Annotated in this window: 54 protein-coding genes, 7 tRNA genes and 3 pseudogenes (1 of these 64 running past the window's edge); 20 read left to right on the plus strand and 44 right to left on the minus strand. The window is 48.6% G+C overall.

All coding sequences use genetic code 11. The features are described 5' to 3' along the window. Window positions 1–256: 256 nt before the first annotated feature. The gene (locus tag A8L45_RS14235) at window positions 257–799 is read left to right on the plus strand and encodes a gamma carbonic anhydrase family protein (protein ID WP_068903422.1); all 543 of its coding nucleotides are present in this window, start codon (window positions 257–259) and stop codon (window positions 797–799) included. Here the strand turns inward: A8L45_RS14235 and A8L45_RS14240 are convergent. From A8L45_RS14240 to tsaC, 4 genes are read right to left on the minus strand one after another with little or no spacing between them, the layout of a single operon-like run. After that, complete coding sequence (locus tag A8L45_RS14240; protein ID WP_068903424.1) at window positions 792–1055, minus strand: DUF1488 family protein; 264 nt, start codon at window positions 1053–1055, stop codon at window positions 792–794. The two genes, A8L45_RS14235 and A8L45_RS14240, sit on opposite strands and share 8 nt — an antisense overlap. A 25-nt stretch (window positions 1056–1080) precedes the next feature. After that, window positions 1081–1920, minus strand: coding sequence for a shikimate dehydrogenase (gene aroE, locus A8L45_RS14245; protein ID WP_068903426.1), 840 nt, complete (start codon window positions 1918–1920; stop codon window positions 1081–1083). Window positions 1921–1926: 6 nt separating this feature from the next. After that, window positions 1927–2850 (minus strand): oxygen-dependent coproporphyrinogen oxidase, encoded by a 924-nt coding sequence (gene hemF / locus A8L45_RS14250; RefSeq protein WP_068903428.1) that lies wholly within the window; start codon window positions 2848–2850, stop codon window positions 1927–1929. A gap of 15 nt (window positions 2851–2865) precedes the next feature. Continuing rightward, window positions 2866–3423, minus strand: coding sequence for an L-threonylcarbamoyladenylate synthase type 1 TsaC (gene tsaC, locus A8L45_RS14255; protein ID WP_068903547.1), 558 nt, complete (start codon window positions 3421–3423; stop codon window positions 2866–2868). 235 nt (window positions 3424–3658) lie between these two features. Here tsaC and purE point away from each other — a divergent pair, with 235 nt between their 5' ends. After that, complete coding sequence (gene purE, locus A8L45_RS14260; protein WP_068903430.1) at window positions 3659–4144, plus strand: 5-(carboxyamino)imidazole ribonucleotide mutase; 486 nt, start codon at window positions 3659–3661, stop codon at window positions 4142–4144. Between the two features lie 3 nt (window positions 4145–4147). Next, on the plus strand, window positions 4148–5281 hold the full coding sequence (locus A8L45_RS14265; RefSeq protein ID WP_068903548.1) for a 5-(carboxyamino)imidazole ribonucleotide synthase: 1134 nt from the start codon (window positions 4148–4150) through the stop codon (window positions 5279–5281). A gap of 65 nt (window positions 5282–5346) precedes the next feature. On the opposite strand, the gene A8L45_RS14270 is transcribed toward A8L45_RS14265, so the two are convergent. Genes A8L45_RS14270 through A8L45_RS14285 form a run of 4 tightly spaced genes read right to left on the minus strand, consistent with a single transcriptional unit; the run spans window position 5347 to window position 8541 of the window. Beyond that, a complete protein-coding gene (locus tag A8L45_RS14270; protein WP_068903433.1) occupies window positions 5347–5928 on the minus strand; it encodes a topoisomerase DNA-binding C4 zinc finger domain-containing protein in 582 nt (193 codons plus the stop codon). A 38-nt stretch (window positions 5929–5966) separates the two neighbouring features. Then, window positions 5967–6440 (minus strand): DUF494 family protein, encoded by a 474-nt coding sequence (locus tag A8L45_RS14275; RefSeq protein ID WP_068903435.1) that lies wholly within the window; start codon window positions 6438–6440, stop codon window positions 5967–5969. 2 nt (window positions 6441–6442) lie between these two features. Then, window positions 6443–7537, minus strand: coding sequence for a DNA-processing protein DprA (gene dprA / locus A8L45_RS14280; RefSeq protein ID WP_068903437.1), 1095 nt, complete (start codon window positions 7535–7537; stop codon window positions 6443–6445). After that, on the minus strand, window positions 7534–8541 hold the full coding sequence (locus A8L45_RS14285; RefSeq protein ID WP_068903439.1) for a LysM peptidoglycan-binding domain-containing protein: 1008 nt from the start codon (window positions 8539–8541) through the stop codon (window positions 7534–7536). Before A8L45_RS14285 ends, dprA begins: the two co-directional genes overlap by 4 nt. A gap of 119 nt (window positions 8542–8660) precedes the next feature. On the opposite strand from A8L45_RS14285, the gene def reads away from it, so the two are divergent. The 5 genes and pseudogenes from def to A8L45_RS14310 all read left to right on the plus strand — a co-directional run bounded on the left by def (window position 8661) and on the right by A8L45_RS14310 (window position 14416). Then, window positions 8661–9173 (plus strand): peptide deformylase, encoded by a 513-nt coding sequence (gene def / locus A8L45_RS14290; protein ID WP_068903441.1) that lies wholly within the window; start codon window positions 8661–8663, stop codon window positions 9171–9173. Window positions 9174–9182: 9 nt separating this feature from the next. Beyond that, a pseudogene (fmt, locus tag A8L45_RS14295) lies at window positions 9183–10126 on the plus strand (methionyl-tRNA formyltransferase). A gap of 79 nt (window positions 10127–10205) precedes the next feature. Beyond that, window positions 10206–11486 (plus strand): 16S rRNA (cytosine(967)-C(5))-methyltransferase RsmB, encoded by a 1281-nt coding sequence (gene rsmB, locus A8L45_RS14300; RefSeq protein ID WP_068903443.1) that lies wholly within the window; start codon window positions 10206–10208, stop codon window positions 11484–11486. A gap of 88 nt (window positions 11487–11574) precedes the next feature. Beyond that, window positions 11575–12951, plus strand: a complete 1377-nt coding sequence (gene trkA / locus A8L45_RS14305) for a Trk system potassium transporter TrkA (RefSeq protein WP_068903445.1) — start codon at window positions 11575–11577, stop codon at window positions 12949–12951. A gap of 19 nt (window positions 12952–12970) precedes the next feature. Beyond that, window positions 12971–14416 carry a TrkH family potassium uptake protein gene (locus tag A8L45_RS14310; protein WP_068903448.1) on the plus strand — a complete coding sequence of 482 codons (1446 nt, stop codon included), beginning with the start codon at window positions 12971–12973 and terminating at the stop codon, window positions 14414–14416. 19 nt (window positions 14417–14435) lie between these two features. Here the strand turns inward: A8L45_RS14310 and trhA are convergent, their stop codons facing one another. After that, the gene (gene trhA / locus A8L45_RS14315) at window positions 14436–15095 is read right to left on the minus strand and encodes a PAQR family membrane homeostasis protein TrhA (protein ID WP_068903550.1); all 660 of its coding nucleotides are present in this window, start codon (window positions 15093–15095) and stop codon (window positions 14436–14438) included. Between the two features lie 209 nt (window positions 15096–15304). Beyond that, window positions 15305–15604 (minus strand): hypothetical protein, encoded by a 300-nt coding sequence (locus A8L45_RS14320; protein WP_068903452.1) that lies wholly within the window; start codon window positions 15602–15604, stop codon window positions 15305–15307. 168 nt (window positions 15605–15772) lie between these two features. On the opposite strand from A8L45_RS14320, the gene ccoG reads away from it, so the two are divergent. From ccoG to A8L45_RS14335, 3 genes are all read left to right on the plus strand, one after another. Then, entirely contained in the window at window positions 15773–17200 is a 1428-nt protein-coding gene (gene ccoG, locus A8L45_RS14325; RefSeq protein ID WP_068903454.1) for a cytochrome c oxidase accessory protein CcoG, read from the plus strand. 163 nt (window positions 17201–17363) lie between these two features. Next, the gene (locus A8L45_RS14330; RefSeq protein WP_068903456.1) at window positions 17364–18347 is read left to right on the plus strand and encodes a serine/threonine protein kinase; all 984 of its coding nucleotides are present in this window, start codon (window positions 17364–17366) and stop codon (window positions 18345–18347) included. Window positions 18348–18382: 35 nt separating this feature from the next. Further along, window positions 18383–18994: a thiol:disulfide interchange protein DsbA/DsbL gene (locus A8L45_RS14335; protein WP_175401993.1), complete on the plus strand. Its 612-nt coding sequence runs from the start codon at window positions 18383–18385 to the stop codon at window positions 18992–18994. 65 nt (window positions 18995–19059) lie between these two features. On the opposite strand, the gene yihG is transcribed toward A8L45_RS14335, so the two are convergent. Then, on the minus strand, window positions 19060–19971 hold the full coding sequence (yihG, locus tag A8L45_RS14340) for a 1-acylglycerol-3-phosphate O-acyltransferase, YihG family (protein ID WP_083228351.1): 912 nt from the start codon (window positions 19969–19971) through the stop codon (window positions 19060–19062). Window positions 19972–20112: 141 nt separating this feature from the next. After that, the gene (locus A8L45_RS14345) at window positions 20113–21645 is read right to left on the minus strand and encodes a YifB family Mg chelatase-like AAA ATPase (protein WP_068903463.1); all 1533 of its coding nucleotides are present in this window, start codon (window positions 21643–21645) and stop codon (window positions 20113–20115) included. Window positions 21646–22056: 411 nt separating this feature from the next. On the opposite strand from A8L45_RS14345, the pseudogene ilvG reads away from it, so the two are divergent. The 5 genes and pseudogenes from ilvG (at window position 22057) to ilvA (ending at window position 28333) form a co-directional block, all read left to right on the plus strand. Continuing rightward, window positions 22057–23701, plus strand: a pseudogene (gene ilvG / locus A8L45_RS14350) (acetolactate synthase 2 catalytic subunit). Beyond that, on the plus strand, window positions 23698–23958 hold the full coding sequence (gene ilvM / locus A8L45_RS14355) for an acetolactate synthase 2 small subunit (RefSeq protein WP_068903465.1): 261 nt from the start codon (window positions 23698–23700) through the stop codon (window positions 23956–23958). Before ilvG ends, ilvM begins: the two are co-directional and overlap by 4 nt. Window positions 23959–23979: 21 nt before the next feature. After that, on the plus strand, window positions 23980–24918 hold the full coding sequence (locus A8L45_RS14360; protein ID WP_068903467.1) for a branched-chain amino acid transaminase: 939 nt from the start codon (window positions 23980–23982) through the stop codon (window positions 24916–24918). Between the two features lie 16 nt (window positions 24919–24934). Continuing rightward, window positions 24935–26776 (plus strand): dihydroxy-acid dehydratase, encoded by a 1842-nt coding sequence (gene ilvD / locus A8L45_RS14365; RefSeq protein WP_068903469.1) that lies wholly within the window; start codon window positions 24935–24937, stop codon window positions 26774–26776. A 3-nt stretch (window positions 26777–26779) separates the two neighbouring features. Then, complete coding sequence (gene ilvA, locus A8L45_RS14370; protein ID WP_068903470.1) at window positions 26780–28333, plus strand: threonine ammonia-lyase, biosynthetic; 1554 nt, start codon at window positions 26780–26782, stop codon at window positions 28331–28333. Window positions 28334–28478: 145 nt separating this feature from the next. Here ilvA and A8L45_RS14375 read toward each other — a convergent pair whose 3' ends face one another. The 32 genes and pseudogenes from A8L45_RS14375 to rpmH all read right to left on the minus strand — a co-directional run bounded on the left by A8L45_RS14375 (window position 28479) and on the right by rpmH (window position 52637). Beyond that, the gene (locus A8L45_RS14375; protein WP_245680735.1) at window positions 28479–28742 is read right to left on the minus strand and encodes a helix-turn-helix domain-containing protein; all 264 of its coding nucleotides are present in this window, start codon (window positions 28740–28742) and stop codon (window positions 28479–28481) included. A 226-nt stretch (window positions 28743–28968) separates the two neighbouring features. After that, the gene (locus A8L45_RS14380; protein WP_068903472.1) at window positions 28969–29340 is read right to left on the minus strand and encodes a helix-turn-helix transcriptional regulator; all 372 of its coding nucleotides are present in this window, start codon (window positions 29338–29340) and stop codon (window positions 28969–28971) included. Between the two features lie 349 nt (window positions 29341–29689). Further along, window positions 29690–31528 (minus strand): glutamine--fructose-6-phosphate transaminase (isomerizing), encoded by a 1839-nt coding sequence (gene glmS, locus A8L45_RS14385; protein WP_068903474.1) that lies wholly within the window; start codon window positions 31526–31528, stop codon window positions 29690–29692. Between the two features lie 23 nt (window positions 31529–31551). Next, complete coding sequence (locus A8L45_RS14390; RefSeq protein ID WP_068903476.1) at window positions 31552–32316, minus strand: DeoR/GlpR family DNA-binding transcription regulator; 765 nt, start codon at window positions 32314–32316, stop codon at window positions 31552–31554. A gap of 249 nt (window positions 32317–32565) precedes the next feature. Further along, window positions 32566–32650, minus strand: a tRNA-Leu gene (locus A8L45_RS14395). Window positions 32651–32693: 43 nt separating this feature from the next. After that, window positions 32694–32780, minus strand: a tRNA-Leu gene (locus tag A8L45_RS14400). Window positions 32781–32879: 99 nt separating this feature from the next. Continuing rightward, a tRNA-Met gene (locus A8L45_RS14405) sits at window positions 32880–32956 on the minus strand. 11 nt (window positions 32957–32967) lie between these two features. After that, a tRNA-Gln gene (locus tag A8L45_RS14410) sits at window positions 32968–33042 on the minus strand. Between the two features lie 36 nt (window positions 33043–33078). Then, a tRNA-Leu gene (locus tag A8L45_RS14415) sits at window positions 33079–33163 on the minus strand. Window positions 33164–33200: 37 nt separating this feature from the next. Continuing rightward, window positions 33201–33277: transfer RNA gene (locus A8L45_RS14420), tRNA-Arg, on the minus strand. A gap of 2 nt (window positions 33278–33279) precedes the next feature. Then, a tRNA-Gln gene (locus tag A8L45_RS14425) sits at window positions 33280–33354 on the minus strand. 141 nt (window positions 33355–33495) lie between these two features. Next, window positions 33496–34857: a bifunctional UDP-N-acetylglucosamine diphosphorylase/glucosamine-1-phosphate N-acetyltransferase GlmU gene (gene glmU / locus A8L45_RS14430; protein WP_068903478.1), complete on the minus strand. Its 1362-nt coding sequence runs from the start codon at window positions 34855–34857 to the stop codon at window positions 33496–33498. 193 nt (window positions 34858–35050) lie between these two features. Next, entirely contained in the window at window positions 35051–35476 is a 426-nt protein-coding gene (locus tag A8L45_RS14435; protein ID WP_068903480.1) for a F0F1 ATP synthase subunit epsilon, read from the minus strand. An 18-nt stretch (window positions 35477–35494) separates the two neighbouring features. Continuing rightward, window positions 35495–36898, minus strand: coding sequence for a F0F1 ATP synthase subunit beta (gene atpD / locus A8L45_RS14440; RefSeq protein ID WP_068903482.1), 1404 nt, complete (start codon window positions 36896–36898; stop codon window positions 35495–35497). A 35-nt stretch (window positions 36899–36933) separates the two neighbouring features. Then, window positions 36934–37800 carry a F0F1 ATP synthase subunit gamma gene (gene atpG, locus A8L45_RS14445; protein WP_068903484.1) on the minus strand — a complete coding sequence of 289 codons (867 nt, stop codon included), beginning with the start codon at window positions 37798–37800 and terminating at the stop codon, window positions 36934–36936. Window positions 37801–37846: 46 nt separating this feature from the next. Next, a complete protein-coding gene (atpA, locus tag A8L45_RS14450) occupies window positions 37847–39388 on the minus strand; it encodes a F0F1 ATP synthase subunit alpha (RefSeq protein ID WP_068903486.1) in 1542 nt (513 codons plus the stop codon). 16 nt (window positions 39389–39404) lie between these two features. Continuing rightward, a complete protein-coding gene (atpH, locus tag A8L45_RS14455; protein ID WP_068903488.1) occupies window positions 39405–39938 on the minus strand; it encodes a F0F1 ATP synthase subunit delta in 534 nt (177 codons plus the stop codon). Window positions 39939–39953: 15 nt separating this feature from the next. Beyond that, window positions 39954–40424: a F0F1 ATP synthase subunit B gene (gene atpF / locus A8L45_RS14460; RefSeq protein ID WP_068903491.1), complete on the minus strand. Its 471-nt coding sequence runs from the start codon at window positions 40422–40424 to the stop codon at window positions 39954–39956. 46 nt (window positions 40425–40470) lie between these two features. Continuing rightward, complete coding sequence (gene atpE, locus A8L45_RS14465) at window positions 40471–40725, minus strand: F0F1 ATP synthase subunit C (RefSeq protein ID WP_068903493.1); 255 nt, start codon at window positions 40723–40725, stop codon at window positions 40471–40473. Window positions 40726–40788: 63 nt separating this feature from the next. After that, on the minus strand, window positions 40789–41595 hold the full coding sequence (atpB, locus tag A8L45_RS14470; RefSeq protein WP_068903495.1) for a F0F1 ATP synthase subunit A: 807 nt from the start codon (window positions 41593–41595) through the stop codon (window positions 40789–40791). Between the two features lie 8 nt (window positions 41596–41603). Continuing rightward, a complete protein-coding gene (locus A8L45_RS14475; protein WP_068903497.1) occupies window positions 41604–41993 on the minus strand; it encodes a F0F1 ATP synthase subunit I in 390 nt (129 codons plus the stop codon). Between the two features lie 184 nt (window positions 41994–42177). Beyond that, complete coding sequence (locus tag A8L45_RS14480) at window positions 42178–43071, minus strand: ParB/RepB/Spo0J family partition protein (protein WP_068903499.1); 894 nt, start codon at window positions 43069–43071, stop codon at window positions 42178–42180. A gap of 9 nt (window positions 43072–43080) precedes the next feature. Next, window positions 43081–43881 (minus strand): ParA family protein, encoded by an 801-nt coding sequence (locus A8L45_RS14485; protein ID WP_068903501.1) that lies wholly within the window; start codon window positions 43879–43881, stop codon window positions 43081–43083. A 21-nt stretch (window positions 43882–43902) separates the two neighbouring features. Then, window positions 43903–44517, minus strand: a complete 615-nt coding sequence (gene rsmG / locus A8L45_RS14490; protein WP_068903504.1) for a 16S rRNA (guanine(527)-N(7))-methyltransferase RsmG — start codon at window positions 44515–44517, stop codon at window positions 43903–43905. A 6-nt stretch (window positions 44518–44523) separates the two neighbouring features. Further along, on the minus strand, window positions 44524–46413 hold the full coding sequence (mnmG, locus tag A8L45_RS14495; protein WP_068903506.1) for a tRNA uridine-5-carboxymethylaminomethyl(34) synthesis enzyme MnmG: 1890 nt from the start codon (window positions 46411–46413) through the stop codon (window positions 44524–44526). A 420-nt stretch (window positions 46414–46833) separates the two neighbouring features. Beyond that, entirely contained in the window at window positions 46834–47280 is a 447-nt protein-coding gene (gene mioC / locus A8L45_RS14500; protein ID WP_068903508.1) for an FMN-binding protein MioC, read from the minus strand. A gap of 68 nt (window positions 47281–47348) precedes the next feature. After that, window positions 47349–48440 (minus strand): GGDEF domain-containing protein, encoded by a 1092-nt coding sequence (locus A8L45_RS14505; RefSeq protein WP_068903510.1) that lies wholly within the window; start codon window positions 48438–48440, stop codon window positions 47349–47351. Window positions 48441–48785: 345 nt separating this feature from the next. Further along, window positions 48786–50153: a tRNA uridine-5-carboxymethylaminomethyl(34) synthesis GTPase MnmE gene (gene mnmE, locus A8L45_RS14510; protein ID WP_068903512.1), complete on the minus strand. Its 1368-nt coding sequence runs from the start codon at window positions 50151–50153 to the stop codon at window positions 48786–48788. A 129-nt stretch (window positions 50154–50282) separates the two neighbouring features. Continuing rightward, window positions 50283–51904 (minus strand): annotated as a pseudogene (gene yidC / locus A8L45_RS14515) (membrane protein insertase YidC). 2 nt (window positions 51905–51906) lie between these two features. After that, window positions 51907–52167 carry a membrane protein insertion efficiency factor YidD gene (yidD, locus tag A8L45_RS23865; RefSeq protein WP_083228352.1) on the minus strand — a complete coding sequence of 87 codons (261 nt, stop codon included), beginning with the start codon at window positions 52165–52167 and terminating at the stop codon, window positions 51907–51909. Beyond that, a complete protein-coding gene (rnpA, locus tag A8L45_RS14520) occupies window positions 52131–52499 on the minus strand; it encodes a ribonuclease P protein component (protein ID WP_390336015.1) in 369 nt (122 codons plus the stop codon). Before rnpA ends, yidD begins: the two co-directional genes overlap by 37 nt. A 3-nt stretch (window positions 52500–52502) precedes the next feature. Next, window positions 52503–52637, minus strand: a complete 135-nt coding sequence (rpmH, locus tag A8L45_RS14525) for a 50S ribosomal protein L34 (RefSeq protein ID WP_068903516.1) — start codon at window positions 52635–52637, stop codon at window positions 52503–52505. 546 nt (window positions 52638–53183) lie between these two features. Between rpmH and dnaA the strand changes: the two genes are divergently transcribed. The 4 genes in view from dnaA to gyrB are tightly spaced (at most 19 nt apart) and all read left to right on the plus strand, a layout consistent with a single transcriptional unit that may run on beyond the window. Next, complete coding sequence (gene dnaA, locus A8L45_RS14530) at window positions 53184–54575, plus strand: chromosomal replication initiator protein DnaA (protein WP_068903518.1); 1392 nt, start codon at window positions 53184–53186, stop codon at window positions 54573–54575. Window position 54576: 1 nt separating this feature from the next. Beyond that, the gene (gene dnaN, locus A8L45_RS14535) at window positions 54577–55677 is read left to right on the plus strand and encodes a DNA polymerase III subunit beta (RefSeq protein ID WP_068903521.1); all 1101 of its coding nucleotides are present in this window, start codon (window positions 54577–54579) and stop codon (window positions 55675–55677) included. Between the two features lies 1 nt (window position 55678). Then, complete coding sequence (gene recF / locus A8L45_RS14540) at window positions 55679–56755, plus strand: DNA replication/repair protein RecF (RefSeq protein WP_068903523.1); 1077 nt, start codon at window positions 55679–55681, stop codon at window positions 56753–56755. A 19-nt stretch (window positions 56756–56774) separates the two neighbouring features. Further along, window positions 56775–57671 carry the start of a DNA topoisomerase (ATP-hydrolyzing) subunit B gene (gene gyrB / locus A8L45_RS14545; protein ID WP_068903525.1) on the plus strand. It continues 1521 nt past the right edge of the window, so 897 of the gene's 2418 nt are visible here — the first part of the coding sequence; its start codon is at window positions 56775–56777; its stop codon lies beyond the right edge, outside the window.

Raw genomic sequence — 57671 nt, forward strand, 5'->3', positions numbered from 1 at the left:
CATTTTTTGACGCCGTTTCCGTCGTACCGATTTGGCTTGGTTTCCGCTTTGGAAGCCGCTCTCCGTGTCGGTGAGGCGGCATTATAGGGAGCTGTGAAAACTTGGCAACCCCTTTTTTGTGTTTTTTACTACAAAACATGTCAACAGCTTAAACTTCACTCAAAAACACAACTTTTGCTGTTTTTTTACACGCATATTGCGCGAGAACACTGGTCGCTATAGTCTTGAATAACAATATCTACAATAGGAAAAGGTCATGGAAGCCGATTTACGATCGTACAAAGGTATTACTCCCACTATCGGTCAACGTGTCTATATAGATAGAACTGCGGTTTTAGTTGGTGATATCACAATTGGTGACGATGCCAGTGTATGGCCTCTGGTTGCAGCCCGTGGGGATGTGAACAGTATTTATATAGGTGCGCGCACCAATATTCAGGATGGAACGGTACTGCATGTAACCCACAAGAATGCTGCGAACCCAGAGGGATATCCATTAGTGATTGGTGATGACGTGACAGTCGGTCACAAAGTTATGTTACACGGCTGTACAATAGGAAACCGTGTATTAGTAGGAATGGGAGCCATTGTTCTAGACGGTGCCGTCATTGAGGACGATGTGATGATTGGCGCTGGCAGCCTTGTCCCTCCTGGGAAAACACTTAGCTCGGGTTTTTTATATGTCGGTAGCCCGGTAAAGCAAGCCCGGGCGTTGAAGCCAGAAGAAGTTGCCTTCCTGAAAACATCATCCAATAACTATGTTCAGAACAAAGAAGATTACTTGAACGAGGTCAGCTGAGCCAAACTTCTCCCTGCTCGTTGAACATCTCATCCTCTATTGCTTGCTCTGCAGCGTCTTCAAGGTCAAAACGAAGTCCTTGAAACGCTGCCAATATTTCATCACTCTCAGTTAGATCACGACCGCTTTTTGCTTCCAGCCATGTCACAGCCACAAAACACGGTATCAGCGCGCCAGATAGCTGAGCCGGAAAACTGACGGCATGCTTGTCCTGAACATAAGATTGTAGGTCTGGAAAAAGAATACTCTGATTCATGGTTTTCTCTTTTATTAAACTGGCATTATGCCAAGGACTGGCGCAACGCAATCAGTACTGTTTTTACTTCTGGACGAATACCTCGCCACAAGTAAAAACTTTCTGCGGCCTGCCCCACCAGCATACCCAAACCATCTATTGTTTTTGACGCTCCCTGGCTGTTCGCCCACTGGTTACTGGATGTCTCACCCTGCCCATATGCCATGTCGTACACGACAGTGCCATTATCTATCGCTTCAGTGGGGATCGCTGGATATTCACCGCTCAGACTGGCGGCTGTGGAGTTGATGATAAGATCATAGCTCTGTGTCGCCTGTGCCATCTCAATTGCCGCGACGTCGCTTTGGTATCGTTCTGCGTAAACAGAGAACTGCTCAACGAGCGCAGACGCCTTTTCTGCCGTTCTGTTGGTGACAGTGATTGATTCAGGCTGATGAGCAAGAAGTGGCAATATCACTCCTTTCGCTGCTCCACCCGCACCAATAAGCAGGATACGGGAGCCTTTGAGGGTGACATTATTGGCAAGCAAATCTGCTACCAAGCCCTGCCCATCCGTATTATCACCAAGAATTCTGCCATCCTCGAGGCGCTTGAGAGTATTTACCGCGCCCGCCAACTCGGCCCGCTCAGTCAGTTCAGATGCAAAATGAAATGCCTCTTCCTTGAATGGCACTGTCACATTGCATCCTTTGCCTCCTTCCGAAAAAAAGGCCGTCATAAAATCGGTAAAATTACCGATGGCCACTTCCTGCTTATCGTAAACAAGCTGTTCGCCCGTACTCTTTGCAAACTCAGTATGAATAAAGGGGGACTTACTGTGTTGGATCGGATTCCCAACTACCAAATATCGGTCACGTGCGGGCATTATTGTTTACCACTCCCTCGGTTTTAAATAGTCGTCATATAAATTGGCTTCAGGAGAGCCGGGTTCTGGCGCCCAGCAATATTCCCATCGCGCCATTGGTGGCATAGACATTAGAATGGACTCTGTCCTTCCCCCACTTTGCAGGCCAAACAAGGTGCCTCTGTCGTAAACCAGATTAAATTCAACGTAACGGCCACGGCGATAAAGCTGGAAATTCCGCTCTTTCTCACCAAATTCTTTGCTTTTTCGCTTTGACACAATTGGAAGGTAACCATCAAGGTAACCTTGGCCAACGGCACGAATATAGGCAAAACTGTCCTCAAATCCCCATGCGTTGAGATCATCGAAGAAAAGGCCTCCCACGCCACGAGTCTCATTACGGTGAGGCAAGAAAAAGTATCGATCACACCAGTCTTTGTGTTCCTGATAAACATTCTCACCAAAAGGCTCACATAAAGATTTAGCAACTTGATGCCAATGTATGCAATCCTCTTCCACCGGATAAAACGGTGTCAGGTCAAAACCACCACCAAACCACCAGACAGGGGCTTCTCCCTCTTTTTCGGCGATAAAGAACCGGACATTGGCATGAGATGTCGGCACATAAGGATTATTGGGGTGAACAACCAATGACACTCCCATGGCTTCAAAACTACGGCCAGCAAGTTCAGGTCGGTGGGCTGTCGCAGATGCAGGCATTTTATCGCCAAAAACATGGGAAAAATTCACTCCGGCTTGCTCAAACACCTTACCTTCACGCAGCACTCTGCTGCGACCACCGCCCCCTTCTTCACGGTCCCAACTGTCTTGCTTAAACTGGCCAACGCCATCTTCCTGCTCCAAGGCCTGACAAATAATATCCTGCAGCGAGAGTAGAAATGTTTTTACCTGTTCTTTGTCTACTTGGTTGGTCTGAGTATTCACAGTCATTCCTTATCCTGAATGTTACCCCTGACGTAATATGTTTCCCGTAAGGGCATCACGGATCTCAGTGGGTTTTCCTCGTTGACCTGTCTTACCCTCTAAAACAGTACTGACTCGGTCAGCAAGGTGAATATCAACATCAGCAACTGACATACAGGGTGGCTCGCCAGCCAGATTTGCGCTGGTTGATGTGATAGGTTTTCCATAAGCAGAACATAGGGCCTGCACATCTGGATGATCAGAGACTCTGACAGCAACGGTGTCGAAACGGCCGCTCACCCACGGCGTTACTTTGTGGCCTTTTGGCATAACCCAGGTCACCGGCCCCGGCCAGCTATCTATGATATCTGCCTTTGTCTCTTGGGAAAGGTTTGCCATATCGATATATCCATCCAGCTGTTCAATGCTGGCGGCGATGAGTATTAAGCCTTTAGCCTGATCTCGCTCTTTAACGGCCAGTAAGGCCTCAATCGCCTCACTATTGTCAGGGTCACAGCCTACACCAAAAACCCCTTCTGTCGGGTAGGCGATAACTTCACCACCTCGCAGTGCATCAACACACTGTTTTACATTTGCCACCGCTATTCTCCGCAGTTTTGTCACTCTTTGCGCCATACTATGACTAATTTTGCTGCAACAACTCAATAATTTTCCACCAAATCGCGGGCAAGATAGGTTTCTCAACATTGCCTATCTGTTATCAACAAAGCAGACAATGACAGAAAAATCGACGACGCAAACGTTTTCCCTATGGTTTTTTGCCGATATAATGGCGCCTCAGAAAAAGCACTATCGGCAGTAACAGGAGCAGTTAATGAAAGTCGGCATCATCATGGGTTCAAAATCGGATTGGCCAACCATGAAAAACGCAGCAGATATGCTGGATAACTTTGGTATCACTTATGAAACACAGGTTGTTTCAGCACACCGTACGCCACAGTTATTGGCTGACTATGCTGGCTCAGCCGCTGAGCGCGGGATTCGAGTGATCATTGCAGGTGCTGGCGGTGCCGCTCATCTTCCCGGAATGACTGCAGCATTCACCAGCCTGCCCGTGCTGGGTGTGCCAGTCCAATCCAAGGCACTGAAAGGCATGGATTCGTTACTGTCGATTGTGCAGATGCCAAAAGGTGTTGCAGTTGGTACCTTAGCCATAGGTGATGCAGGTGCCGCAAATGCCGGGCTTTTGGCCGCACAAATACTGGCCACCAGTGATGATACGCTGATGGAAAAAATTGACGCTTTTCGTGCCAAACAAACCGAGATCGTGCTGGCTCGCCCTGACCCTTCGGTGGACTAAATGATGAAAGTACTGGTTCTTGGCGCTGGTCAACTGGCGCGCATGATGGCACTGGCTGGTGCACCTCTCAATCTTCATATCTCTGCCTATGATGTGAATACTGGCAACACTGTGCATCCTTTGACTCACGAGATCCTTGGCAAGGGTCTCGCCTCTGCAATAGAGAGTGCAGACATTATCACCGCGGAGTTCGAACATATTGCGCCTGATGTTCTGGCGCAATGTCAAGAGAGCGGAAAGTTCCTACCCGGCGCAGAAGCGATTCTCACTGGTGGCGATCGTCGCATTGAAAAAGCAGTGCTTGATAAAGCAGGGGTCAATAATGCGCCTTATCACGTCATTAATCTGCGCGAAGATTACGATGCAGCCATCAGCAAGCTTGGTCTGCCGTTGATCCTGAAAAGCGCACTGGATGGTTATGATGGAAAAGGACAGTGGCGCATTAAAAGCGCTGAGGATCTTGAAGCAACGTGGTACAGCGTTGAGGCATTTCTGGCAGGTGCCGATGACAGGCAATGTGTGATTGCTGAAACCTTTATCCCGTTTGATCGCGAAGTATCGCTCATTGGTGTTAGAGGCGCTAACGGTGATACCGCCATGTATCCACTAACAGAAAACATTCATACCGACGGTATCCTGAGCGTGTCGATAGCCGCTGATGATAATCATGCACTCCAGCAGCAGGCAGAGCTGATGTTCAAAGCTATCGCAGATGCGCTGGATTATGTTGGTGTGTTGGCTATCGAGTTCTTCGATGTGGATGGCACACTGATGGTCAATGAGATCGCGCCTCGCGTTCATAACTCGGGTCACTGGACCCAACAGGGCGCGTGGGTCTGTCAGTTTGAAAACCATCTGCGCGCTGTGTGTGGCTTACCCCTGGGAGATACCACGCGCGTTGCGCCGACAGCCATGATAAACATGGTCGGACACGTCAATGTGCCGCAGGAAATCATGTCTGATTGTCACCTTCATTGGTACGACAAAGCACCTCGTCCCGGACGAAAAATTGGCCATATCAATGTGACAGCTGCAAGCCGCGAAAAACTGGCAGAGAAGCTAACTAAGCTGGGCCAGTCGCTCGACAGTACCGAGTTTCCGGCAGTGAAAGAAGCCGCAGATCGCCTGCGTTGTTAGATACAAAAAAATATCCAGTTGGGTTCATTTAACCTTGATAAGAAACCGGCACCGAGTCGGTTTTTTTATACCTCGGGCTCTACTTCGGTCTGCCGATGTTGGCACTTTCGGCTGGCACATTGTTTGTAGTTGCCGTTGGCCGATTTCTTCTCGACCAATAAGCCAAAACCGCAAGCCTCACAGGCTCCCTGAACCGGTGTTTGATTGACGGCAAACTTACATTTCGGATAGGCATCACAGGCATAAAAGGTTTTGCCATAACGGGATTTACGCTCTGTCAGCGTACCTGTGCCACACTCGGGGCAGGCTATTGCACTTTTTGCCTCCTGAGGCTGACTTTCACGTTTTTCAATATGCTGACATACCGGATACGCCGAACAGCCAATGAACATCCCATATCGCCCCTGACGTAAAACCAGCTCATCGCCACACTCAGGGCATGGTAGACCGAGCTCTTTGACAACATGGCCATCGTTATTCGTCATTGCTTTCGAAAAGTCACATGCTGGATAGCTGCTGCACGCTTTGAAGGGACCACGTTTACTGTGGCGGATCAAAAGAGCACTGCCACATTCGGGACAGTGCTCTTGGTTATCTTGTCGTTTCTGTGTCTCTGGAAACAGTGACTGGTCTATTTTTCTCGCCAAAATGAAAAAACCTCAGACAATCGGTTCAGTGCACCCTGTCAGTGCACGTATTCGTCGCCGACATCGTACAGCAATTCTTCCATTTGGTCATAGGCGCTCTCATTACCCGGCACATTAAACAGCACCATGAGTATCACCCACTTTAGGTCTTCCAAGGCAAAATCCTGTGCTTCAAGTTCCATCACGCGATCTACCACCATCTCGCGAGTTTCTGGAGTCAGCACTTTCATTTGTTCCAGAAAAATAATGAACCCCCGGCTCTCAGTATCCAGACGCTCCATCTCTTTAGGGGTATAGATACGCATTGACGTCAGTGCGCTTCCCGTCAAGTAAGGATTCTGGTCGGCATCTTGCAACTGAGCCAGCTTCTCTAGCCATGCCAGTGCTTTATAGATGTCTTCCTGATGAAATCCGGCCCTGGACAATTCGTCGGCCAATTCATCCTGGTCAACCATTAACTCCACATCGCTATGGATATAGGTTTCAAACAGGTACATAAGAATGTCCATCATGGCTAGCCCCTCCTCGTTCTGACATAGCCACCGGGTACTGCTGATACAAAACCCTGTAACTCAAGCTCTAATAACTGCATCATAATTTCATGTACGGGTTGATCGCAGATTTCAGCAAGCACGTCTACACATGTTGCCTCATTTCCTACGTTAGCTAACAGATGGGGAAATGGCAATTCTTCTTGCTGCTCTATCCCCGGCGCTACTTCGATTAGGTGATTAATTGCACAATTCGACAAAATGCCAGTCTGGGATAGTACATCATCAATAGACTCAACCAGATAAGCGCCTTGCTTTATCAGACCATTGCTCCCTTGTGCATGTGGGTTGTGAATAGAGCCAGGTAATGCAAAGACATCACGACCCTGCTCAAGCGCGCACCTCGCGGTAATTAGCGACCCACTCTTAAATGCAGCCTCGACAACCAGTACTCCTGAACTAAGACCGCTGATTATACGATTTCTTTTCGGAAAAAAGGCTGCTCTGGGCGGAGACCATGGCCAAAGCTCTGAAACCAAAGCGCCACGCTCAATGATCTCGCCTGCCAGTTCTATATGGTGTGCCGGATACACATTTTCAAGGCCCGAGCCCAGAACTGCGATCGTGGTTCCATCTACATCAAGTACACCCCGGTGAGCCCTGCCATCGATACCAAGTGCCAATCCACTGGTCACCACCAGATTGTTACTCGCCAATTCAGCACCGAACTTTCTTGCCAGTGCGAGTCCTTCATGGCTGGCGTTTCGACTACCGACAACTGCAATTTGGGGTAAAGAGAGGACGTCAGGGTTACCTTTAATAAACAAAAGTGGTGGTGGCGATGGGATTTGGCGCAGTAAATACGGGTAACGGTTATCTGTCAGAGTCAGGATATGGTGATGAGGATTGTCCAGCCATCGCCTGCACTTTTGCCAGGCGACCGATTCATCTTGGTGTAAGCTGGCAATTTGAACATCCGTTAAACCCAACCCTCGCAGAGAGTCCGCAGACATAGCAATCAACTGACTGGGTGAAGCCCTGCTGAGCAGTAAGCCTATCTTTCGTCCCCCTAAACGAGGAACGGCAGATAATCTAATCCAGCTCTCAAGCTCGTTCACAGTGCGGGGCTACTTATAACCGAATCAGCGGCAACCGGTTTATCAGCGGCCATGAGTATTGCCAGGCTAAATTGCGAGTACGTTCTGATGACCATCAATGTGCCAATATGCTGGCTTGGCAGTGTAACTGTGGTCGATGGCTCTCCAGGTTTCGCCAAATTTTTCTGGCTCCTTACCACAGCGCCGGGCTCGCTGATTGTCAGCGTATCACCAGCCGACAGGCCATCAACATCACCGCGATCAACAACAACAACATCTCTCATGCCCGCATAACGCTGACCGTAGAGATGACCAATCATTTTCCCTTCAATCCCCTCAGCAGCTGGTTTGGGGTAAAAAGGTTGAATGTCCTGCCCAGACAGTTTCGGTAACAAAATGTCATTTGGCCGAACTTCCTGATGCACGCGGGTAAATAAGATCTTTGCCCGGCCGCTATCGGCGGCCACAACACTTGCTGAAGCGATGTGCCTGAGACTGGTTACGCTGGCAGTATGTTTACCAAGCTCACGGTTAAAACCGGAAACAGGGCGATAAACCTCCCACTCAGGCATAGACAATTCAGTGTCTACATAAGCTTGGTCACGTCCGGTGATCAGAAGGCGGCCTTCGGTTGAACTGATCACTTTAGGCGCCAGCATCAGATCGCTGGTTGGGATCAAGGTATCCGTCCGTGTATAAGGAGACAATAGGACTTTACTCAGGGCCTGAAGCGGAGAATCGCTATTACTGGTCGATGTTTTGATTAGTCGAGGCGAGCCATCTTGCCAGACCAGAGAAAGGACATCTCCGGGATAAATGAGGTGAGGATTAGCAATGGATGGATTGACTTTCCACAGCTCTGGCCATTTCCATGGCTTATCCAAGTAAATGGCTGAAATACCCCAAAGCGTATCGCCTTTTTTTACGACATACGTTTTTGGGGCGGAATCGGAGACAATCACCGAGGCGCTTGCCTGATAGGTGAACATCGCCGCTATCCCTGCGGTGATTAATATTTTGAGCATTTGGTGTCTCCAAATTCAGACTTGCACTTGTGATGCTGTCATTTGGTTTACAAAATGTCTAGAATTAGGCCATTCAGACAAGGCCGGATTCGGCACGGTTCAAGATTTACGAGAGACGTATGAGCGTATTGCAAGTTTTAACATTCCCGGATGATCGACTGAGGATTGTGGCTAAGCCCGTAGAGAGTGTTACCCCTGAGATCCAAAACATTGTGGATGACATGCTAGAGACCATGTATGACGAAAACGGCATTGGTCTGGCTGCAACACAGGTTGATATCCACCAACGTATCGTTGTGATTGATGTGTCGGAAACCCGAGACCAGCCAATGGTACTGATTAACCCTGAAATTCTTGAAAAACGCGGGGAAGATGGCATTGAAGAAGGCTGTCTGTCTGTACCGGGCGCTCAGGCGTTGGTACCTCGTGCCGCTGAGGTATCGGTTAAGGCACTCGACCGCGATGGCAATGAATACCACTTTGAAGCTAATGATCTATTAGCCATTTGCGTTCAGCATGAGCTAGATCATCTGGAAGGAAAACTGTTTGTCGATTACCTGTCGCCACTCAAACGCCAGCGTATCAAGCAGAAGCTTGAAAAAATTAAACGCTCCAGCCAGAAAGTCAGTTAGGGGTTTGCCTTGAGCCAGTCACTTAAAATTGTATTTGCCGGTACACCGGATTTTGCGCCAGCCATCTGGCGGCTTTATTGTCTTCACACCATGAGGTTGTGGCGGTTTATACCCAACCTGACCGCCCTGCTGGCCGAGGTAAAAAACTGATGCCAAGTGCAGTCAAGTCCCTCGCGCTTGAGCACAACTTGCCTGTTTATCAACCTGCCAGCCTCAAAAATGAGGAGGCACAGCAGGAACTGGCAACGATTGAAGCGGATATCATGGTGGTGGTTGCTTACGGCCTGATTCTGCCAAAAGCTGTGCTCGATACACCGCGTCTCGGCTGTATCAATGTTCACGGTTCTATTTTGCCAAAATGGCGCGGTGCAGCGCCGATTCAGCGCGCTGTCTGGGCAGGTGACAAAGAGACGGGTGTCACCATCATGCAGATGGATGAGGGTTTAGATACAGGTGATATGTTGAAAATCACCCGTGTTGACATTGACCCGCAGGAAACCAGTGCTTCTCTTTACCAGCGTTTGGCTGATATTGGCCCGCAATCACTGGTGGAGTGCCTCGATGACATCGCTGCAGGCAAAGCCGAAGCGGTCAAACAAGATGATGCACTGGCAACCCATGCCAAGAAGCTCAGCAAACAAGAGGCCCGTATCGACTGGCAAATGTCTGCGGTCGAAATTGAACGCTGCATTCGTGCCTTTAATTCGTGGCCGATGAGCTACGTGACTATCGGTGAGCACAATGTCAAAGTGTGGTCGGCGAAAGTGACTGATACTGAGACAGAGAAGGCTCCCGGCACCATCATTGCTGTCAGCAAACACGGTATTGAGGTTGCCACCGCAGACGGTGTGCTTTCACTGACCTCCCTTCAGCCTCCGGGCAAAAAAGCCATGTCAGCCGCTGATATTCTTAATGCCCGCCGTGAATGGTTTGAAGTGGGTAATATCCTGTAAAAACAAGGCAAGTCAATTCGCTAGCCTTCATTATTTTCTCACCCCGGTTACCATACCGGGGTTCGTTTAAGGTGTTTCCATGAATGTGAGAGCCGTGGCCGCAAAGGTCATCTTTCAGGTTGTTGATCAAGGGCAGTCGTTAACTGCCGTTTTACCCAAGGCACAGCAACAGGTCGCGCCACGAGATGGCGCACTGTTACAGGAGATCTGCTACGGTGTTCTCCGCTGGCTGCCAAGGCTGGAAGCCATTGCCCAAACACTGATGGATAAACCTCTGAAAGGCAAGCAGCGTGTCTTCCACCATCTTATTCTTGTTGGCCTCTATCAGCTCAACTACATGCGAGTGCCTGCCCATGCCGCCGTTGGTGAGACGGTAGATGCCACCAAACCGCTGAAAAAGCCACAGCTTCGCGGGTTGGTAAATGCTGTATTACGCAATTATCAGCGCGATCAGGATGCTTTGAATGAAAAGGCAGTTTCACATGATGCCGGGCGTTATGGCCATCCGGGCTGGCTGCTCAAACTGTTGCAAGAAGCTTATCCGGAAAACTGGCAACAGGTAGTAGATAATAATCACCAAAAAGCGCCAATGTGGCTGCGGGTTAACCGACAGCACAACAGCAGAGATGACTATCTGCAACGACTGACTGACGCAGGGATTGAAGGTGAAGCACATCCAGAAGCGACAGATGCCATTAGGCTGGTCTCACCTTGCGATGTCACCAAACTACCAGGGTTTGACGAAGGCTGGGTCTCTGTACAGGATGCTGCAGCACAATTATCTGTCGACTATCTCCAGCCTGAAGCAGGTGAGCTAATTCTCGACTGCTGCGCAGCACCGGGCGGTAAAACCTGCCACATCCTTGAACATCAACCTGACGCCAGAGTAGTGGCGATTGATGCTGATGAAAACCGACTCACGCGGGTTAAGGAAAACCTTGAGCGTCTGAATCTTAGCGCAGAAGTGATCTGCGGTGATGCAAGAGAACCGGATGTCTGGTGGCAAGGCGAAAAATTTGATCGCATTCTGCTGGATGCGCCTTGCTCTGCAACTGGCGTCATTCGTCGTCACCCTGATATTAAATGGCTGCGCCGTGCCGATGATATTGAACAACTGGTCACATTGCAGGCAGAGATATTTGATGCAATGTGGCAAAAACTGAAGCCGGGTGGCACGCTGGTTTATGCGACCTGCTCCATCACGCCTCAGGAAAATGCTCAACAAGTCACCGCATTTTTGAACAGGCATCAGGATGTTTCGCTGCTTACTGGCGACGCATTGCAACCCGGACGCCAAATTCTGCCGGGACAGGACGACATGGACGGCTTTTACTACGCCGTTTTGCAAAAACACGCTTAACTGTTAAGTAAGCGGCGGCATCTTTTACATAGGACACGGTGAGTCTGACTGGGTGCCACCAGCAACATAGAGGTTTCAGGCTGAGTTTATGAAAATCATTATCCTGGGTGCGGGCCAGGTTGGCGGCACACTTGCTGAAAATCTGGTCGGCGAGAATAACGACATCACGATTGTCGACAGGGACTCTGATCGCTTGCGTGATTTGCAGGACAAATACGATCTGCGGGTCGTACAGGGATATGCCAGCCACCCTTCAACATTGCTTGAAGCCGGGGCGCAGGATGCAGATATGCTGGTCGCAGTCACAAACTCTGACGAAACCAATATGATTGCCTGTCAGGTTGCATTCACTCTGTATAACACACCAAACCGGGTCGCCAGAATTCGAAGCCCTCAATATCTGGCGGCCAAGAAGCAATTGTTCCAAACGGATGCATGTCCGGTCGATCACCTCATCGCACCGGAAGATCTGGTGACCCGGTATATCCATCGACTGATTGAATATCCCGGGGCATTGCAGGTGGTCAACTTTGCCGACGAGAAAGTCGGCCTGGTCGCGGTGAAGGCATACTATGGCGGGCCTCTTGTCGGCCATGCCCTGTCTGCACTCCGTGAGCATATGCCGCATATCGATACCCGTGTTGCCGCCATTTTCCGTCGTGACCGCCCTATTCGTCCTCAAGGTACCACTATTATTGAAGCCGATGATGAGGTGTTCTTTGTCGCCGCAAGCAACCACATCCGCTCTGTAATGAGTGAGCTGCAACGCCTCGAAAACCCATACAAACGGATCATGATTGTTGGGGGCGGTAACATTGGTGCGGGTCTGGCAAAAAGCCTGGAACGTGCCTACAGCGTTAAGCTTATCGAGCGCAATGCCAAGCGGGCAGAGCAACTGTCAGAGTTGCTGGAAAATACGATCGTCTTTTGTGGTGATGCCTCTGATCAGGAGCTGCTCAGCGAAGAACACATAGATCAAATTGATGTCTTTATTGCTGTTACCAATGAAGATGAAGCGAATATCATGTCAGCGATGCTGGCGAAGCGCCTCGGTGCCAAAAAGGCGATGGTGCTCATTCAGCGCGGGGCCTACGTCGATCTGGTTCAGGGAGGAGCGATTGATGTCGCGATATCGCCGCAGCAGGCCACGATATCGGCATTGCTGACCCATGTGCGTAAGGCCGATATTGTTAATGTCTCTTCGCTGCGCAGAGGCGCTGCTGAGGCCATTGAAGCGGTTGCTCACGGTGACTCCACTACCTCAAAAGTTGTGGGACGGGCCATCGGCGATATCAAGCTGCCTCCCGGTACGACGATAGGTGCCATTGTCCGTGGCGAAGAAGTACTAATCGCTCACGACAAAACAGTGATAGAGCAGGATGATCACGTGGTGATGTTCCTGGTGGATAAAAAGTATATCCCTGACGTGGAGAGGCTGTTCCAGCCAAGTCCGTTCTTCTTGTGATCTGACAAAATATCGAATAATGGTTAATTTCAAACCTGTCTTATTTGTTATCGGGCTGGTCTTATCCAAGATCGCCCTTTTTATGTATGTACCCACTATACTGGCGTTGGTTACAGGCACTCAGGGTTTTTTGAGTTTTGCGCTTGCCGTCGCTATCACCCACTCTGCGGCTTTTGTCTGCCTGACACTGGGTAAAACCCGCAATTTCCGGCTCAACACCCGTGAGATGTTTTTACTGACAACGACCGTGTGGCTAATAGCCAGCGCCTTTGCTGCTCTGCCGTTTGTGTTTATCAATCACATCAGTTTCACCAATGCCTATTTTGAAACCATGTCGGGGATAACCACCACAGGCTCTACGGTGCTCAGTGGTCTTGATACTATGTCTCCCGCCATCCTGCTTTGGCGTTCAACTCTTCAGTGGCTGGGCGGGATCGGCTTTATCGTGATGGGTGTAGCCATACTGCCTTTTCTCAACGTCGGCGGGATGAAGCTCTTCCACACAGAGTCCTCTGACTGGTCAGCCAAGTCGAGTCCCAGAACCAAAAGTGTCGCCACCAGTATTATGCTGGTTTACGTCATCCTGACCTTGATGTGCTTTATTGCCTACTGGATGACAGGGATGACCGCCTTTGAGGCGGTTAATCATGCCCTGACGACACTGTCCACCGGAGGTTACTCCACCTCCGATGGCTCAATGAACCACTTCTCCCATTCCGCACACTGGGTTGCTATTGTGTTCATGTTCGCCGGCGGCTTGCCTTTTCTGCTATTCATACAGGCAATGCGGCGAAAGACGCTGAAAGACCTGCTCAATGACGCCCAAATCAGGGGCTTTGCCAAATTGGTCGTCTTTGCCAGCTTTCTGGTCGCGCTTTGGCTGGTCACTAAACAGAATTACAGTATCAGCGACGCTGTGAGAGTCTCCTTGTTTAATATTATCTCAGTGATCACCTCAACCGGCTTTGGCCTCGATGACTTCACGGCGTGGGGGCCTTTCACCTCGGTGGTATTCGCCTTCATGATGATTGTCGGCGGCTGCTCTGGGTCAACAGCAGGCGGTGCCAAAATATTCCGTTTTCAGGTCGCTTTTGCGCTTTTACGCAAACATATCAATCAACTGGTGCACCCATCAGGGGTATTTGTTCAGCGTTACAACAGGCGTCCGGTCAATGAGGAAATTGTGCGATCTGTCGTTGCGTTTGCAATCACATACTTCCTGACGATTCTGGTGATCGCGATGATTCTGGCCGCCACGGGTCTGGATGGCATCACCAGCTTCAGTGCTGCAATGACAGCCGTCGCCAATGTAGGGCCGGGAATGGGCAGTGAAATTGGGCCGACAGGCAACTTCGCCGGGTTATCGGATACCGCAAAATGGGTGCTGAGTCTGGGAATGTTAATGGGTAGGCTTGAGATACTGACCGTGCTGGTCCTGTTGTTTCCTGCATTCTGGCGCGACTGACGCGCCAGAATTTATGGTACTAAGGGGCGACGACATAAAGATAGACCGCCAGAAAGTGCAGCACAGTTCCCCCGAGCACAAACAGATGCCAAATAGCATGATTAAAAGGGATACTGCGTTTAACGTAAAAAATCACGCCCAACGAATACACCAGACCACCAGAGGCAAGCAGCACCAGCCCGCCAATCGCCAGCGACAGATACAGTTGATAAATCACGACCAGTGACATCCACCCCATCGCCAGATACATGATCAAAGACAGCGTTTTGAACCGGTAGACAAAGGCAACTTTCGCCAGTATGCCCACCAGCGCCAATAACCAGATCACCGTCATCACTACCATAGCCAGAGGCGTACCAAGACTCACCAACATAAAGGGAGTATATGTACCTGCAATGAGCAGGAAGATGGCGCAATGATCAAAGGTTTTCAGCGCACGTTTTGCTTTTTCGAAAGGGATGGAATGGTAAAGCGTGGAAGCCAGATAGAGGATAATAATACTGGCACCATAAATACTGTAACTGGTTATCGCCAACCCGCCAGCCTCAAGTTCCATGGCTTTGCTGACCATCATTACCAAGGCAACAATACCAAATATCACACCTAACGCATGGCTGATACTGCTGGCCAGCTCTTCTTTGAACGAATATCCGACATTTGTGTCGGTTGAGACGGTCATCATTTATTGCTCCCTCAGGTTTCAAAACGTTTTGAGTATGTCACACGCTGGAGAAAAAAAAGAGTCTCAATTTTCTGTAAAGTACCAGTCAATCATGGCGTCACCTTGTCGATTCCCCGAAAAATCGTCATCATATTTTTACAATACTTCTCGGGGAAAAAGCCAAAGCGCTTCTTTTTTGACCACTGTTTTTCTGATACATTCCGCGCCTAAATTTTGCACCGAAGTCTAACCAATGAGGGAAAGTTATCTTCAGTGTATTCAACCCGTTTACCATGGATGGATTCACAGAGAAAACACCATGCCAACATTTTTTGCTCGTCCACATCGTCAAGCTCCGTCACCGTCACGTCGACGTTCATCCAGCTATGCCAGAACACCCGTAACGCAAAATAAAGAGCCATTAGAAATGACTGACAAGGCCGAAGACTCCACGCCTGCAAAGGCTGCGTAAACACATAGCCCTCGCAGATGGTTCCCTGATTGCCAGTAATGCATTCAGGGAACATCTCTCACCATTAAGTCTTCGCTCACTAAAAAAGCGTTTTTTGACCCCGCAAACGTTGACTGAAAATAAACTGATATATACTCGCCAGACTATTATTAAAGCGATGCTGGCAAAGAATTAGCACGTCGAAGTTAAACGGATATGAGTCCGTATGCTCAAGGAAGCGATCATGAGCGAGGATAAAATAAACGTCAAAGACGTCACTCCAAAGGAGTTCAACCCAAAAACTCACAAAACAGGCGGGGATAGATTTAACCCGGGAAATCGTATTTATGTCAGAGCCGCATCCGGCATTTATCAAAAACTGCGAAACCGGATGGGTTGGGTTTTTATGCTACTTTTTTTGCTGATCCCGTGGATTCCCTACGGTGACAGACAAGCGATTCTGCTCGACATCAGCAAACAACAATTCTCTTTTTTTGGCACCACGCTATGGCCTCAGGATCTCACTTTGCTGGCGACAGTGTTTGTTCTCAGCGCGTTCGGCCTCTTCTTTGTCACTACCTTTCTCGGTCGCGTATGGTGCGGATTTCTCTGTCCACAGACCGTCTGGACATTCATTTTTATCTGGTTTGAGGAAAAACTGGAGGGCGCAGCCAACAAACGTCGCAAGCAAGATGAAAGCCCTCTCACCCCGGCTTTGGCGATAAGAAAAACCCTGAAACATCTTGGCTGGGGAGGCGTTTCCCTGATCACTGGCCTGACTTTTGTCGGTTACTTCGTGCCAATCAAAAGCCTGATGGTGGATTTTTTGACCCTCAACACCGGTTTCTGGACAGGATTCTGGGTCGTATTTTTCTCTGCTTGCACCTACGGCAACGCTGGCTGGATGCGCTCAATAATGTGCATTCACATCTGTCCCTATGCTCGTTTTCAGTCTGTGATGTTCGACAAAGATACTTTCATCGTGGGCTACGATGAAAAACGGGGTGAATCGCGTGGTCCCCGCTCCCGTAAACAGGATCCGAAAACTCTTGGACTCGGAGATTGCATTGATTGCAACCTGTGTGTGCAGGTTTGTCCGACCGGGATTGATATTCGTGATGGATTGCAATACGAGTGTATTAATTGCGGTGCCTGTGTCGATGCCTGCGACAACACGATGGAAAAAATGCACTATCCCAAAGGGCTGATCAGCTTTACCACTGAACATAAGCTCAAAGGACAAAAGACAGATGTCATGCGGCCTAAACTGCTTGGCTATGGGATAGTCATGATGGTGATCTCAGGCTTTTTTATGCTTCAGATAAAAGCACTACAGCCAATGCAACTTGACGTAAGCCGGGATAGAGCACAGTTGTCTCGAATGAACCCAGAAGGGCTGCTTGAAAATACCTATACCCTGAAAATTATTAATAAGACTCAGCAAACTGAAACCTATCATCTCTCAGTGAATGGGCTTAAGGACGTCGAGTGGTACGGGAGACAAAAGGTCACGGTTGAAAGCGGTGAGATCTTTGACCTACCCATCAGTCTGGGTGTTGATCCCTTTGAGATGGAGCAATCAATCTTACCTATTTATTTCATTCTTGAGCGCCAGTCGGGCAAGAATAAAAAAAGCATAAAAACGGAGAGCCGCTTTATCGGCAGACTATAGGCATCAATGGAGTAGATATCGTCCCGACAGACCTATTTTCTGTTCATTAGAGATCGTTTCGCGTGATGCAACCACCCTTACCCATTCATTTTTGAGTTTATGATCCCGACCCGTTGTACATTCTGCTACCATCGGCCCATCACTCAAATAATGAATAGTCTTTATGAGCCAAGCGCAGTTTACTTTCGACCAACTGACACCGGATATGCTCCTCGACGCTCTCGAATCGGTTGGTGTCAGGCCAGAGTCTGGCTTATTACCGCTGAACAGTTACGAGAATCGCGTTTACCAGTTTTTGGCTGATGATCAAAAACGCTATGTCACCAAGGTATATCGCCCACAACGCTGGAGTGCTGAACAGATTCAAGAGGAGCACGACTTCGCTTTTGAACTGGAAGAGGCAGAAGTGCCCGTTGTCACACCCATCAAGCGGGATGGAGAAAGTTTGTTTGAACACAAAGGCTATGCATTCGCTCTTTTCCCGAGCGTCGGTGGCAGAAGCTTTGAAGTTGATAACTGGGACCAGCTTGAAATGGCGGGCCGCTTTTTGGGCCGTATCCATCAGATTGGCAGTCGGAAGACATTTCAGCACCGTCCATCTATGAGTCTTGATGAGTACCTCAAGAAGCCCCGTGCGCTGTTGCAACAAAGTGACTTTATCCCGTCTCACCTTGAGCAAAGCTTTTTTACTGACTTGGACTTCTTGATCACTGAGCTGACATCACGCTGGCAGGATGTAGATATGATCAGACTGCATGGAGATTGTCATCCAAGTAATATCCTGTGGCGTGACGGCCCCTTCTTTGTCGATCTGGATGATGCGAGAAATGGCCCTGTGGTGCAGGATCTGTGGATGATGCTCAGCGGTGACAGACAGGAAAGAACGGCCCAATTGGATACCTTGGTAGAAGCCTACAGTGAATTCCACGATTTTCCTACTTCGCAGCTCCCCCTGCTTGAAGTACTCAGAGGTATGAGGATGGTATATTATATGGCCTGGCTAGCGAGAAGATGGCAGGATCCTGCTTTTCCTCGTGCATTTCCATGGTTTGCTGATGCAAAATACTGGGAAGGTCAGGTACTAGGCTTCAAAGAACAACTGGCCGCTTTACAAGAGTCGCCGTTATCCCTGTCACCGCAGTGGTAATGGTTCTGTTGAGTATACGGAGAGCATCAACAATGCTGAAAAAAATTATAGCCCTTTTCTCACTGGTACTGGTTGCCTTTACCGCCCACGCAGAGCGATTCAAAGCCGGGGAGGATTATCAAATTCTCGATATGGCCACTCCGCTTTACAGTGACAACACCCCGTCAGTTACTGAGTTCTTCTCATTTTACTGCCCTCACTGCTTCCGCAATCAGGCATTGATGAATGCACTTGAGCCAAGACTGCCAGAAAATACTCGTGTGATTAAACAACACGTCTCGTTCATGGGCGGAAAAATGGGGCCTGAGCTAAGTAAAGCACTGGCTGCCGCTGAGCTGCTTAAAGTGGACGATAAGATGATACCTGTGATTTTTGAGCGAATTCAAACCCTCAGAAAGCCACCTCGTTCCGCCGAGGAAATTCGTCAGATATTCCTCGACAATGGCGTTGATGCGAAGGAATTCGACGGTGTTTATAACAGTTTCGCAGTTAATTCTATGGCTTCACGTTTCGACAAAGCATTTGAAAGCACTGGCCTGACAGGCGTGCCTGCTGTGATTGTTAATGGGAAATACTACCTGACGCCAAAAACCATTAAGTCGCTGGATGAATACATTGAACTGGTCGACTTCCTGCTGAAAAAATAGCTGTCATCCTGCACCAATAAATAAAAAAGGAGCTTCTGGCTCCTTTTTTTGTTGTTATTGCACGGTCAATTCTGGACCACCGTTTTCACTTCCGGCACTTTTTCCGTCTGGCCATAAATCAACTCAAGATCCTGGTCTTTTTGCTGCCACAACGCATCGAGCCAACACCTGAATTCTTTCTTGAATCCTTTATCCTGAATATTGTCACCCACCAGTGCAGGCTCAACAGGCAGTACGTCGATACGCACGACAATGCGTCCCATTTTTCCACCGACTAAATCCCTGAACGGGAATGCACGATTATCAGGGTAAGCCAGTGTGACATTTACAATACCGTCAAACTGCTCCCCCATAGCACCGAGAGTGTATGACACACCACCCGTTTTAGCTGGCAGCAAGTGCCCATAAGGCGATTTCGATGTTTGCTGTTTTTCTTCGGTAAAGCGGGTACCTTCAACGAAATTAACCACTGTCGTGGGAGTAGACTTAAACTTGGCACAGGAACGACGGGTTGTTTTCAGATCTTCACCCCGCTTTTCCGGATGCCGCAGCAAGTAATTACGCGAGTATCGCTTCATAAAAGGCATGTCCACCGCCCAGCAGGCTAAACCGAGAAATGGCACATACAATAGTTCCTGTTTGATGAAGAACTTGGCCATAGGTATCCGGTTGCGGAACACGCAAAAGATAACCACGATGTCAGCCCAACTGAGGTGGTTGGCAATGAGTAAATACCATTGTTCCTTACTCAGCCCTTCTCCGCCTTGAACGTCCCACTCCAGATCCCGGGAAGTTACATCAATCAGCTTATGGTTAAGCCCGCTCCAAACCCACATAATGTAATTGCAGGCGCGGGTCACTGGTCGTTGTACCAACGGAATAGGTAAAACTGCTTTGATAAGTGCCAGACCACATATCAACACTGAGCTGACAGCAGTATTTAGGCACAATAAAAGAGTGTTAATGATGAGGATCACAATTACTTCCCGGTAAATCTTGTTGTGAGCAATCTAACGAATAACCGAGGATAATACTGTTTCAATTTATAAAACACCATTTAACCATCAGGTTTTTGCACAGCGACAATTGGAAAAAAAGATTCTCATTTAGGGGAATGATTAACTCACCATTTGAGTAAGTTGTTTCATCAGGCGATCCATTGAACGGTACCCTAGCGCCTCGGCAAGGTGGGCACGGCAGATCTCCATCTCTCCATTGAGATCAGCGATCGTGCGTGCCACTTTGATAATGCGGTGATAAGCACGAATTGATAGTCCGAGGCGATGAAGAGCCGTCTCAAGAAAATCTGCATCGTCCCGAGACAGAGCACAGTATTGCTCAATTTCACGGCTGCCCAGCAAACAATTGACCTTGCCCTGTCTGAACTGCATACGTTGTCTGGCCTCAGCCACCCGCTGGCGGACAGCCTCCGTAGACTCCCCTCTATCGCCGCCATCCGCCAGCGTTCCCCTTGGTAAAGCTGGGATTTCTATCGATAAATCAAAGCGGTCAAGAAATGGGCCAGACAATCGATTTAAGTAACGCAACACGGCCTGAGGATTTGAGCGGGACAATGGGCCCTCATAATGACCGGTTGGGCTCGGATTAAGTGCACCAATCAGTTGAAAACGCGCGGGGAAACAGGTTTTACCGCTGGCACGGGAGATAACAATTTCTCCCGACTCAAGCGGCTCGCGCAATGAATCCAACACCTTGCGTTCAAACTCGGGTAACTCATCCAAAAATAAAATGCCATTGTGCGCTAATGAGATTTCACCGGGTTTAGGCTGTGTCCCTCCCCCAACTAGCGCCGCCATTGAGCATGAATGGTGAGGCGTTCGAAATGGTCGTCTGAGCCAGTTGCCCTCATTGAGAGGTTGGTGGGTTAAAGAGGTTACTGCTGCGGTCTGAAGTGCTTCTTGTGGGTCCATCGGTGGAAGTAGGTCAGGCATTCTAGACGCCAACATGGTTTTTCCCGTACCCGGAGGGCCGATAAATAGTAGGTTATGGCTACCTGCCGCAGCAATTTCCAGGGCCCTTTTTCCCTGATGTTGACCAATAATATCGCTGAGGCAACGCTGGATGCGTTCAGGTTCATCCTGCGTCTCGGGCTCTGCCTGTTCATGAAGGGTTAGCTGCTTTTGACCACAAAGATATTGGCTGACATTAATCAGATCGGGTGCAGACACATGGATATCACGACCAATTAATGCAACCTGACTCCCGTTACCGTCCGGCACCACGAGTGTTCTGCCGCTATTTTTACACGCCACTGCCGCTGGTATTGCCCCATTCACAGCGCGTAACTCGCCCGACAATGCAAGTTCGCCGACGAACTCGGTCCCTCCCAGTTTGTTCATCGGTAACTGGCCTGATGCAGCAAGTATTCCCAATGCAATGGGTAAATCGAATCGCCCACCTTCCTTTGGCAGATCAGCAGGCGCAAGGTTGACCGTAATTCGTCGCGACGGAAACTCAAATCCCGAGTTAACAATAGCGCTTCGGACTCTGTCGCGAGCTTCTTTCACCGTTGTCTCTGCAAGACCTACCAAAGTAAACGCGGGCAAACCATTGCTGATGTGCACTTCGACAGTAACCTGAGGGGCGCTAACCCCAACACAGGCGCGGCTCTGGACGATTGCTAGAGTCATTGCAGATATCCACCTAAGATTATTAAATATGAAACATATTGAGTAATTGTTTTGCATTAGGCTTAAATTACTTATAGATATCGAATACTTTTTACTTGTCATGCGACCAATGTCTGTGATAGTTCTAGTGTATAAGAATGCACATCAGCAGAAAGTTGACTTAACGTAGATGAAATACCTGACCCTAGCTCTAGTGATTATTATCTCAATTATCGTGGTGGTGATACCGCGAGGGGCTGGCTCAGGCAAACGGTAAGACAAAGAATTGCAAACAGCCCCCGCACTCAAAAGGTCCGGGGGCTTTTTTTTAGCCATTCATGCAGTAAAAGGAAGTGGGCGCATGGAAAAAAAGCACAACAAGCCATCAGCATTGCCAGATAAATCCGAAGACCCAAAGGGGGCGGTATGAGCATGACAGGAGCACAACATGTTGTCGCTGCATTGAGGCAGCAGGGTGTATCAACCATTTTTGGATATCCCGGCGGTGCCATCATGCCCGTCTACGATGCTCTTTATGATGGCGGTGTGGAACATATTCTGTGCCGACACGAACAAGGCGCGGCGATTGCTGCCATCGGTTATGCCCGATCAACCGGCGGCGTAGGCGTTTGTCTGGCTACCTCGGGACCGGGAGCGACAAACCTCATTACCGGACTGGCTGATGCCATGCTTGATTCAGTGCCAGTCGTCGCCATCACTGGTCAGGTTGCCAGCCCACTGATTGGTACGGATGCCTTTCAGGAGATTGATGTTCTCGGGTTATCACTGGCCTGCACCAAGCAAAGTTATCTGGTGACAGACACAGCTGATCTTGCATCTGTCATGGCGGAAGCCTTCGCTGTGGCAAAAGAGGGAAGACCTGGCCCTGTATTGGTTGATATTGCCAAAGATGTGCAACTGGCAGCCATAGGTCAGGATGTCGCGAGCCCCGTGACATTGCCCACCCTGCCACTTCCTGAATTCACTCAGTTTGAAAATGCCAATGCCCTGATCTCTGCCAGTAAACGTCCGGTCGTATACATCGGCGGCGGCGTACAGATGGCGAATGCCACTGATACACTGCGAGAGTACCTCAGCCATACTCAAATACCGGCGACAACTACGCTCAAAGCGCTCGGTACTTTAGATCCAGCCTATCCCTATCACCTTGGTATGCTGGGGATGCACGGAACCAAAGCCGCTAACCTTGCAGTGCAAGAGTCAGACTTGCTGATCGCCATAGGTGCCCGCTTTGATGATAGGGTCACAGGAAAATTAGATACCTTCGCTCCACACGCAAATATCATTCATATCGATATCGATGCGGCAGAATTTAATAAACTGCGCCGCGCCAATGTCGCCCTGCGAGGCGAGTTAAATCAGGTCATCCCTCACCTTGGCGAGCCAGAAGACATCAGCCAATGGCAACAGGATGTCGAGACAATGAAAGCAGACTTTGGCTGGCGTTACGATCACCCGGGCGAAGCCATTTTTGCCCCTTTGCTACTCAAGCAGTTATCGGAAGCTATGCCGGACACGACTGTGGTCAGCACCGATGTCGGTCAGCATCAAATGTGGGTGGCACAGCATGTCAGCCCTAGACGTCCTGAGAACCTGCTCACCTCTGCCGGGCTTGGTACGATGGGCTTCGGTCTCCCCGCTGCGATGGGTGCTCAAGTCGCCCGCCCAGACGACCAGTCAGTACTGGTATCCGGTGATGGTTCATTCATGATGAATGTGCAGGAACTGGGGACACTGAAGCGACGTAATATCCCAGTCAAAATTGTGCTGTTAGATAATCAGCGTCTCGGCATGGTCAGACAGTGGCAGGAATTGTTTTCGAAACGACTATAGCGAGACCAACCTGTCAGACAACCCAGATTTTGTCACACTGGCCAGTGCTTTTGATATTCCCGGAAAAACCATCACCACAAAAGAGGAAGTGCAGCCAGCACTGGAAGAAATGCTGAAAAGCGAAACAGCTTACCTGCTCCATGTGAAGATTTCTGAGGAAGAAAACGTGTGGCCACTGGTGCCGCCGGGTGCTGCAAACCAAGATATGCTGGAGACAACATGAAAAAGACACATACACTTGTAATCGATGCTCACGATAAACCTGAGCTGGTGGAGCGTATTCTTCGTGTTGTGCGCCACCGTGGTTTCACGCTCAGGACAGTAGATATGCATCACCGACAGGACGAGCAAAATAACGTACAAATCCGTCTTACAGTTGAAAGCATCCGGTCAATTGACACGCTTTATCACCAACTGGACAAATTATGGGACATTACCCAAGTAAGATTAGCGTCCCAGCAAGTTGAAGCGCTGGACTAAAAAATAAAAAGGACTACAAAAATGGCAAACACTTCGGAATTTATCTGGTCGAATGGAGAGCTGGTCCCATGGCATCAAGCCACGGTGCATGTACTGTCACACGCCCTTCACTACGGTACCTCTGTATTTGAAGGCATTCGATGCTATGACACGCCAAATGGCCCCGTGGTGTTTCGCCACCGTGAGCACATGCAGCGCTTGAAAGACAGTGCAAAAATCTATCGCTTCCCTATTCCATATAGCGTGGACGAGCTGATGGAAGCCTGCCGTCATACACTGGTAGCTAACAAGCTCAATTCTGCTTACATCCGTCCGCTGGGTTTTGTCGGTGATGTTGGGTTAGGTGTTTGCCCTCCGCCGGAAACAAAAATGGACCTGATCATTGCGGCTTTTGCCTGGGGTTCATACCTAGGTGAAGAAGCGCTGGCAAATGGCGTTGATGCCATGGTATCAAGCTGGAACCGCGCAGCACCTAACACTATACCTACCGCCGCAAAAGCGGGCGGAAACTACCTATCCAGCTTGCTGGTGGGTGGCGAAGCGAGACGCCATGGCTATGCTGAAGGTATCGCGCTTGATGTGCGTGGTTACCTGTCTGAAGGTGCGGGTGAAAACCTCTTTATGATTAAGGGTGGCGTCATTTACACCCCACCGGCCACCAGCGCAATACTGCCGGGTATAACGCGAGATACCATTATGGTACTGGCACGGGAAGCCGGGTACGAAGTGCGCGAAGAGCCTATTGCCCGTGAAGCTCTGTACCTTGCTGACGAAGTCTTTATGACAGGCACGGCAGCAGAGATGGTACCGGTAAGAAGTGTTGATCAGATTGAAGTTGGCAATGGAAAACGCGGTCCGATCACCGAAGAGTTACAGGCCACATTCTTTGGTTTGTTCAATGGCAAAACAGAAGACAAATGGGGCTGGCTTGATCCTGTTTCCCCGGCTGCAGACAGATAAGTCAGGGAGAAGTATCATGCCAAAATATCGTTCATCCACCACCACTCACGGTAGGAATATGGCCGGAGCACGCGCATTGTGGCGTGCAACTGGCGTAAAAGATGAAGACTTCGGTAAACCTATCATTGCCGTCGTAAACTCATTCACTCAATTCGTTCCCGGACACGTCCACCTTAAAGACTTGGGACAGCTGGTCGCGGGGGAAATTGAGAAAGCAGGCGGTATCGCCAAAGAATTCAATACCATTGCCGTCGATGACGGCATCGCCATGGGTCACGGCGGCATGCTTTACAGTCTGCCATCACGCGAGCTTATCGCTGATTCTGTCGAGTATATGGTCAACGCGCACTGTGCTGACGCCATGGTGTGTATCTCCAACTGCGACAAGATCACTCCCGGAATGTTGATGGCTGCAATGCGACTTAATATTCCAGCCATCTTCGTGTCAGGTGGCCCAATGGAAGCAGGCAAGACCAAGCTATCGGATCAAATCCTCAAGCTCGATCTGGTTGATGCAATGATCCAAGGCGCGGATCCAAACGTGTCAGACGAACAAAGCGAGCAGATCGAACGATCAGCCTGTCCAACATGCGGTTCCTGTTCGGGTATGTTCACCGCCAACTCCATGAACTGCCTCACCGAGGCCCTTGGTCTCAGTCAACCCGGTAACGGTTCACTGCTGGCGACCCACGCAGACCGCGAAACGCTGTTTAGGACAGCCGGTCAACGCGTGGTTGAGCTAACCAAACGTTACTATGAGCAGGACGATGAGACTGCGCTGCCACGTAATATTGCCACCAAGCAAGCGTTTGAAAACGCTATGGCACTTGATATCGCCATGGGCGGTTCAACCAATACTGTTCTCCACTTGTTGGCGGCAGCTCAGGAAGGCGGTGTCGATTTCAACATGTCAGACATTGACCGCATGTCCCGCATCGTACCGCACCTCTGTAAAGTGGCACCATCAACCCAGAAATATCATATGGAAGACGTGCATCGCGCGGGTGGCGTTTATGGCATTTTAGGGGAGCTGGGACGTGCAAACCTGCTCAACACTTCAGTCAATAATGTACTGGGTAAAACACTGGCTGACACCTTGAAAGAATACGACATCATGGTGACCGAAAACGAGGCCATAGATTCTTTCTACCGCGCAGGCCCAGCGGGGATCAGAACCACCAAGGCGTTCTCGCAGGACTGTCGTTGGGACACGGTCGACAATGACCGTGAGAATGGCTGTATACGCACCAAAGAAAATGCATTCAGTCAGGACGGCGGTCTGGCGGTGCTATCAGGCAACATTGCCCTCGATGGCTGTATCGTAAAAACCGCGAGTGTCGATAAAGACAATCTGGTTTTCCGCGGCCCTGCTCATGTATTTGAGAGTCAGGATGACGCCGTTAACGGCATTCTTTCCAGCGAAGTAAAATCGGGCGAAGTGGTTGTTATCCGCTATGAAGGGCCAAAAGGCGGTCCGGGTATGCAGGAAATGCTTTACCCAACGACTTACCTGAAATCGATGGGATTAGGTAAAGAATGTGCCCTGCTGACCGATGGTCGCTTCTCCGGAGGTACCAGTGGATTGTCAATTGGTCACGTCTCTCCAGAGGCAGCAAATGGCGGAACCATAGCACTCGTCGAGCAGGGCGACATTATTGCCATCGATATTCCTAACCGCAGCATTGTGCTCGAAGTAGATGAACAGGAGCTTGCGCGTCGTGCACAGAAACTGGACGAGATAGGTTGGAAGCCAGCCAACAGAAAACGTCAGGTCTCTTTTGCTCTTAAAGCCTATGCTAGCATGGCAACCAGTGCGGACAAAGGCGCCGTTCGCGATAAAAGTAAGCTTGAGGAATAAATCATGAGTCAGGCAACACGCAGGGAATCAATCGCACTACCCACCGGGGCAGATTATCTGAGAGAGATCCTGAGAGCCCCCGTGTATGAAGCAGCCATCGTCTCACCACTGCAGGATATGCCGAGATTGTCTTCTCGGCTGAATAACCATATTCAGCTCAAACGGGAAGACAGACAGCCTGTTCATTCATTTAAGGTTCGTGGTGCCTACAACATGATGGCGCAGCTGACAGACGAGCAGAAACAGGCGGGGGTAATCGCTGCCTCTGCGGGTAATCATGCACAAGGTGTCGCACTGTCTGGGAATCAGTTGGGCGTTGAAGCGACCATTGTTATGCCGCGTACAACACCAGCTATTAAAGTTGATGCGGTACGAAGCTTCGGTGGGAATGTTGTGCTTCACGGCAGCAACTTTGACGAAGCCAAAGGCCGTGCACAGGAGCTGGCGGACGAGCACGGCTTCACCTTTATCCCTCCCTTTGACCATCCGGCTGTGATTGCCGGACAGGGCACTCTGGGAATGGAAATGCTTCAGCAAAATGGTCATATGGATTATGTGTTTGTGCCTGTGGGTGGCGGTGGTATCGCCGCAGGCGTCTCCGTACTGATAAAACAGCTGATGCCCCAAATCAAAGTGATAGGTGTTGAAGCTGAGGAGTCTGCCTGCCTCAAAGCAGCAATGGACAAAGGCTATCCGGTGGTGCTCGATAATGTCGGCACCTTTGCCGACGGTGTGGCCGTCAAGCGTATTGGTGACGAAACGTTCAGGCTTTGTCATCAGTATTTGGATGATGTGATCACCGTATCCAGTGATGAGATTTGTGCTGCAGTCAAAGATATCTTCGAGGATACCCGTGCTATCTCAGAGCCCTCAGGTGCTCTGTCACTGGCCGGACTCAAACAGTATGTTGAAACACATCAGTTGACCGGGAAAAACCTTGTTAACGTGCTGTCAGGAGCAAATACTAACTTCCATTCGTTACGTTACGTGTCTGAACGTGCTGAACTGGGTGAAAAACGGGAAGGTTTGCTGGCTGTTACGATTCCAGAGCGGACAGGCGCTTTTCTCGAGTTTTGTCATGTTCTGGGTGGCCGAGCAGTGACCGAGTTCAACTATCGGCACAGCGATAATGCTGACGCAAATATTTTTGTCGGTGTCAGACTACTCAACGGACAGGAAGAACTGGATGCCATCATGGTTGACCTGCAGCAGGCTGGCTACCCCGTCGTTGATCTGTCAGACGATGAAATGGCAAAAGTCCATGTCCGCTACATGATTGGTGGCAAGCCATCGAAGCCGCTTAACGAGAAGCTTTATAGCTTTGAGTTTCCTGAATATCCCGGCGCGCTCATCAAGTTTCTCAACACGTTGGGAACCCATTGGAATATCAGCCTGTTCAACTATCGCAACCATGGCTCTGATTACGGCCGAGTTCTCTGTGGTTTTGAACTGGAAGACAAGGATTTGCTGGAATTTTCCTCTCACCTCAGAGACCTTGGCTACCAATGGAAGGACGTCAGTAAGACGCCCTCGTACAACTTTTTCCTCGCAAACTAAAAAAACCGGCCTCAGAGCCGGTTCTTTTTTCACTACTGGGATGAAAACTAACGTTGAGTTTGGTAATCCAGAAGATATTCTGCGAGTGATAATGCTTGTTCAATAACAAGATCTCGCGCTGACACAGGCAGCTGTCCCACCAACATCATGAGCGTCCCGAGTTCTTCTCGATAAGTAAACGCGATATCTCCGCGACTACTTCGCCATAAAGAAACCAGTTAAGTGGACGCCCAGTCACCTCTGCAATAGCTACAAGAGATGATATTTTTGGCTCTGTTTTACCAGACTCGATGTCCAGATAAGTTTGTCTGGCAACACCAAGCCTTTGCGCCACGTCCATCTGAGTAAGATTTCTGTATTCCCTTGCTTGTCTTATACGCTGTGCAACCTGCGATTTTACAATCACCATAAGCTTCTATCCCAAGCATCGGGTGCAGAATATCGGGCTTTTCCTTTATTCTGACACGCCATTCCGCAAACTTTGCATTATGCACGGCAGCCTGCGGTAAGCATGGGAAAAGTTGCTCGAAGTGTGAGTCTAGACTTGCGTTGCCCAAGGCAAATGACAGCCTTCAACCAGCAAATCTATTTTCACAGACATAGCGTATTATCAAGCTCATACAGTAAGTAAGCACTCAATTTCTCTGGGCGGATTTTGAATAATTCACCAAGAAGGAGGCCATATTTACACTCTGATTGAGTATGGCTGTCCGTGCCTCGTGAGGGAGCTTTGAGAAATGCTCCAACAGGCGATTAACGTCCTGTTTGTATTGCACATCATGAAGCTCAACATCCGCATCACCGTACACAAACCAAACCAGTGGGCGTTCCGTAATATCTGCAATTTCAGACAACATGCGTACACGCGGCTCTGTCTTCCCTGTTTCTATATCCAGATACGTTTGCCTTGCCACAGACAGCAGTTTGGCCATTTTTACCTGAGTTATTCCTTTCCACTCACGAGCTTCTTTTATTCTTTTCGCAACTTGCGATTTTGAGTCGATCATATCTCACTCCCTAAAACGTACAGTCTTGTTTTTTTGCTGTTTGAGCACCATTATGCACAATGCGCGCCAACTATTTAGACAGGGGATTATTTAACTGAAATCATGATGTTATGTAATCAATACGTCATACTGTAAATAAAACTGGGCTTGATGTCTGATATTGACTGCGAAATGATTTGCAAAATGCAAAAATCGTTAAATGCGAATGAATCTGCTTACTGCAGTTTGCGTGGAAATCAGTATTAGCTCACTGATGTGAAGGGATAGCGCACCGATAGTAACAGGGGTATGTATTGACCTTTAGTCAGTAAAACATACCCCAGAAAACACAAGCTATAATCTGACCAAATTATTCCACAGTGACGGCTTTGGCGAGGTTGCGGGGCTGATCAACGTCAGTCCCTTTAATCAAGGCGACGTGATAGGCCAGCAATTGCATCGGTAAGGTATAGAAAATAGGGGCGACCAGTTCATCAACATGAGGCATGGCAATGATCTTCATTCCCTCTGATTCAACGAATCCAGCATCCTGATCCGCGAACACGTAAAGCTGCCCTCCACGCGCCCGGACTTCCTCAATATTAGATTTGAGTTTCTCGAGTAAATCATTATTAGGAGCAACGACAATCACTGGCATATCAGCATCTATAAGAGCCAGAGGACCATGTTTCAGCTCGCCAGCCGCGTAGGCTTCAGCATGAATGTAAGAGATCTCTTTGAGCTTCAGAGCAGCCTCAATAGCAATTGGGTAAAATTCCCCTCTTCCTAAAAACAGCGCATGATGCTTCTCAGCAAAGTCTTCTGCCAACTGCTCGATATCTTTATCAAATGCCAGAGCTTGTTCCAGCGTTGCGGGCAGCCGATGCAAAGTGTCTGCGATCTTCGCCTCCAGCTTTTCATCAATACGTCGTTGAATTTTGCCCACGGCAGTCACCAGCATCAGTAAAGATGCCAACTGAGTAGTGAAGGCTTTGGTTGACGCTACACCGATTTCGGTTCCAGCGCGGGTCATGAAGGCTAAATCAGACTCACGGACCAGCGATGAGCCAGGCACATTGCAGATAGCCATTGCAGCCATATAGCCGCGTTGTTTTGCCAAACGCAGTGCTGCCAGCGTATCTGCCGTTTCACCTGACTGCGAGATAGTCAGCAGTAAGCTATTTGGGCGGCTGACAAAGTTGCGGTACCGAAACTCTGAGGCAATTTCAACGTCGCAACTTATACCAGCAATCGACTCAAACCAATAACGAGCCACCAGCCCCGCATTGTAGGAAGTCCCGCAAGCGATAATCTGAATATGCTGGGCCTTGGAAAAAATCTCTTCCGCACCCTGACCAAAACTTTCACCCAGGATGCTTTTACTACCCAGCCTGCTCTCGAAGGTGTTGGTCAAAGCAGCTGGCTGTTCGAAGATCTCTTTTTGCATGTAGTGGCGATATTGTCCCTTATCAGCCGCATCCTGTGTGATGGATGATTCCTGCATATTGCGTTCAACAGGGTTACCCTCGACATCGAATATCTCGATATCCCGGCGGCTGACACGGGCAATATCCCCTTCCTCAAGGAAAATAAAACGTCGAGTCACATTCAGAAGTGCAAGTTGGTCAGAAGCCAAGAAATTTTCACCAATCCCACAGCCAATGACCAATGGGCTGCCTGAGCGAGCCGCTACCAAGTGCTCTGGCTGACGTCTGTCCATAACGACAGTACCGTAAGCACCTTCAAGCTGCCCAATGGTGCGCTGAAACGCAGCGAGGAGGTCCCCTCCATGCTGGTTCAGTTCCCAGTCAACCAAATGACAAATCACCTCAGTATCTGTATCAGACGTAAACTGATAGCCCCGCTGTTCAAGTTGTTCACGAAGTAGCTGATGATTTTCAATGATCCCATTATGAACAACGGCAATGTGTTCACCGGACATATGCGGATGGGCATTCGCCTCGCTCGGCTCACCATGGGTCGCCCAACGAGTGTGAGCAATTCCGGTACCACCCTCAACAGCAGTATCGGCAACTGAGTCGGCAAGAGCTTTTACCTTGCCTAGCCGTCTTAAACGATGCAACGCTCCATCTGGAGTCGTGACCGCAAGGCCTGCTGAATCGTAGCCTCTGTACTCAAGACGTTTAAGACCTTCAACAAGAATTTCAGCCACGTCACGTTGAGCTACTGCTCCCACTATCCCGCACATATATGTCCTTTCAATCTGTAAAATTAGCTATCGGCACAGATAACGACTATGCCCTTATTTTCAATTTCTCGTTTGGTGTCACTGTCGAGCCCACTATCAGTGATCAAAGTGCTGATCGATTGCCATGGCAGCTCAAGATTTGGGATCTTACGGCCAATTTTATCGGACTCGACCATAACAACCACTTCCCTCGATACATCGGCCATTACTCTGCTAAGACCAATAAGCTCGTTGAAAGTCGTCGTACCACGTTCAACATCAATACCGTCTGCGCCGATAAATAACTGGTCAAAGTCATAGGATCTAAGTGCCTGCTCTGCTACCTGCCCCTGAAAAGCCTCTGAATGGGGATCCCAAGTTCCCCCCGTCATTAGAAGTGTGACTTCTCGTTCGAGCTCATTAATCGTATTCGCAACTTTCAGCGAATTGGTCATGACGACCAATCCATGCTTCTGGCTAAGCAGTGGCATTAGAGCCGCTGTTGTGGAGCCACTGTCGATCACGATTCTGTTGTGGTCGCGGATCCGCTCAGCTGCCGCCTGCGCAATCTTTTTCTTTCGTTCCGAAACTTTAACAACACTCTCCGAAACCATTTCTGCTGGAACAGGCACTGCACCGCCGTAGCGACGAAGTAGAATTCCATTCTTCTCCAGCTCTGCCAAGTCTTTACGAATAGTAACTTCTGAAGTTTCGAATAATGAAGAGAGTTTATCAACGCTAACTTCCCCCTGCTCAGACAACATAGCCATGATGGCATGGCGTCTTTGCTGGGTATTACGTTTCGACATGTAACCACCAAACTTTCGTTTCGAAAGATAATATTATAGTTTGAAAAAAGATCAAGTTGAGTAATGGTACAAAGACCACATTTTATGGAGCCTATTATACCTAAATAACAAGGTGTGTAGCGTGAAGGGAAAGTAACAGAAATAAGGAATGGGTCTTGTACTGATAAGTGAAAAGGGTGTTACGCCGATAAAAGGGAATAAAAAGTGCAGATAGAAAAAAAAGCAGGCCTAAAGGCCTGCTTTCAATCATGGTGCGGAAGGAGAGACTTGAACTCTCACACCTTGCGGCGCCAGAACCTAAATCTGGTGCGTCTACCAATTCCGCCACTTCCGCAAATTGTTGTCTGTCACAGAGGCAAACTCTATGAGGCACTGTATGGTGCGGGGGGAGGGACTTGAACCCTCACATCCTTTCGGACACTAGCACCTGAAGCTAGCGCGTCTACCAATTCCGCCACCGCCGCAAAACTCAAGACGTTACCCTTTAAGGTCAAACAGCTGGTAGCGCTGCTTCGTCTGTCGAAGTTACTCTTTTACCGATAAAAGTGCAACTTCTGTATAAATGGTGGCTACGACGGGATTCGAACCTGTGACCCCATCATTATGAGTGATGTGCTCTAACCAACTGAGCTACGTAGCCAACCTGAATAATGGCTGGGGTACCAGGATTCGAACCTGGGAATGACGGGATCAAAACCCGTTGCCTTACCGCTTGGCGATACCCCAACAATAACACGCTATAAAGCCTGTTATATAAATAAATGGTGCGGAAGGAGAGACTTGAACTCTCACACCTTGCGGCGCCAGAACCTAAATCTGGTGCGTCTACCAATTCCGCCACTTCCGCACACCTAATTGTTCATCTATTTCCGTTAGGAAAGAGATGGCGCGTCCGGGAGGATTCGAACCTCCGACCGCCTGGTTCGTAGCCAGGTACTCTATCCAGCTGAGCTACGGACGCGTTGGCTGGGGTACCAGGATTCGAACCTGGGAATGACGGGATCAAAACCCGTTGCCTTACCGCTTGGCGATACCCCAACTGAGGCGCGTATAATAGGGTGGAATAACTTAGCCGTCAACCCCCTATTTTTCGTTTGCTTAGCTTTTAACCAAACCAGTGAAAAAAGTCGTTATCCGATTTAAAGAGAGCACCGTTATACGGTGCTCATCAACAATCAGCTAGCGCTTTTTCACTGGACGCTGCCAGCCATCAATGGTGCGTGCTTTTGCACGACTGATGGCCAGTTGGTTCTCGCTTACGTTTGAGGTCAAGGTGGTGCCAGCACCAATGGTAGCTCCGCGATGGACAGTGACAGGAGCAATGAGCTGACTGTCAGAGCCAACGAATACATCATCCTCGATGATTGTCTGATGCTTATTGGCACCATCATAGTTACAGGTGATGGTACCCGCACCAATATTTACACGCTGCCCAATTCTTGCATCGCCGAGGTAAGTGAGATGATTGGCTTTTGAGCCTTGCCCAAGCGATGCATTTTTCATTTCAACGAAATTGCCAACATGACTGTCTCCAACGAGTTCAGCACCGGGACGCAGACGGGTGAAAGGCCCAACAGTACAATCCTCACCCACGGAGGCACCATCAATGATGCTGTATGGGCGAACAACAGTATTATCATCAATCTCGCAGTCTTTCAGTACACAGCCAGCACCGATGAGAACATTATCACCAAGTGTTACCTGTCCTTCGACAATCACATTGACATCTATTTCAACATCTACACCACATTGTAAAGAACCACGCAGGTCAAAACGCGCCGGATCACGCAGCATAACACCGGAAGTCAAAAGCTCTTTCGCCTGTTGTGCCTGATAAGCACGTTCTAGTCTGGCCAGTTGCACGCGGTTGTTAACGCCTTCTACCTCTATTGTGCTTTCTGGGTGAACAGCTTCAACCGCACGTCCCTCATCATGGGCGAGTGCGATGATATCGGTAAGATAATATTCGGCCTGTGCATTGTCATTTTTAAGCATGGATAGCCAACGGCGGAGATCGCGCCCTGTAGCTACCATTACACCAGTATTAATTTCACAGATAAGCTTCTGCTCCGGCGTGGCATCCTTGTCTTCCACGATAGCCACCACAGGCCCATTTCGGCGAACAATGCGGCCATAACCTGAAGGATCGTCCAATACCACAGTCAAAAGGGCAATGCCGCCCTCAGGCTGAGCTTCCAGTAGGTTTTCTATGGTCTTGTCGCTGATAAGCGGCACATCGCCGTACAATACCAGTATTTGTTCATCATCACGGAACGCATCAGACGCCTGATTAACAGCATGACCAGTACCCAACTGTTCAGCCTGCAACACCCAGTTCAATGTCTCTTCTGCCAGCGTGGCTTTCATCTTATCTGCGCCGTGGCCGAAAACCAAATGAAGGTTATCTGCACCAGCTGTCTGGCAAGTGTCGATAACATGTTTGACCATTGGCCTACCCGCTAAGGTATGAAGGACCTTAGGCAGATTTGAATACATACGGGTCCCTTTACCCGCAGCGAGAATAACCGCGCTGAAATTCATGGGTTGTATATTCCTTAAACTGAGTGATTGGACACTATTTTAAAGGGAAATAACGAAAAAGGGCAGGGTAAGAAAAATAAACAGGCAAAGTGTGTCCAATAAATCGGCGAAATTGAGACAACACATCTCGACATATAAAATTTAGCCATTAAAAAAGCGGCCAATATGGCCGCTTTTTTCTTTGGCTGGCAAATTATTTGCGAACGCGCTTTGTCAGCTCGATAACTCGAAGCTGGGCAATCGCTTTTGCCAAATCACTGGCCGCCTGAGCAAAGTCCATATCATCGTGCCTATCGAGCATTTGCTCTTCAGCACGACGCTTCGCTTCTTCAGCCTTGGCCTGATCCAGCTCTTCACCACGAATTGCGGTGTCAGCAAGCACAGTCACTGCACTCGGTTGTACTTCCAGCGTACCACCAGAAAGGTAAATTACCTCTTCCTGGCCGTCTTGCTTGGCAATACGGATCATGCCTGGCGTGATGGCGGTTAGCAGCGGGGTGTGATTAGGGAAAATACCCAGTTCACCCTCGCTACCGGTCACCTGAATTGACTCAGCGCCACCTGAGAAAAGTTCTTTCTCAGCACTGACCACATCCAGATGGAAGGTTTTCGCTGCCATATCGCCTCCTAACAAGCCTTACAGCTTCTTCGCGTTCTCAAGTACTTCGTCAATCGCACCACAGTACATAAATGCCTGCTCTGGGATATCATCGTACTCACCCGCTAGAAGACCCTTAAAGCTACGTAGGGTATCTTTCAGCGAAACGTAAACACCTTTCTGACCAGTGAAGACTTCTGCAACGTGATAGTTTTGCGTCAGGAAACGCTCAATCTTACGTGCACGTGCAACAGTCAACTTGTCTTCTTCAGACAGCTCGTCCATACCCAGAATAGCAATGATATCTTTCAGCTCTTTGTAACGCTGAAGAACACTTTGCACGCCACGGGCAATCTCGTAGTGCTCCTGACCAACAACCAGTGGATCAAGCATACGTGATGTTGAATCCAGTGGGTCGATCGCAGGGTATAGACCCAGAGAAGCGATTTGACGAGACAGTACAACCGTTGCATCCAAGTGAGCAAAGGTGGTCGCTGGCGATGGGTCAGTCAAGTCATCTGCAGGAACGTAAACGGCCTGAACAGATGTGATAGAACCCGTCTTAGTCGACGTAATACGCTCTTGAAGTACACCCATCTCTTCAGCCAGTGTAGGCTGATAACCTACTGCTGAAGGCATACGACCCAGAAGTGCTGATACCTCAGTACCGGCTAGGGTGTAACGATAGATGTTATCGATAAACAGAAGTACATCACGGCCTTCATCACGGAACTTCTCAGCCATAGTCAGGCCAGTCAGTGCTACGCGCAGACGGTTACCCGGTGGCTCGTTCATCTGACCATATACCATGGCTACTTTTGATTCTTCTGGGTTTTCGATGTTTACAACACCCGCTTCCTGCATTTCGTGGTAGAAGTCGTTACCTTCACGGGTACGCTCACCAACACCAGCAAATACTGAAAGGCCAGAGTGTTGCAGTGCGATGTTGTTGATAAGCTCCATCATGTTAACGGTCTTACCTACACCTGCACCACCGAACAGACCGATTTTACCACCCTTGGCAAATGGACAAATCAGGTCGATAACTTTAACACCCGTTTCCAGAAGCTCAGTCGCGTTAGACTGGTCTTCATAACTTGGTGCTTCACGGTGAATAGAATAGCGCTCTTTCTCACCGATATCTCCGCGCTCGTCGATAGAGTCACCCAGAACGTTCATGATACGTCCAAGAGTTTCTGAACCAACTGGCACTTCGATTGGTTTACCTGTGTTTTCTACTTCCAGTCCACGACGCAGACCGTCAGAAGAACCCATAGCGATGGTACGTACGATACCACCACCAAGCTGTTGCTGAACTTCCAGCACCAGACGCTCGCCTTCACGTTTCACATTTAGTGCATCATATACCTGAGGTACAGACTCTTGTGAAAACTCTACGTCGACTACCGCACCGATGATCTGGACGATCTTACCTGTAGCCATCGTTATTCCTCTAAAATAGTTCGTTGGCCCTTGCCTTAAACAGCCGCTGCACCGGAAACGATTTCCGACAGCTCCTGAGTAATTGCAGCCTGACGGGCTTTGTTGTACACCAGTTGCAGTTCATCAATGAGATTTCCTGCGTTATCTGTTGCAGCTTTCATCGCAACCATACGTGCAGCTTGTTCGCACGCTAGGTTCTCTACAACCCCTTGATACACCTGTGATTCGACATAACGAACCAGCAGAGTATCCAGCAGAGGTTTAGGCTCAGGCTCATAGACATAGTCCCAAGCATGGTTGCGTTGCATGTCTTCGTCTTCGGACTTAGGCAAAGGCAGCAATTGATCGATTACTGGTTCCTGCGTCATGGTATTTACAAAGTTGTTGTAAACCAGATACAGGCGGTCCAGTTGGCCTTCATCATATTTTTTCAGCATGACACCGACAGTACCGATGAGTTCGTCGAGAGATGGGTTATCACCCATACCCGAAACCTGTGCTGAAACATTTCCACCGTAAGTGTTAAAGAAAGCTATGGCTTTTGACCCAATAAGAGCAGTGTCAACATCGACACCTTTCTCAGACCATGCCTGCATATCTTTTACCGCACGTTTGAACATATTAATGTTCAAACCACCACATAGGCCGCGGTCAGTAGAAACAATGATGTAACCGACGCGCTTGGCTTCCCGCTCTTCCATATAAGGATGGCGATACTCGAGGTTACCAAGTGCGACATGACCGATCACTTTGCGCATAGTGACCGCGTATGGACGTGATGACTGCATAGCTTCTTGCGAACGACGCATTTTAGAAGCTGCCACCATTTCCATCGCTTTGGTGATTTTCTGCGTGTTTTCAACGCTTCCAATCTTATTGCGAATTTCTTTTCCGCCGGCCATCGTTACTCTCCATTACCAGAAGACCGCCAAAGCGGCCTTCTGCGCATTACCAAGTTTGCGTTGCCTTGAAATCTTCAACCAGCTTGGTCAGCTGACCTTCAATTTCACCGTTGTAGTTACCAGTCTCATCGATCTGAGCAACTAACTCGGCGTGCTGTGACTTAGCAAACGCCAGCAGTGCGGCTTCAAAGTCGCCCAGCTTGTCGGTGTCAACATCTGTCAGGAAACCTTTTTCTGCAGCAAAAATGACCAGAGCCTGTTCAAATACAGACATTGGTGCATACTGCTTTTGCTTCATAAGCTCGGTTACTTTCTGACCGTGGTCCAGCTGCTTCTTCGTTGCGTCATCAAGGTCAGATGAGAACTGAGCAAACGCCGCCAGTTCACGGTACTGAGCCAGAGCAGTACGGATACCGCCAGACAGCTTTTTGATGATTTTTGTTTGAGCAGAACCACCAACACGCGATACAGAAATACCTGGGTCAACCGCTGGACGGATACCTGCGTTAAACAGTTCCGTTTGCAGGAAGATCTGACCATCGGTGATAGAGATAACGTTCGTCGGTACGAATGCAGATACGTCACCCGCTTGCGTCTCGATGATAGGCAGTGCAGTCAGTGAACCTGTCTTACCTTTCACTTCACCTTTGGTAAAGTTCTCAACGTAATCGGCGCTAACACGTGCAGCACGCTCAAGCAGACGAGAGTGAAGATAGAAAACATCACCAGGGAAGGCTTCACGGCCCGGTGGACGACGCAGTAGCAAAGAAATCTGACGATAAGCAACAGCTTGCTTTGACAGATCATCATATACGATTAGCGCGTCTTCACCGCGGTCACGGAAGTACTCACCCATAGCACAACCAGCATATGGAGCAAGGTATTGCAGGGCCGCAGCTTCAGAAGCAGACGCAACGACAACAATAGTGTTCTTCAGTGCATCGTGCTCTTCCAGCTTACGTACAACGTTCGCAATGGTAGAGGCTTTCTGGCCGATCGCTACATAAATTGAGTAGATGCCAGAGTCTTTCTGGTTAATGATCGCATCGATTGCCAGTGCGGTCTTACCCGTCTGACGGTCACCGATAACCAGCTCACGCTGACCACGGCCGATTGGGATCATTGAGTCAACAGACTTATATCCTGTTTGTACAGGTTGGTCGACTGACTGACGTGCGATAACACCCGGTGCGATAACTTCTACAGGAGAAGTCAGCTTTGCCTCAATCGGGCCTTTACCGTCGATTGGCTCACCCAGTGTGTTAACAACACGACCAAGTAGTTCAGGACCTACTGGCACTTCAAGAATGCGGCCAGTGCCTGTTACTTTCATGCCTTCCTGAAGGTCAGCATATGGACCCATCACAACCGCACCAACAGAGTCGCGCTCAAGGTTAAGCGCCAGTGCAAAACGGTTGCCTGGTAGTTCAATCATTTCACCTTGCATTGCGTCAGCAAGGCCATGGATGCGAATGATACCGTCGCTGACTGACACGATGGTACCTTCGTTGCGAGCTTCACTTACAACGTCGAATTTTTCGATACGTTGTTTGATCAGATCGCTAATCTCCGTGGAATTAAGTTGCATGCTCCAATTCCCCAAATCAAGACTGCAATGCATCGCTCAGGCGGCGAATACGACCGCTTACTGAGTTATCGATGACCAAGTCTCCAGCTCGAATCACAACCCCGGCAACCAGGGTCTCGTCTACACTACAGTTCAGCTTTACTTTGCGCTCAAGGCGCGCTTCTAGCTTGACGGCAATGGCGTCAAGTTGCGCTTGTTCAAGCGCAACAGCAGAGAGAATGTCAACATCCACCTGCTTTTCGTGTTCACGGCGCAATGCCATAAACTGATCGCACACTTCCGGCAACGCTTTCAAGCGGCCATTATCAGCCATCACCTTTATCAGGTTCTGGCCGTTTTCATTGAGCTGCTCACCAGATACTGAAACAAAAATATCAACCAGTTTATCGGCAGTGACTGCACCACTTAGTAAATTAGCGATAGTTTCGTTTCTGGTGACCTCGGCAGAAAAAGCAAGCATTTCAGACCATTGGTCTAGCTCGTTTTTCTCTACCGCCAAATCAAATGCTGCTTTAGCGTAGGGGCGTGCAATAGTTGTCAGTTCAGACATGACGGCCCCTCCTCATTAAAGTTCTGCAGTGATTTTTTCGAGAATATCTTTATGAGCAGACTCATCAATAGAGCGCTCCAGAATCTTCTCAGCACCGATAACGGCTAGAGTTGCAACTTGTTTGCGCAGTTCATCGCGAGCACGGTTGCGTTCAGCATCAATTTCAGCTTTACCCTGAGTCAGGATATTGTCGCGTTCAGCATTTGCTTCTTCACGAGCTTCATCAATAATTTGTGCTTTACGCTTGTTTGCCTGCTCGATGATCTCAGTTGCAGCGCGCTTTGCTTCCGCCAGTTGGTCAGAAGCATTAGCCTGGGCCAAATCCAGGTCTTTTGCGGCACGATCAGCCGCCGCTAGACCGTCAGCAATTTTCTTCTGACGCTCCTCAATCGCTTGCATTAATGGTGGCCATACATATTTCATGCAGAACACCACAAACATGAAGAATGCGATCGCCTGGCCAATCAGAGTAGCGTTGATATTCACAACAGCGCCTCCCTTCTAGTTAGCTTCAGGTAAGAGTTCAAGCGACTTAAGCAAGTTGGCCAACGAACGGGTTATTAAAGATGATAAGCAGAGCGATAACGATACCGATCATTGGGATAGCATCCAGTAGGCCTGCGATGATGAACATTTTCACCTGCAGCATTGGAGCCATCTCTGGTTGGCGAGCTGCACCTTCCAGGAATTTACCGCCGAGAATTGCAAAGCCAATTGCTGTACCCAGTGCAGCAAGACCTACAATGACGCCAACGGCAATTGCAGAAAAGCCTAATAAAGTTTCCATCACTATCTCCAGTTTCTTGTTGTCGGCACTATGCCGGAAAAGTAGAAAAAAAATTAAAAATTATTAATGGTCATCCACTGCGTGTGCCTGAGACAGGTACACAATGGTAAGCATCATAAATACAAAGGCCTGGATTGTAATTACCAGGATATGGAATATTGCCCAAGGCAATGATCCCAGCCATTGTCCCCACCATGGCAGCAGAGCTGCACACAGGATAAACACCACCTCACCCGCAAACATATTACCGAACAAACGCATGCCGAGAGAAAGCGGTTTCGCGAGTAGCGAGATCACTTCCAGCATAAGGTTGAAAGGAATAGCAATTGGATGATTGAATGGGTGAAGCGCAAGCTCTTTTGCAAAGCCACCAAGGCCTTTCATTTTGATGCTGTAGTACACCATCAAAGCAAAGACACTTATGGCCATACCCATAGTGATGTTGACGTCTGCCGAAGGAACAACTTTAAGGTATGGGATGCCTGCCAGTTCCGCTGGATACGGAAGAAAATCAATGGGCACAAGGTCCATTAAGTTCATCAGAAATATCCAGACGAAAATCGTCAGAGCCAAAGGTGCTATTAACGGGTTTTTTCCCTGGAAAGTATCACGAACGTTTTCGTCCACGAACTCTACCAGAATCTCAACCGCGCATTGGAGCTTACCCGGGACCCCTGTCGTTGCTTTCTTAGCTACTGAGCGGAACAGCCATAAGAAGCCGAAACCGAGCAGAACAGAGAAAAACAGGCTATCTATATTTAACGTCCAGAAACTTCCTGGCTCCACAAGACCCAGCTTGTCAGTTGACAAGTGTTGTAAGTGGTGCTGGATGTAACTTTCTGACGTAAGCGCATCACCTGACGCAGCCATAACTCATCCTATTTGTTGTTGTTAATGAATAAAACTGGTGCCAGGATGTTGACCCCGAGTACCAGCAAATAGGTCAGTTTGAGGGGAACAAGTTCCACCTCGGCATACAGGTAAACAACGGAAAACAAGCAGACTGTAAGTAGGATTTTGAGGACTTCACCACCATAAAATGACGAAACTACCGCTTTGGCAGCTCTCGCCCCACTAAACAGGAAAGCGCACATGGCAAAAGCGGTATTTGCAACAACAAATATCCCTCCTCCAATGAGCGCTGATATTCCCCAGTCGACATTGATGACTACTGTCATCACGATTGCCGTTGCTAACACAACGCCCGCCTGCAAGAGCAATAACCTTTTCGCAAGCCTGCGACCAGGTCGCGCGAGCGTTGATACCATGTATTAGTTCCTCGATTCCTTTCCACTTAGCACTTTTTTGGTCGTGCTGGGAAAACTGCGAAAATTATACGGGTCGCATGATTGAATGCAATCTGAACATTCCAAAAATGGAGGCTAAATTTTACAACAGGGTAGACGGATCACAGTAACTAAATTTGTGTAACAAAATTTAAATGTTATCAGCTCACACTTCTAACCCTAAAGTTGCAAGTATTTGCATTAATTGCTTTGACTGCTCGAAATTTATCACCAATTTACCGCTCCCGTTTTTGCGCTGTGACAATTGAACAGGCGTACCAAACTTCTCGTTGAACAAGTCCTCAACTTTTATCGATTCTGGGGATTTTTCGGCAGATACCTCAGTTTTCTTGGGAGAAAGATACTTTTTCACCAAAGATTCTGTTTGTCGAACCGTCAAATTACGGCTGACTGACTCTCTCGCGGCCTTGATCTGATTATCGCCATCCAGTGCCAGTAACGCTCTCGCATGTCCCATGTCCAACTGTTGCTCCAGCAACAGTGTTTTTACATCTATCTCAAGGCCATTAAGACGAAGTAAATTACTGATCGCAGTGCGAGATTTCCCCAGAGCGTCAGCTAACTGCTGATGGGTAAGAGTGAAATCAGCAACCAAACGCTCAAGAGCCTGTGCCTCCTCCATCGCGTTGAGATCTTCTCGTTGAATATTCTCTATCAGAGCAATAGCACTGGCTGCTTTGTCATCCAGTTTGCGCACCAGACACGGCACAACTGAAAGCCCAACGCGCTTGGCCGCACGCCAGCGACGCTCGCCAGCAATGATTTCGTAATGACTGTCTGACAACTGACGTACAACAAGAGGCTGAATGATCCCTTGTGCGCGAATAGACTCTGCCAGTTCTTCTAACGCGTCCTCAGCCATTTCCTGTCTCGGCTGATAAGCGCCCGGCTGCAAATTTTGAATGGGTAGGTATTGCAATTCGCTGTCAGAAGGGGCTTTCTCTGGCTCTGCGTCAAAGTGAACCCGTGCCTGTGCCTGAGAACTGGTTGCAAGAAGGGCATCCAAGCCTTTGCCAAGACCACGTTTTGTTGCGTTCATTGTGTTTCCTTAAGAAGCATTTAGCACATCTGCTGACTGGCGGGCGTTATCTTCCCGTCTCAACATTTCTCCTGCCAGTGCAAGATAAGATTTTGCACCACTGGAATATTTGTCGTAATACATCGCCGGTCGTCCATGGCTTGGCGCTTCTGCAAGCCGAACATTTCTAGGAATAACCGTACGGTAGACTTTATCACCAAAATGTTTCTTGATTTGTTCAGAGACTTCGACTGAGAGGCGGTTACGAGGGTCATACATAGTTCGCAGCAGACCTTCCACATGCAGCTCTTCGTTGACCACACCTGCAAGTTTGCCAATGGTATCCATCAAGGCCGTCAACCCTTCTAATGCAAAGTACTCACATTGCATCGGTACCAGCACCGAGTTGGCAGCCGTCATTGCATTGATTGTCAATAGGTTGAGAGAGGGAGGGCAGTCAATGAAGATGAAGTCGTAGCGATCACGGACTCCCTCAAGGACATTGCGAAGGCGAACTTCGCGAGCAAATACTTCCATCAACTTGATTTCAGCCGCGGTAACGTCACCATTGGCCGCGACAAGATGGTAACCACCGGATGTTTCTGTTACTACGACTTGCTCGAAAGGTGTGTCTTCAACTAATAATTCGTAGGCAGTGGCTCCAACATTGTACTTGTCGACACCACTTGCCATGGTAGCGTTACCCTGGGGGTCAAGATCAATAACCAGCACGCTTCTCTTGGTCGCAGCAAGAGATGCAGCAAGATTGACACAGGTTGTGGTTTTACCTACACCACCTTTCTGATTGGCTATCGCTATTACCTTTCCCACAACGCACCTCGTCTTTAAGTCCTATGAAGACAAGACTACTAGATGACGCTGACCTTCTAATGACGGAACCATCAAAGATTTGATATCGGTCACGGAACAATCTGCAGGAAGGCTATCAAGCTCGAGATTATCGAGTTGACCTTTCAGTGCATAAAATCGCCCATTTTCGGCGGGTAAATGCTGACACCAGCTCACCATATCGGTGATTGATGCAAAAGCGCGGCTGAGGACCCCATCGAAGCCAAGCTCAGGACGGAACTCCTCTACACGGCTTTGTACTGGCGTAACATTGTCAATATTGAGCTCGTGGATCACCTGTCGGATGAAACGGATCCTTTTCCCTAGACTGTCCAGCAACGTGAAAGACTTCTCAGGATTGATGATCGCAAGCGGAATCCCGGGTAGTCCGGGTCCAGTCCCTACATCGATAAATCTGTGGCCATCGAGATGTTCACTGACCACCAGACTGTCGAGTATGTGTTTAACCACCATTTCTCTTGGATCGCGGACAGAGGTCAGATTATAAGCTTTGTTCCATTTGTGCAGCATCTCAACGTAACCGAGAAGCTGCGCCTGTTGGTTAGCAGGAATATCAAGTCCTGCTTTTTCAATAAGTTGTGCGAGATATTCTTTCACGGTTTATCATGCTCCTTTTTTGAGCATGCCTTGTTTTTTTAGATACACGAGCAAGATCGAGACCGCAGCCGGCGTAATACCAGAAATACGCGAGGCCTTACCTATGGTTTCAGGTCTGGCATCTTCAAGTTTGGCAATCACTTCGTTAGACAGACCTTTGATCTGCTTAAAATCTATGGTGTTGGGCAAACTGGTATTTTCATGGCGTAATGACTTAGCGATTTCATCTTTCTGGCGGTCAATATATCCTGCATATTTGACTTGAATCTCAACTTGCTCACGAGCCTGCTGATCGTCATGGGCGGGTGCAAACACTGGGTTGGTCACCAACTGGTCGTAGCTTACTTCTGGACGACGCAAGAGATCTTCGCCATTCGCCTCGCGTGCCAGCGGGGTCTTTAATGATTCATTTAATGCAGCCGTGTGTTCTGACGTCGGATGAATCCAGGTTTCGCGAAGTCGCTGACGCTCTAGTTCAATATTTTCCATCTTTTCATTGAAACGCTGCCAGCGCTCATCGCCAACCAAACCGAGCTTGCGGCCCGTCTCAGTAAGACGAATATCCGCGTTATCCTCACGCAGCAACAAACGGTATTCCGCGCGAGAAGTAAACATTCTGTAGGGTTCTTTGGTGCCCATTGTCGACAAATCATCAATCAACACACCCATGTAGGCTTCGTCACGGCGCGGACTCCAGCCTTCTTTGCCTTGTGAGAACAATGCTGCATTACATCCTGCTACTAATCCCTGAGCTGCCGCTTCCTCGTAGCCAGTTGTACCATTTATCTGTCCGGCGAAGAAAAGACCAGACAAATATTTCGTTTCAAAGGTTTGCTTGAGATCGCGTGGATCAAAGAAATCATACTCGATCGCGTATCCCGGACGGATCACCCGCGCATTTTCAAACCCTTTGATCGAATGGATGATCGACATCTGAACATCAAAGGGAAGGCTGGTTGAGATCCCATTTGGATAAAGTTCATGTGTCGTCAGTCCTTCAGGCTCAACAAATATTTGGTGTTTATCCTTGTCGGCAAAGCGCATGACCTTGTCTTCGATCGATGGACAGTATCTCGGGCCGATACCCTCAATAACACCTGCATACATAGGACTGCGATCAAGGTTATTTCTGATAACCTCATGTGTCTGCTCGTTCGTGTAGGTGATAAAACACGGCAATTGTTTTGGATGTTCTGATGTATTGCCCATGAAAGAGAATACCGGACGAGGATTATCTCCATGTTGCGTTTGCATCACACTGAAATCGACAGTTCTGGCATCGATACGTGGCGGTGTTCCCGTTTTCAATCGATCAACACGGAAAGGTAGAGCTCTTAAGCGATCTGCCAATGCGATCGAAGGAGGATCGCCTGCGCGGCCTCCAGAGTAATTTTCAAGCCCTATATGGATCTTACCCCCAAGGAAGGTGCCAACGGTCAATACAACGGCTTGTGCGCGGAATTTGAGACCCATTTCAGTAATGACACCCATCACGCGATCCTGTTCAACGATGAGATCAGTAACCGCTTGCTGAAACAGCATAAGATTAGGCTGATTTTCCAGTGTTTCTCTCACCGCGGTTTTGTAGAGCAGTCTGTCAGCCTGAGCACGGGTCGCCCGTACTGCCGGCCCTTTCGATGAATTCAGGGTACGGAATTGAATGCCCCCTTTATCGATGGCCCGGGCCATTACACCGCCGAGTGCATCCACTTCTTTAACCAGATGTCCTTTTCCGATCCCGCCAATGGCAGGGTTACATGACATTTGCCCTAACGTATCAATATTGTGTGTCAGCAGAAGTGTATGCTGTCCCATACGTGCGGCAGCCAGAGCGGCTTCCGTTCCTGCATGACCTCCACCAACAACGATGACGTCAAAGTTATCCTGGTAAAACATGATATGCCCTCGAAGGAATTAGGTTGATCAGTTACTTGGTTCAAAAGGGTGAGTATTCTACCCCTTTTATGTTTCTGAGAGAACCAAAAGTGTGATCTTTGATCAGGCTCTTTTCTCTTTAAAATATCTAAAGATCTTTTATATAGATCTTCTATTAGATCTTTTATTAAAGAAACGGATCTTTGTGGATAACCGTGTTTTGATCAACATGATCATGTGTTTATGGAGGATCACTTTCTGTGGGGGAGCTTGGATCAATTGCTGTATTATCTGGGATCAAAATAGGGGTTTATACACAGGGGGGAAAGGGCATTAAAAGTATTAAATGGATAACTATAGGTTGATCACTGGTTTGATCTATAGTTATCCACAGATAAAGGATCGTCTTTGAATAAGTTACGTTAACAATGATAACAAGAGTTATTCACATAATTTACTTTTCCACTGGGATAACCATGCTTCAGCGGGCTCCTCTGGCATTGGATATTCAAGGACATCAACATCAAGACGCTCAGCAATACGCGTTGCACCGAGTTGTTCCAGCAAAATATCGGCCTTTTTCCCTGCGCCACAATAGGTGTCATAACTCGAATCGCCGATGGAGACCACAGCGAAGTGTAACCCCTTCAAGTCAGGTTTTTGTGCGTCCAGATCTTCCATCATGGGCGCGAGATTTTCGGGGTAGTCGCCTGCACCATGTGTTGAGGTGATCAACAGTAAATGATCATTGTGTGAGAGGTCATCAATAACTGCCTCGTTGATCACTTTTGTTGTATGACCATCAGACTCGAGAAGATCTGACAGGTGATCGCCAACATATTCAGCACCACCAAGTGTGCTGCCCGTTATCAGTGTTATTCCTTTCATAGCATTCCCTGAGAGTAAATAATGTCAGGGCTAGTATTCCGGTTAACCCTTGGGTGAGTCAAGACGGGTTAATCATGCAGGGGAGGTGGAGGCGGGGGAGTCGCAACACTGATGTTACCTTTACCCGATTTCTTTGTGTTTTTCACCGCTAGTCTTGCCGAATCAATCAATTGGTAGGCTTCACCAGCTACTTTTTCTCTGATCGAAATACCTATGCTGGCACTGTATTTGATAGCACCGTTGTTTAACAGTAGCGACCGAGTCCTTATATTGCTCTTTATAGCTTCAGCCAACACTAAAGCATCATTTAAACCTGCTTTAGATAATACAATCGCAAAGGTGTCTGACTGGAGTCGTCCAATCGACATATGTGAACTCTCGTTATGTGGCTTCAGCAGCAGGGAAAGGTCTTTTAGGACTGCATTGCCTGTGTCCCAGCCATATTCGTTATTGATTGCTTTAAAGTTGTCAATGTCGACAACCATGACCACCACAGTGTTTCCAGCAATGTCCATTGACTTCGATATTTGACGATAAATTTCTTCATAGTTGTTCAGACCCGTCATAGCATCTCTCGTCTGTGCATCGAGAATATGTTCACTCTCCGCTTTTGACTCATCACGGTAGAATGCTAAAAATTGAGTGGTGCCCAGCACGACGAGCACCGCTGTTAACAATGCCAGTGCAGGTGTCACTGATACATTCAGCAGTGGTTCAGCTTGGTGGGTGTTGATAAAAAAAATTGCCGCTAAAGTGAAGGTGACCACCACCATTTGAGTAATGAACCTGTAACTATTGAGCAGAAACGAGCAAAGCAGAGGGATAAGTAAAAACAAAACTTCAGTGTGAATTGCACGGGGGAAAATGACCAAAGTGAAGGTTGTTAACTGACAAGAGAATATTATCAGTGCCCATATGACCGATAACGTTCTCAGCCCCTCATAATTCAATAGAAGGCATACTGGATAGAGAAGGACGTAGATAAGGACAATTGACGCCGCTTGATAGTGATTGAAGGCGATAGCAATCGTCATACTTAAAATCAGTGTTCCGGCAATGCAATAGAGGGTAAAAAGGTTGATTAATCTGACCTGATGAAAGTAACCACGGTCTGTTTTATTCAGCCCGATATTAATCCAGGGGTCCAATGTCTTGTGCATCACATCAATGTCTTAAACAGGCCTTTTTCCAGTGTAGACAATCAATAGATCGATAAGGCAAAAAAGAGATTGATCCTGTTTTTTATCTGTGGATGGATCTGTTTATAGAGATCGGCTGTGTTTTATCGTGATCTTATTAAGCATTGATATAACGGGCTTTAGAGGGAAGATCTAGGCATTTTCTACAATATCTGGACTGTGAATAAGTTTATTGTGCTGACGATCAATAGTGTTATTTTTCTAGATGTTTTAAGTGGATATTAGGAAAGATCTTAACTTGTGTATGTTGCGAGTGATTTTTGCTGATAAGTTGAGAAAAAGCCCGTTCCCGGGCTTTGTGTTAGCTTACTTTCCAATACAGAATGAACTGAAGATCCTGCCCAACAGATCGTCTGAGCTGAATTCACCCGTTATTTCGTTCAGGTGCTGCTGAGCAAGTCGGAGTTCCTCTGCAAGGATCTCTCCGGCCATAAAGCCCTCCAGTTGCTCCTTACCCGTTGCCACATGGACGGCTGCCAGCTCAAGGGCCTCAAGGTGACGCCGTCGTGCCATAAAGCCGCCTTCTGTGGCGCCAGAGAACCCCATACAGGCCTTGAGATGCTCCCTGAGGTCATCAATACCTTTGCCTGTCATGGCACTGAGTCTTATCAGTGTTGGATTATTGGCGTGACATATTCCCAGTGTTTCTCCGGTGATATCTGCCTTGTTGCGAATGACAGTAATACCGACAGAATCAGGGAGGCGATTGACAAATTCCGGCCAGATATCGGCAGGACTGGTGGCCTCAGTGGTAGTGCCGTCAACCATAAAAAGTACCCGGTCAGCACTGGCTATTTCGTCCCAGGCCCGCTCGATACCAATGCGCTCAACTTCATCAGACGCATCGCGTAATCCTGCAGTATCAATAATATGCAGGGGCATACCATCAATATGAATATGTTCTCTCAGAACATCACGCGTGGTTCCGGCAATATCAGTAACAATGGCGCTGTCTTTGCCTGAGAGCGCATTGAGTAGGCTCGACTTTCCTGCATTAGGGCGACCAGCAATCACGACCTTCATTCCTTCCCGCATGATCGCACCCTGACTGGCTTCACGACGAACAGCATCAAGGTTTTCTATGATCGCATTAAGGTCAGCGGCCACTTTACCGTCGGAAAGAAAGTCTATTTCTTCATCCGGGAAATCAATCGCTGCTTCAACGTAAATCCTCAAGTGGATCAGTGACTCCACCAGCTCATTTACTTTGCCTGAAAATGCGCCTTGCAGGCTCTGAAGGGCTGATTTTGCTGCTTGCTCTGAGCTTGCATCAATAAGGTCAGCAATTGCTTCTGCCTGTGCAAGATCCAGCTTATCGTTGAGAAACGCTCGTTCAGAGAATTCGCCCGGCCTTGCTGTTCGAATACCATCGATGGCGACAATACGCTTGATCAGCATATCCATAATCACGGGGCCGCCATGTCCTTGCAATTCAAGTACATCCTCGCCAGTGAAGGAATGAGGGGCCTGAAAATAAAGGGCAATTCCCTGATCGATGGCTGCACCACTGATGTCGTTAAAAGGGAGATATTCAGCGCGGCGTATGCTGAGTTCCTTGCCTGTCACCTGTCTGGCCACATCACGAGCCTTAGGTCCGGATACACGGATGATTCCAACCCCGCCACGCCCTGGCGGGGTTGCCTGCGCAACTATGGTGTCGCTGTGCTCAAACATTTCATCAACCTGTTTACAAAATTTGTCTGTGGCTAGTGTATCGCAAAGAGGCCGTTGTCTGGATAGCTGTCTGGCTCTTGCGCATAAAAAAGGCGGCCATATCCGGCCGCCTCATTATCATTTATCTTTTCACGCTCTGCTGTGCAGACCTTTTTTCTCCAGAGAGCGGTAAATCAGCGTCTGCTGAATGAGTGTCATAATGTTAGACACCAGCCAGTACAGAACCAGACCTGATGGGAACCACAGGAAGAATACCGTGAACATCACTGGCATAAAGGTCATGATCTTCTGTTGCATCGGATCAGTGACAGTAGATGGGCTCATTTTCTGGATGATAAACATCGAGATACCCATCAGAATAGGCAGTACGTAATACGGGTCCTGAGCGGATAGATCCTGAATCCATAGTACGAATGGCGCGTGACGCAGCTCCACCGATTCCATCAGTGCCCAGTAAAAGGCAATGAAGATTGGCATTTGAAGGAGTAGAGGAAGACAGCCACCCAGTGGGTTCACTTTCTCACGCTTGTAAAGCTCCATCATTTCCTGGCTCATGCGTTGGCGGTCATCACCGATACGCTCACGCATTTCCTGCAGTTTAGGTTGCAAGATACGCATTTTCGCCATCGAGGTGTACTGTGCTTTCGTCAGTGGATACATCAGACCACGAATAACCATGGTCATTATCACGATAGCCAGACCCCAGTTAGAGACCATTGACTGAATGAATGTCAGCAGGCTGTGCAGTGGACTTGCGATGAACCATAACCAACCGTAGTCGACTGTCAGGTCAAGGTTAGGTGCTGTCGCCTTCATTTCGTTTTGAAGTTTTGGACCGACCCACAGTGTCGCTTTTAATGTGTCAGATGTACCTGCTGCAACTTCGACAGGAGGCATACGAACACCAATAAACCCAAGTCCATTGTTGGTACGGGTATACAGGTTAGTATCACCTTCAGCGTGAGGGATCCAGGCACTTACGAAGTAGTGCTGCATCATCGCTGCCCAGCCATTACTGCTGATAGTCAGGTTAAGGTTTTTATCCTGCATATCATCGAAGCTGTACTTTTTATATTTCGTATCGTTTGCTGAGTACGCACCGCCGCGGTAAGTCGGCATGGTCAGACTGCCGCCATCGTCCAGCAGATTCTGTTTCAGCTGTGCGTACATCTGTACGTTCGCATTAGATGCTGACTGGTTATCAATGGTGTATTCGACGTCTACGGCGTAACTGCCACGCTTGATAACGTAAGTCTTAATGAAAGTGATACCGTCTTTTACCAGCGTCATCGGAACGCGCAGTTCACTCTGCCTTCGGCCAATTCAAACGCCTTTGCAGATACGGTAAATTCGGCGCGGCCTTTGGTTGTATCGATACCATCAGCACCAATCAAACCACTTTGTGCGGTAAAGGTGTGGCCAGCTTCGCTTTTGAGTAGTACAAACTTGTTATCAGAATTGAGATCCGCATCATACTGGCGTAGCTCAGCATGCACGACATCACCACCCTGGGTGTCTACGGTCAGCGTCAGTACGTCTGACTCGATAGTGATCAGCTTATCGGATACTGCAGTATCAGTCACAGGCTGCTGAACGGCATCCGAGCCGGCTGGAACATCACCACTGGTTTGTGCTTGCTGTGTTACGCCCTGTCCCTGTGGTTGAGGGGTTGTTTCTGCATTCCACTGCTGAAAAAGCAGGAAAGAAACGAACAGTAGGGCAATCAACAGGATATTGCGTTGGGAATCCATTGTTAATTGTCTCGATTGTCAGATTGATTAGGTGGCACTGGATCGTAACCACCAGAGTTTAAAGGATGGCATTTTAATAGACGTTTGCTGGCTAACCAACCACCTTTTATCACACCGTGACGGCTGACCGCTTCTATGGCGTATTGAGAACAGGTGGGGGTGAAACGACATCTCGGCCCAATGAGCGGGCTGATAACGAGTTGATAAAATCGAATAAGACCGATTATCAACGTTTTCGCGGCGGTCGAGACAAACGTAGCCATAACTTATCGAGCAGCGTCCTCAATTCTTCGTTGCTGAGGTCGTTTGCACTTTTTTTGGCAATCACCACGTAGTCTTTGGCAGGCAAATCGTGCTGACGAAGACGAAAACTTTCTCTGACCTGACGCTTGAACCGGTTACGGTCTACAGCCAGTTTTATCTGTTTTTTGGGAACAGCTTGACCCAAACGGGCATGATCGAGAGTGTTTTTACGGGCGAGAATAGTTAAGTGCGAACTGCCAGCGCGGTGAGGTTGCTGGAAGACAGTATTGAAATGTTCGGGAGTTAACAGACGTAACTCCCGAGGGTAAGCTAGCTTAGACAAAATCGCGATGGATTATTTTGCAAGCTGCTTACGGCCTTTTGCGCGACGAGCGGCAATAACCTTACGACCGTTCTTAGTTGCCATGCGAGCACGGAAACCGTGAGAGCGCTTGCGCTTTAGAACAGAAGGTTGAAAAGTGCGTTTCATGGTTTCTACCTTATTACTGATCAGTTTTTAGGTTTTGTTAACCCGGCGTTGGATAAAAGTCCGACGCCTCTCAACAAAGAGGCCGGATTGTAATCACTGAGTGATGATTAGTCAATCATAAACCCAGTCGCTATTCAATCCCGCCCCCGGGCGCGCAATTATACGTGCCAGCAAAATAAGCGCAAGGATCCTTTGCCGATCAGCACTTAGCATGCTGTGAATTTTTTGTGATCAATTAATAGGTAACTGTGAATTGATCCACGTTGTGCGATCTTTTTGTCATTGTTGGCAGCAAAGATCACTCATCGAAATATGTGGGTGAGATTTCATTTAATTGTGATCATTATTATCAAATCCCATCAGATCTCGGTATAAATCTGTGAGTAATTAGAGGGAATTCTGTGTTATTTCCATGCATTTTTGTGTGAAGCGTGTGTATAACTTCGATCTTATTCACCGATAGAGAGATCTTCTTGCTGGCTATCCGTGTCGGAGCGGTATAAAATTGATTCCCTTTTAGAACCTTTTTTGTGTGTGGAGTCAGACGTGTCATCTTCGCTTTGGTTGCAGTGCCTTCAACGTCTCCAAGAAGATCTTCCTGCAACAGAATTTAGCATGTGGGTGCGGCCGCTTCAGGCGGAGTTGAACGATAACACCCTGACATTGTTTGCCCCCAACCGTTTTGTATTGGATTGGGTGCGGGACAAGTACTTAAATAGTATCAACCAGCTTCTCAATGAGTTCTGTGGTGTCGATATCCCTATGCTTCGTTTTGAAGTCGGCAGCAAACCTGTCGCCGCTTCTGCGCCGCCAGTGATGCCGAGCGCAGCGCCTGTAGCCGCTGTTGCACCGGCCGCTAAACCTGTTGGTAGAACGTGGGAACCTGCCCCTTCACCGGTGCAGTCTGACGTTAATCACAGATCAAACGTCAACCCAAAGCATCAGTTCGTAAACTTTGTTGAGGGTAAGTCAAACCAGTTGGCGCTAGCTGCTGCACGCCAGGTTGCAGACAACCCTGGTGCGGCTTATAACCCGCTTTTTCTTTATGGCGGCACAGGTTTGGGTAAGACGCACTTACTTCACGCCGTCGGCAATGCAATCAGTGACCGAAAAACAGACGCTCGCGTTGTCTATATGCATTCTGAGCGCTTCGTGCAAGATATGGTCAAGGCCCTGCAGAATAACGCGATTGAAGAATTTAAACGCTATTACCGCAGTGTCGATGCTTTGTTGATAGATGACATTCAGTTTTTTGCTAACAAAGAGCGCTCGCAGGAAGAGTTTTTCCATACCTTTAATGCCTTGCTTGAAGGTAACCAGCAGATCATTCTCACATCAGACCGCTACCCGAAAGAGATAAGTGGGGTAGAGGATAGACTGAAGTCTAGATTTGGTTGGGGATTGACCGTGGCGATTGAGCCACCTGAGCTGGAAACCCGCGTGGCTATTTTGATGAAGAAAGCGGAAGATCATTCCATCCGCCTGCCTGATGAAGTCGCCTTTTTTATTGCCAAGCGTTTGCGTTCAAATGTTCGTGAACTTGAAGGTGCGTTGAATAGGGTGATAGCGAATGCTAACTTCACTGGACGAGCAATTACCATAGATTTTGTTCGTGAAGCGCTGCGCGATCTGTTGGCACTTCAGGAGAAACTGGTCACTATCGATAATATTCAGAAAACAGTAGCCGAATATTACAAGATAAAAATGGCGGATCTGTTGTCTAAACGTCGTAGCCGTTCAGTTGCGAGACCGCGTCAGGTTGCTATGGCGTTGTCAAAAGAGCTGACAAATCACAGCCTTCCAGAAATTGGCGACGCATTTGGTGGCAGAGACCACACAACTGTGCTCCACGCCTGCAGAAAAATTGAACAACTGCGGGAAGAGAGCCACGATATAAAAGAAGATTACTCAAACCTCATTCGGACTTTGTCATCCTAATATGAAATTTTCTCTCAACCGCGAATTACTTTTAAAGCCGTTACAGCAAGTCGCAGGTGCGATTGGTGGACGGCCATCACTGCCAATTCTGGGTAACATCCTGCTCAGAGTGGAAGGCGGTGAGTTGACATTGACCTGTACGGATCACGAGGTTGAACTGATTGCGCGCTTGCCTGTCGAGGCAGACGTCACGGAGGGAGCAATCACTGTCCCTTCTCGTAAATTCCTAGATATTTGCCGTGGACTGCCATCAGACGCGGAAATCTCTTTTTCTGTTGAAGCTGAAAGGGTGTTGATTCGCTCTGGACGCAGCCGCTTCACCTTGTCGACATTACCTGCAGAAGATTTTCCCAACATTGATGAGTGGCACAGCGATATTGAATTGACCCTGCCACAGGGTGCTTTCCGTCAGCTCATTGAACGCACGCATTTTTCAATGGCCAATCAGGATGTCCGTTATTACCTCAATGGTATGCAATTACAGACGGAAGGCGCTTTACTTCGCGCTGTGGCTACCGACGGCCACCGTCTTGCAATAGCGGATATTGACCTTGACGGACCTGTTGGTGACAAACAGGTTATCGTGCCGCGAAAAGGTATTACCGAGTTAATGCGCCTTTTGGAGCAGCCAGATGCACCCGTCAAAGTACTTATAGGTGAGTCTAACATTCGCGCAGAGTTGAATGAGTTCGTGTTTACCTCGAAACTCGTCGATGGCCGTTTTCCTGATTATCGCCGTGTGCTGCCTCAGGGAGCGGAAAATACCATGGTGGCTGACTGTGATACGTTACGTCAGGCGCTAAGCCGTGCTGCAATTTTGTCAAACGAGCGTTTTCGTGGTGTACACTTAAACATAAGTGAGGACTTGCTTCGCATATCAGCCAATAATCCTGAGCAGGAAGAAGCTGAGGAGATTGTAGATGTCGATTACAAAGGCGAAGCTCTCGAAATTGGTTTTAACATCGGTTATGTCCTCGACGTGCTGAATACGCTTAAGTGTCAGAATGTACGTTTCTCCATGAAAGACAGCGCGTCAGCCAGTCTCATTGAGGACTGTGATAGCGCGAATGCCATGTATGTGGTGATGCCATACCGTCGTTAACATGACGCTATCCCGTTTATCTATTCATGATTTAAGGAACATTGAAGCTTGTGATCTTGAGCTATCAGCAGGTTTCAATTTCCTCATAGGTGCGAACGGCAGCGGCAAGACCAGCGTGCTTGAAGCTGTTTATTACCTTGGTCACGGTCGGTCGTTCCGCAGCCAATTAACGGGGCGGGTGATCAGACACCAGCAAGACAGTCTTACTGTCCATGGCAGAGTGGGGCAATCTGGTACCCTGCTGCCCGTTGGTTTGCGTAAACACCGTGATGGCACCACTGAGGTCAAGATTGGAGAAGAGAAAGGGCAGAAGCTGTTTCAGCTGGCCGAGATCCTTCCCATGCAGCTTATTACGCCAGAAGGCTTTGAGCTGCTTACAGGTGGTCCCAAGTGTCGTCGTCCCTTTATTGACTGGGGTGTGTTTCACGTCGAGCCCGGTTTCTATGCCTGTTGGTCACGGGTAAAAAGGTTGACCAAACAGAGAAACGCGTTGCTGAAGACAGCGCGCAGTTATCGCGAACTGAGCTACTGGGATGCCGAGTTGGTGCCGCTTTGTCTACAAATAGACAGTTGGCGCCGGGCATATGTTGAAAAGTTAGCGATTCGCGTGAATGCCCTTTGTCAGGCCTTTCTGCCTGAGTACGAAATATCTTTGTCCTATTCCAGAGGATGGGAAAAAGAGTCTGATTATGCTGAGTTGCTGAAAGATAACTACCTCAGAGATCAGCAGCTTGGATATACCGTCAGTGGTCCTCACAAAGCTGATTTACGTTTGCGGGTCTCTGGCACACCAGTTGAGGATGTGTTGTCTCGTGGGCAGCTCAAGCTACTCGTCTGTGCTCTCAGACTGGCTCAGGGGCTACAGCTTACAGAAGACACAGGTAAACCCAGCATATACCTCATTGATGACTTTGCATCAGAGCTGGATAGCGGGAGGCGGGCACTGCTTGCCACGCAACTTAAAGTGACAGGGGCTCAGGTATTTGTCAGTGCGATAAGCGCTGAACAGGTCACTGAGATGCGAGACGAAAATAGTAAGATGTTTGTGGTCGAAAACGGTAAAATAACCGCAGGATAAATAAAGCGAGAGTAACTCAATGTCCAACAATTACGATTCATCAAGTATCAAGGTTCTAAAAGGCCTGGATGCCGTTCGAAAACGTCCAGGGATGTATATCGGTGACACGGACGATGGCACTGGTTTGCATCATATGGTCTTTGAGGTCGTCGATAACTCGATCGATGAAGCACTCGCTGGTCATTGTAACGACATTCTTGTCACTATCCATGAAGATGGCTCTGTCTCTGTCCGCGATGATGGTCGTGGTATACCAACTGACATTCACGAGGAAGAGGGCGTATCTGCAGCAGAAGTTATCATGACTGTGTTACACGCAGGTGGCAAGTTTGATGACAACTCTTACAAGGTATCAGGTGGTCTTCATGGCGTAGGTGTGTCAGTGGTTAATGCTCTGTCTGAGAAGCTTGAGCTGACTATCTGGCGTCATGGTCATATCCACCAACAGATATACAAGATGGGTGTACCTGAGAATCCATTAACTGCTATCGGTGATACCGAGGAGACGGGTACCCGTATCCGTTTTTGGCCGAGTGACGAGACGTTTTCTGATATTCAGTTCCATTACGATATTCTTGCTAAGCGTCTACGTGAACTGTCTTTCCTTAACTCTGGCGTTTCTATCAAGCTGGTTGATGAGCGTGAAGAAGATAAGCATGACCACTATCGATATGAAGGTGGTATCCGTGCGTTCGTTGAGCATTTAAACCGTAACAAGACACCAATTCATCCGGGTATCTTCCATTTCGAAACAACCCGTGAAGACGGTGTTGGTGTTGAAGTGTCGATGCAGTGGAATGACGGTTTCCAGGAAAACATTTATTGTTTTACCAATAACATTCCTCAACGTGATGGTGGTACTCACCTTGCGGGTTTCCGCGCAGCACTGACACGTACCTTGAACTCCTTTATGGAT

Origin of the sequence: Veronia pacifica, assembly GCF_001707825.1 — a bacterium.
In the GTDB taxonomy this organism is placed as follows: domain Bacteria; phylum Pseudomonadota; class Gammaproteobacteria; order Enterobacterales; family Vibrionaceae; genus Veronia; species Veronia pacifica.

Bases quoted from the DNA above. Each gene is read 5' to 3' on its own strand.
- mioC (WP_068903508.1), bottom strand. From the start codon at position 47,280: ATGAAAGGAATAACACTGATAACGGGCAGCACACTTGGTGGTGCTGAA.
- atpD (WP_068903482.1), bottom strand. From the start codon at position 36,898: ATGGCTACAGGTAAGATCGTCCAGATCATCGGTGCGGTAGTCGACGTA.
- A8L45_RS14345 (WP_068903463.1), bottom strand. From the start codon at position 21,645: ATGACTCTAGCAATCGTCCAGAGCCGCGCCTGTGTTGGGGTTAGCGCC.
- A8L45_RS14235 (WP_068903422.1), top strand. From the start codon at position 257: ATGGAAGCCGATTTACGATCGTACAAAGGTATTACTCCCACTATCGGT.
- glmU (WP_068903478.1), bottom strand. From the start codon at position 34,857: ATGAATTTCAGCGCGGTTATTCTCGCTGCGGGTAAAGGGACCCGTATG.
- A8L45_RS14435 (WP_068903480.1), bottom strand. From the start codon at position 35,476: ATGGCAGCGAAAACCTTCCATCTGGATGTGGTCAGTGCTGAGAAAGAA.
- trkA (WP_068903445.1), top strand. From the start codon at position 11,575: ATGAAAATCATTATCCTGGGTGCGGGCCAGGTTGGCGGCACACTTGCT.
- A8L45_RS14480 (WP_068903499.1), bottom strand. From the start codon at position 43,071: ATGAACGCAACAAAACGTGGTCTTGGCAAAGGCTTGGATGCCCTTCTT.
- A8L45_RS14285 (WP_068903439.1), bottom strand. From the start codon at position 8,541: ATGCTCAAAATATTAATCACCGCAGGGATAGCGGCGATGTTCACCTAT.
- A8L45_RS14375 (WP_245680735.1), bottom strand. From the start codon at position 28,742: ATGGTGATTGTAAAATCGCAGGTTGCACAGCGTATAAGACAAGCAAGG.
- mnmE (WP_068903512.1), bottom strand. From the start codon at position 50,153: ATGTTTGAGCACAGCGACACCATAGTTGCGCAGGCAACCCCGCCAGGG.
- atpE (WP_068903493.1), bottom strand. From the start codon at position 40,725: ATGGAAACTTTATTAGGCTTTTCTGCAATTGCCGTTGGCGTCATTGTA.
- A8L45_RS14265 (WP_068903548.1), top strand. From the start codon at position 4,148: ATGAAAGTACTGGTTCTTGGCGCTGGTCAACTGGCGCGCATGATGGCA.
- A8L45_RS14505 (WP_068903510.1), bottom strand. From the start codon at position 48,440: ATGCACAAGACATTGGACCCCTGGATTAATATCGGGCTGAATAAAACA.
- ilvA (WP_068903470.1), top strand. From the start codon at position 26,780: ATGAGTCAGGCAACACGCAGGGAATCAATCGCACTACCCACCGGGGCA.
- rsmB (WP_068903443.1), top strand. From the start codon at position 10,206: ATGAATGTGAGAGCCGTGGCCGCAAAGGTCATCTTTCAGGTTGTTGAT.
- A8L45_RS14330 (WP_068903456.1), top strand. From the start codon at position 17,364: ATGAGCCAAGCGCAGTTTACTTTCGACCAACTGACACCGGATATGCTC.
- A8L45_RS14310 (WP_068903448.1), top strand. From the start codon at position 12,971: ATGGTTAATTTCAAACCTGTCTTATTTGTTATCGGGCTGGTCTTATCC.
- A8L45_RS14475 (WP_068903497.1), bottom strand. From the start codon at position 41,993: ATGGTATCAACGCTCGCGCGACCTGGTCGCAGGCTTGCGAAAAGGTTA.
- A8L45_RS14360 (WP_068903467.1), top strand. From the start codon at position 23,980: ATGGCAAACACTTCGGAATTTATCTGGTCGAATGGAGAGCTGGTCCCA.
- mnmG (WP_068903506.1), bottom strand. From the start codon at position 46,413: ATGTTTTACCAGGATAACTTTGACGTCATCGTTGTTGGTGGAGGTCAT.
- A8L45_RS14320 (WP_068903452.1), bottom strand. From the start codon at position 15,604: ATGTTCCCTGAATGCATTACTGGCAATCAGGGAACCATCTGCGAGGGC.
- A8L45_RS14380 (WP_068903472.1), bottom strand. From the start codon at position 29,340: ATGATCGACTCAAAATCGCAAGTTGCGAAAAGAATAAAAGAAGCTCGT.
- glmS (WP_068903474.1), bottom strand. From the start codon at position 31,528: ATGTGCGGGATAGTGGGAGCAGTAGCTCAACGTGACGTGGCTGAAATT.
- trhA (WP_068903550.1), bottom strand. From the start codon at position 15,095: ATGACCGTCTCAACCGACACAAATGTCGGATATTCGTTCAAAGAAGAG.
- aroE (WP_068903426.1), bottom strand. From the start codon at position 1,920: ATGCCCGCACGTGACCGATATTTGGTAGTTGGGAATCCGATCCAACAC.
- yidD (WP_083228352.1), bottom strand. From the start codon at position 52,167: ATGGCTACGTTTGTCTCGACCGCCGCGAAAACGTTGATAATCGGTCTT.
- recF (WP_068903523.1), top strand. From the start codon at position 55,679: ATGACGCTATCCCGTTTATCTATTCATGATTTAAGGAACATTGAAGCT.
- atpA (WP_068903486.1), bottom strand. From the start codon at position 39,388: ATGCAACTTAATTCCACGGAGATTAGCGATCTGATCAAACAACGTATC.
- dnaN (WP_068903521.1), top strand. From the start codon at position 54,577: ATGAAATTTTCTCTCAACCGCGAATTACTTTTAAAGCCGTTACAGCAA.
- atpH (WP_068903488.1), bottom strand. From the start codon at position 39,938: ATGTCTGAACTGACAACTATTGCACGCCCCTACGCTAAAGCAGCATTT.
- purE (WP_068903430.1), top strand. From the start codon at position 3,659: ATGAAAGTCGGCATCATCATGGGTTCAAAATCGGATTGGCCAACCATG.
- ilvM (WP_068903465.1), top strand. From the start codon at position 23,698: ATGAAAAAGACACATACACTTGTAATCGATGCTCACGATAAACCTGAG.
- atpB (WP_068903495.1), bottom strand. From the start codon at position 41,595: ATGGCTGCGTCAGGTGATGCGCTTACGTCAGAAAGTTACATCCAGCAC.
- def (WP_068903441.1), top strand. From the start codon at position 8,661: ATGAGCGTATTGCAAGTTTTAACATTCCCGGATGATCGACTGAGGATT.
- rpmH (WP_068903516.1), bottom strand. From the start codon at position 52,637: ATGAAACGCACTTTTCAACCTTCTGTTCTAAAGCGCAAGCGCTCTCAC.
- A8L45_RS14390 (WP_068903476.1), bottom strand. From the start codon at position 32,316: ATGTCGAAACGTAATACCCAGCAAAGACGCCATGCCATCATGGCTATG.
- A8L45_RS14275 (WP_068903435.1), bottom strand. From the start codon at position 6,440: ATGATGGACATTCTTATGTACCTGTTTGAAACCTATATCCATAGCGAT.
- ilvD (WP_068903469.1), top strand. From the start codon at position 24,935: ATGCCAAAATATCGTTCATCCACCACCACTCACGGTAGGAATATGGCC.
- atpG (WP_068903484.1), bottom strand. From the start codon at position 37,800: ATGGCCGGCGGAAAAGAAATTCGCAATAAGATTGGAAGCGTTGAAAAC.
- ccoG (WP_068903454.1), top strand. From the start codon at position 15,773: ATGAGCGAGGATAAAATAAACGTCAAAGACGTCACTCCAAAGGAGTTC.
- hemF (WP_068903428.1), bottom strand. From the start codon at position 2,850: ATGACTGTGAATACTCAGACCAACCAAGTAGACAAAGAACAGGTAAAA.
- A8L45_RS14240 (WP_068903424.1), bottom strand. From the start codon at position 1,055: ATGAATCAGAGTATTCTTTTTCCAGACCTACAATCTTATGTTCAGGAC.